The sequence below is a fragment of the Paraburkholderia sp. J8-2 genome (assembly GCF_905220195.1).
Classification (GTDB): domain Bacteria; phylum Pseudomonadota; class Gammaproteobacteria; order Burkholderiales; family Burkholderiaceae; genus Paraburkholderia.
In genome coordinates this window covers 115,344-171,428 of record NZ_CAJMZA010000007.1, presented here as the reverse complement: position 1 = coordinate 171,428, position 56,085 = coordinate 115,344, and the positions used below count along the sequence as shown (strand labels likewise).

At 63.0% G+C, this 56,085-nt stretch carries 54 protein-coding genes (1 of these 54 cut by a window edge); 26 read left to right on the top strand and 28 right to left on the bottom strand.

Annotated features, from left to right (window positions below):
- Positions 1 to 78 precede the first annotated feature (78 nt).
- Both U5A52_RS18295 and U5A52_RS18290 read left to right on the top strand, forming a co-directional pair.
- Positions 79 to 1,200, top strand: a complete 1,122-nt coding sequence (locus tag U5A52_RS18295) for a porin (protein WP_321935709.1) — start codon at positions 79 to 81, stop codon at positions 1,198 to 1,200.
- 74 nt (positions 1,201 to 1,274) lie between these two features.
- On the top strand, positions 1,275 to 1,634 hold the full coding sequence (locus U5A52_RS18290; protein ID WP_321935707.1) for a BON domain-containing protein: 360 nt from the start codon (positions 1,275 to 1,277) through the stop codon (positions 1,632 to 1,634).
- 92 nt (positions 1,635 to 1,726) lie between these two features.
- Here the strand turns inward: U5A52_RS18290 and U5A52_RS18285 are convergent, their stop codons facing one another.
- From U5A52_RS18285 to U5A52_RS18275, 3 genes are all read right to left on the bottom strand, one after another.
- Positions 1,727 to 3,151, bottom strand: a complete 1,425-nt coding sequence (locus tag U5A52_RS18285) for an aldehyde dehydrogenase family protein (protein WP_321935706.1) — start codon at positions 3,149 to 3,151, stop codon at positions 1,727 to 1,729.
- 146 nt (positions 3,152 to 3,297) lie between these two features.
- Positions 3,298 to 4,587 (bottom strand): MFS transporter, encoded by a 1,290-nt coding sequence (locus U5A52_RS18280; RefSeq protein ID WP_321935704.1) that lies wholly within the window; start codon positions 4,585 to 4,587, stop codon positions 3,298 to 3,300.
- 37 nt (positions 4,588 to 4,624) lie between these two features.
- A complete protein-coding gene (locus tag U5A52_RS18275) occupies positions 4,625 to 5,617 on the bottom strand; it encodes a nitronate monooxygenase (RefSeq protein WP_321910633.1) in 993 nt (330 codons plus the stop codon).
- A 250-nt stretch (positions 5,618 to 5,867) separates the two neighbouring features.
- Between U5A52_RS18275 and U5A52_RS18270 the strand changes: the two genes are divergently transcribed.
- The 7 genes from U5A52_RS18270 to U5A52_RS18240 all read left to right on the top strand — a co-directional run bounded on the left by U5A52_RS18270 (position 5,868) and on the right by U5A52_RS18240 (position 12,495).
- The gene (locus tag U5A52_RS18270; RefSeq protein ID WP_321910634.1) at positions 5,868 to 6,686 is read left to right on the top strand and encodes an enoyl-CoA hydratase/isomerase family protein; all 819 of its coding nucleotides are present in this window, start codon (positions 5,868 to 5,870) and stop codon (positions 6,684 to 6,686) included.
- A 121-nt stretch (positions 6,687 to 6,807) separates the two neighbouring features.
- Positions 6,808 to 7,560 (top strand): 3-oxoacyl-ACP reductase FabG, encoded by a 753-nt coding sequence (locus U5A52_RS18265; RefSeq protein ID WP_321910635.1) that lies wholly within the window; start codon positions 6,808 to 6,810, stop codon positions 7,558 to 7,560.
- 42 nt (positions 7,561 to 7,602) lie between these two features.
- A complete protein-coding gene (locus U5A52_RS18260) occupies positions 7,603 to 8,751 on the top strand; it encodes an acyl-CoA dehydrogenase family protein (protein WP_321910637.1) in 1,149 nt (382 codons plus the stop codon).
- A 9-nt stretch (positions 8,752 to 8,760) separates the two neighbouring features.
- Positions 8,761 to 9,261, top strand: coding sequence for a MaoC/PaaZ C-terminal domain-containing protein (locus U5A52_RS18255; RefSeq protein ID WP_321935703.1), 501 nt, complete (start codon positions 8,761 to 8,763; stop codon positions 9,259 to 9,261).
- Positions 9,262 to 9,275: 14 nt separating this feature from the next.
- Positions 9,276 to 10,070 (top strand): citryl-CoA lyase, encoded by a 795-nt coding sequence (locus U5A52_RS18250; RefSeq protein WP_321935702.1) that lies wholly within the window; start codon positions 9,276 to 9,278, stop codon positions 10,068 to 10,070.
- A gap of 70 nt (positions 10,071 to 10,140) precedes the next feature.
- Positions 10,141 to 11,334, top strand: coding sequence for an acyl-CoA dehydrogenase family protein (locus U5A52_RS18245; RefSeq protein ID WP_321910643.1), 1,194 nt, complete (start codon positions 10,141 to 10,143; stop codon positions 11,332 to 11,334).
- 9 nt (positions 11,335 to 11,343) lie between these two features.
- A complete protein-coding gene (locus U5A52_RS18240; RefSeq protein WP_321910645.1) occupies positions 11,344 to 12,495 on the top strand; it encodes an acyl-CoA dehydrogenase in 1,152 nt (383 codons plus the stop codon).
- Between the two features lie 117 nt (positions 12,496 to 12,612).
- Here U5A52_RS18240 and U5A52_RS18235 read toward each other — a convergent pair whose 3' ends face one another.
- From U5A52_RS18235 to U5A52_RS18210, 6 genes are all read right to left on the bottom strand, one after another.
- Positions 12,613 to 13,350, bottom strand: coding sequence for an SDR family oxidoreductase (locus U5A52_RS18235; RefSeq protein ID WP_321935701.1), 738 nt, complete (start codon positions 13,348 to 13,350; stop codon positions 12,613 to 12,615).
- Between the two features lie 35 nt (positions 13,351 to 13,385).
- Positions 13,386 to 14,183: an isocitrate lyase/phosphoenolpyruvate mutase family protein gene (locus tag U5A52_RS18230; protein ID WP_321935700.1), complete on the bottom strand. Its 798-nt coding sequence runs from the start codon at positions 14,181 to 14,183 to the stop codon at positions 13,386 to 13,388.
- Positions 14,184 to 14,211: 28 nt separating this feature from the next.
- On the bottom strand, positions 14,212 to 15,387 hold the full coding sequence (locus U5A52_RS18225; RefSeq protein WP_321910650.1) for an MFS transporter: 1,176 nt from the start codon (positions 15,385 to 15,387) through the stop codon (positions 14,212 to 14,214).
- Positions 15,388 to 15,513: 126 nt separating this feature from the next.
- Complete coding sequence (locus tag U5A52_RS18220) at positions 15,514 to 16,992, bottom strand: efflux transporter outer membrane subunit (protein ID WP_321935699.1); 1,479 nt, start codon at positions 16,990 to 16,992, stop codon at positions 15,514 to 15,516.
- Positions 16,989 to 20,177, bottom strand: a complete 3,189-nt coding sequence (locus U5A52_RS18215) for an efflux RND transporter permease subunit (RefSeq protein ID WP_321935698.1) — start codon at positions 20,175 to 20,177, stop codon at positions 16,989 to 16,991. The genes U5A52_RS18220 and U5A52_RS18215 overlap by 4 nt, the downstream gene beginning before the upstream one ends.
- Positions 20,174 to 21,424: an efflux RND transporter periplasmic adaptor subunit gene (locus U5A52_RS18210; RefSeq protein WP_321935697.1), complete on the bottom strand. Its 1,251-nt coding sequence runs from the start codon at positions 21,422 to 21,424 to the stop codon at positions 20,174 to 20,176. The genes U5A52_RS18215 and U5A52_RS18210 overlap by 4 nt, the downstream gene beginning before the upstream one ends.
- Positions 21,425 to 21,699: 275 nt before the next feature.
- On the opposite strand from U5A52_RS18210, the gene U5A52_RS18205 reads away from it, so the two are divergent.
- The gene (locus U5A52_RS18205; protein WP_321910864.1) at positions 21,700 to 22,215 is read left to right on the top strand and encodes a helix-turn-helix domain-containing protein; all 516 of its coding nucleotides are present in this window, start codon (positions 21,700 to 21,702) and stop codon (positions 22,213 to 22,215) included.
- 32 nt (positions 22,216 to 22,247) lie between these two features.
- Here the strand turns inward: U5A52_RS18205 and U5A52_RS18200 are convergent, their stop codons facing one another.
- Positions 22,248 to 23,150: a LysR family transcriptional regulator gene (locus U5A52_RS18200; RefSeq protein ID WP_321935696.1), complete on the bottom strand. Its 903-nt coding sequence runs from the start codon at positions 23,148 to 23,150 to the stop codon at positions 22,248 to 22,250.
- A gap of 133 nt (positions 23,151 to 23,283) precedes the next feature.
- Here U5A52_RS18200 and U5A52_RS18195 point away from each other — a divergent pair, with 133 nt between their 5' ends.
- Positions 23,284 to 23,787, top strand: a complete 504-nt coding sequence (locus U5A52_RS18195; RefSeq protein WP_321910658.1) for a DUF1993 domain-containing protein — start codon at positions 23,284 to 23,286, stop codon at positions 23,785 to 23,787.
- A 102-nt stretch (positions 23,788 to 23,889) separates the two neighbouring features.
- Here the strand turns inward: U5A52_RS18195 and U5A52_RS18190 are convergent, their stop codons facing one another.
- The 5 genes from U5A52_RS18190 to U5A52_RS18170 all read right to left on the bottom strand — a co-directional run bounded on the left by U5A52_RS18190 (position 23,890) and on the right by U5A52_RS18170 (position 28,892).
- Positions 23,890 to 24,711 (bottom strand): SDR family NAD(P)-dependent oxidoreductase, encoded by an 822-nt coding sequence (locus U5A52_RS18190; protein WP_321910660.1) that lies wholly within the window; start codon positions 24,709 to 24,711, stop codon positions 23,890 to 23,892.
- A 28-nt stretch (positions 24,712 to 24,739) separates the two neighbouring features.
- Entirely contained in the window at positions 24,740 to 25,156 is a 417-nt protein-coding gene (locus tag U5A52_RS18185) for a MaoC family dehydratase (protein WP_321935695.1), read from the bottom strand.
- 13 nt (positions 25,157 to 25,169) lie between these two features.
- On the bottom strand, positions 25,170 to 25,610 hold the full coding sequence (locus U5A52_RS18180) for a MaoC family dehydratase N-terminal domain-containing protein (RefSeq protein ID WP_321935694.1): 441 nt from the start codon (positions 25,608 to 25,610) through the stop codon (positions 25,170 to 25,172).
- A 28-nt stretch (positions 25,611 to 25,638) separates the two neighbouring features.
- The gene (locus U5A52_RS18175; RefSeq protein WP_321935693.1) at positions 25,639 to 26,823 is read right to left on the bottom strand and encodes a lipid-transfer protein; all 1,185 of its coding nucleotides are present in this window, start codon (positions 26,821 to 26,823) and stop codon (positions 25,639 to 25,641) included.
- Positions 26,824 to 26,978: 155 nt separating this feature from the next.
- On the bottom strand, positions 26,979 to 28,892 hold the full coding sequence (locus U5A52_RS18170) for a feruloyl-CoA synthase (RefSeq protein WP_321935692.1): 1,914 nt from the start codon (positions 28,890 to 28,892) through the stop codon (positions 26,979 to 26,981).
- Positions 28,893 to 29,476: 584 nt separating this feature from the next.
- Here U5A52_RS18170 and U5A52_RS18165 point away from each other — a divergent pair.
- A complete protein-coding gene (locus tag U5A52_RS18165; RefSeq protein WP_321935691.1) occupies positions 29,477 to 30,997 on the top strand; it encodes a DUF1254 domain-containing protein in 1,521 nt (506 codons plus the stop codon).
- A gap of 54 nt (positions 30,998 to 31,051) precedes the next feature.
- Here the strand turns inward: U5A52_RS18165 and U5A52_RS18160 are convergent, their stop codons facing one another.
- Together U5A52_RS18160 and U5A52_RS18155 are read right to left on the bottom strand one after the other, a co-directional pair.
- The gene (locus U5A52_RS18160) at positions 31,052 to 31,804 is read right to left on the bottom strand and encodes a hypothetical protein (protein ID WP_321935690.1); all 753 of its coding nucleotides are present in this window, start codon (positions 31,802 to 31,804) and stop codon (positions 31,052 to 31,054) included.
- Positions 31,805 to 31,822: 18 nt separating this feature from the next.
- Entirely contained in the window at positions 31,823 to 33,283 is a 1,461-nt protein-coding gene (locus U5A52_RS18155) for an amino acid permease (RefSeq protein WP_321935689.1), read from the bottom strand.
- Between the two features lie 187 nt (positions 33,284 to 33,470).
- On the opposite strand from U5A52_RS18155, the gene U5A52_RS18150 reads away from it, so the two are divergent.
- Entirely contained in the window at positions 33,471 to 33,827 is a 357-nt protein-coding gene (locus U5A52_RS18150; RefSeq protein WP_321935688.1) for a hypothetical protein, read from the top strand.
- 92 nt (positions 33,828 to 33,919) lie between these two features.
- Here the strand turns inward: U5A52_RS18150 and U5A52_RS18145 are convergent, their stop codons facing one another.
- Both U5A52_RS18145 and U5A52_RS18140 read right to left on the bottom strand, forming a co-directional pair.
- A complete protein-coding gene (locus tag U5A52_RS18145) occupies positions 33,920 to 34,216 on the bottom strand; it encodes a cupredoxin family copper-binding protein (RefSeq protein WP_321910865.1) in 297 nt (98 codons plus the stop codon).
- An 86-nt stretch (positions 34,217 to 34,302) separates the two neighbouring features.
- Positions 34,303 to 35,247 carry a metallophosphoesterase family protein gene (locus tag U5A52_RS18140; RefSeq protein WP_321910867.1) on the bottom strand — a complete coding sequence of 315 codons (945 nt, stop codon included), beginning with the start codon at positions 35,245 to 35,247 and terminating at the stop codon, positions 34,303 to 34,305.
- A 187-nt stretch (positions 35,248 to 35,434) separates the two neighbouring features.
- Between U5A52_RS18140 and U5A52_RS18135 the strand changes: the two genes are divergently transcribed.
- The 3 genes from U5A52_RS18135 to U5A52_RS18125 all read left to right on the top strand — a co-directional run bounded on the left by U5A52_RS18135 (position 35,435) and on the right by U5A52_RS18125 (position 37,298).
- A complete protein-coding gene (locus U5A52_RS18135; protein ID WP_415774020.1) occupies positions 35,435 to 36,280 on the top strand; it encodes a hypothetical protein in 846 nt (281 codons plus the stop codon).
- Between the two features lie 6 nt (positions 36,281 to 36,286).
- Positions 36,287 to 36,661, top strand: coding sequence for a DUF2158 domain-containing protein (locus tag U5A52_RS18130; protein WP_321935687.1), 375 nt, complete (start codon positions 36,287 to 36,289; stop codon positions 36,659 to 36,661).
- Positions 36,662 to 36,884: 223 nt separating this feature from the next.
- Complete coding sequence (locus U5A52_RS18125; RefSeq protein WP_321910673.1) at positions 36,885 to 37,298, top strand: hypothetical protein; 414 nt, start codon at positions 36,885 to 36,887, stop codon at positions 37,296 to 37,298.
- Here U5A52_RS18125 and U5A52_RS18120 read toward each other — a convergent pair.
- From U5A52_RS18120 to U5A52_RS18110, 3 genes are all read right to left on the bottom strand, one after another.
- Positions 37,295 to 38,113 (bottom strand): dienelactone hydrolase family protein, encoded by an 819-nt coding sequence (locus U5A52_RS18120; protein WP_321935686.1) that lies wholly within the window; start codon positions 38,111 to 38,113, stop codon positions 37,295 to 37,297. The two genes, U5A52_RS18125 and U5A52_RS18120, sit on opposite strands and share 4 nt — an antisense overlap.
- A gap of 235 nt (positions 38,114 to 38,348) precedes the next feature.
- Positions 38,349 to 40,313, bottom strand: coding sequence for a putative bifunctional diguanylate cyclase/phosphodiesterase (locus tag U5A52_RS18115; RefSeq protein WP_321935685.1), 1,965 nt, complete (start codon positions 40,311 to 40,313; stop codon positions 38,349 to 38,351).
- 133 nt (positions 40,314 to 40,446) lie between these two features.
- Positions 40,447 to 41,373 (bottom strand): LysR substrate-binding domain-containing protein, encoded by a 927-nt coding sequence (locus U5A52_RS18110; RefSeq protein ID WP_321910678.1) that lies wholly within the window; start codon positions 41,371 to 41,373, stop codon positions 40,447 to 40,449.
- A gap of 126 nt (positions 41,374 to 41,499) precedes the next feature.
- Here U5A52_RS18110 and U5A52_RS18105 point away from each other — a divergent pair, with 126 nt between their 5' ends.
- From U5A52_RS18105 to U5A52_RS18080, 6 genes are all read left to right on the top strand, one after another.
- Positions 41,500 to 42,159: an RraA family protein gene (locus U5A52_RS18105; protein WP_321910680.1), complete on the top strand. Its 660-nt coding sequence runs from the start codon at positions 41,500 to 41,502 to the stop codon at positions 42,157 to 42,159.
- Positions 42,156 to 43,373: a pyridoxal phosphate-dependent aminotransferase gene (locus U5A52_RS18100; RefSeq protein ID WP_321935684.1), complete on the top strand. Its 1,218-nt coding sequence runs from the start codon at positions 42,156 to 42,158 to the stop codon at positions 43,371 to 43,373. Before U5A52_RS18105 ends, U5A52_RS18100 begins: the two co-directional genes overlap by 4 nt.
- 2 nt (positions 43,374 to 43,375) lie before the next feature.
- Complete coding sequence (locus tag U5A52_RS18095) at positions 43,376 to 44,179, top strand: alpha/beta hydrolase (RefSeq protein ID WP_321935682.1); 804 nt, start codon at positions 43,376 to 43,378, stop codon at positions 44,177 to 44,179.
- Positions 44,180 to 44,301: 122 nt separating this feature from the next.
- The gene (locus U5A52_RS18090; protein WP_321910686.1) at positions 44,302 to 44,532 is read left to right on the top strand and encodes a hypothetical protein; all 231 of its coding nucleotides are present in this window, start codon (positions 44,302 to 44,304) and stop codon (positions 44,530 to 44,532) included.
- A 107-nt stretch (positions 44,533 to 44,639) separates the two neighbouring features.
- Positions 44,640 to 45,047, top strand: coding sequence for a hypothetical protein (locus tag U5A52_RS18085; protein WP_321910687.1), 408 nt, complete (start codon positions 44,640 to 44,642; stop codon positions 45,045 to 45,047).
- A gap of 197 nt (positions 45,048 to 45,244) precedes the next feature.
- On the top strand, positions 45,245 to 46,597 hold the full coding sequence (locus U5A52_RS18080) for an MFS transporter (RefSeq protein ID WP_321910689.1): 1,353 nt from the start codon (positions 45,245 to 45,247) through the stop codon (positions 46,595 to 46,597).
- 24 nt (positions 46,598 to 46,621) lie between these two features.
- Here U5A52_RS18080 and U5A52_RS18075 read toward each other — a convergent pair whose 3' ends face one another.
- Positions 46,622 to 47,791, bottom strand: coding sequence for a GNAT family N-acetyltransferase (locus U5A52_RS18075; protein WP_321935681.1), 1,170 nt, complete (start codon positions 47,789 to 47,791; stop codon positions 46,622 to 46,624).
- Positions 47,792 to 47,826: 35 nt separating this feature from the next.
- Positions 47,827 to 48,714: a class I SAM-dependent methyltransferase gene (locus tag U5A52_RS18070; protein ID WP_321910691.1), complete on the bottom strand. Its 888-nt coding sequence runs from the start codon at positions 48,712 to 48,714 to the stop codon at positions 47,827 to 47,829.
- A gap of 410 nt (positions 48,715 to 49,124) precedes the next feature.
- On the opposite strand from U5A52_RS18070, the gene U5A52_RS18065 reads away from it, so the two are divergent.
- Together U5A52_RS18065 and U5A52_RS18060 are read left to right on the top strand one after the other, a co-directional pair.
- Positions 49,125 to 49,364 carry a hypothetical protein gene (locus U5A52_RS18065; RefSeq protein ID WP_321935680.1) on the top strand — a complete coding sequence of 80 codons (240 nt, stop codon included), beginning with the start codon at positions 49,125 to 49,127 and terminating at the stop codon, positions 49,362 to 49,364.
- Positions 49,365 to 49,415: 51 nt separating this feature from the next.
- Positions 49,416 to 49,700 (top strand): hypothetical protein, encoded by a 285-nt coding sequence (locus U5A52_RS18060; protein ID WP_321910694.1) that lies wholly within the window; start codon positions 49,416 to 49,418, stop codon positions 49,698 to 49,700.
- A gap of 42 nt (positions 49,701 to 49,742) precedes the next feature.
- On the opposite strand, the gene U5A52_RS18055 is transcribed toward U5A52_RS18060, so the two are convergent.
- Positions 49,743 to 49,940: a DUF3562 domain-containing protein gene (locus U5A52_RS18055; RefSeq protein ID WP_321910696.1), complete on the bottom strand. Its 198-nt coding sequence runs from the start codon at positions 49,938 to 49,940 to the stop codon at positions 49,743 to 49,745.
- Between the two features lie 59 nt (positions 49,941 to 49,999).
- A complete protein-coding gene (gene pstS, locus U5A52_RS18050) occupies positions 50,000 to 51,037 on the bottom strand; it encodes a phosphate ABC transporter substrate-binding protein PstS (RefSeq protein WP_415764858.1) in 1,038 nt (345 codons plus the stop codon).
- Positions 51,038 to 51,381: 344 nt separating this feature from the next.
- Here pstS and U5A52_RS18045 point away from each other — a divergent pair, with 344 nt between their 5' ends.
- Positions 51,382 to 53,085, top strand: a complete 1,704-nt coding sequence (locus tag U5A52_RS18045; RefSeq protein ID WP_321935679.1) for a hypothetical protein — start codon at positions 51,382 to 51,384, stop codon at positions 53,083 to 53,085.
- Positions 53,086 to 53,157: 72 nt separating this feature from the next.
- Here U5A52_RS18045 and U5A52_RS18040 read toward each other — a convergent pair whose 3' ends face one another.
- Positions 53,158 to 54,045, bottom strand: coding sequence for an NAD(P)H-binding protein (locus tag U5A52_RS18040; RefSeq protein ID WP_321935819.1), 888 nt, complete (start codon positions 54,043 to 54,045; stop codon positions 53,158 to 53,160).
- Positions 54,046 to 54,249: 204 nt separating this feature from the next.
- Between U5A52_RS18040 and U5A52_RS18035 the strand changes: the two genes are divergently transcribed.
- Positions 54,250 to 55,146 (top strand): AraC family transcriptional regulator, encoded by an 897-nt coding sequence (locus U5A52_RS18035; protein WP_321935678.1) that lies wholly within the window; start codon positions 54,250 to 54,252, stop codon positions 55,144 to 55,146.
- A gap of 27 nt (positions 55,147 to 55,173) precedes the next feature.
- Here U5A52_RS18035 and U5A52_RS18030 read toward each other — a convergent pair whose 3' ends face one another.
- A protein-coding gene (locus tag U5A52_RS18030) for an MDR family oxidoreductase (protein ID WP_321935677.1) crosses the window boundary here: on the bottom strand, positions 55,174 to 56,085 show its 3' portion. The gene runs 72 nt beyond the window's last position; the window shows 912 of its 984 coding nt (coding positions 73–984); its start codon lies off the right edge, out of view; it ends in the stop codon at positions 55,174 to 55,176.

The following is a 56,085-nucleotide window of genomic DNA, read 5'->3' as shown; positions in this document are numbered from 1 at the left end:
CGCCGTAAAAGGGGCGCGCCGGAGGCGTCCGCTTTACCCGATTCCATTCGATGCGGCAAACATAAAGAGGAGACATGCATGCGAGGTTTCAGCAAGGGCAAAGGCATTTGCGGCGTTACGCTGGCCCTGGTGGCAGGCAGTGCGGCGGCGCAGTCGAGCGTCACGCTGTATGGCGTGGCGGACACGTTTTACCAGTACCTCGACAACGGCGGCAAGCATTCGTATTCGATGCGCAGCGGCGGCAACACGGGATCGATGGTGGGCCTGAAGGGCAACGAGGATCTCGGCAACGGCGTGAAGGCCGTATTCGATCTCGAGAATGGTTTCAACGTCAACAACGGTACTTTCTTCGCGGACTCGACCGCGTTGTTCTACCGGCAGGCGTGGGTCGGCCTCGCCGCTGACAAATATGGTTCGCTCACTTTCGGCCGCCAGTATCAGCCGACGTTCTGGGCCGTCTATCCGACCGATCCGTTCCGCGCCAACGAGATTCTTTCTCCGCTGTCCGCAGCGGTGCTGGCGGTCGACCGCAACACGCTTTCGACGCAGTCCCCGACCGGGCGCACGAGCAACTCAGTGCTCTACAAGTCGCCAAATGTCGGAGGATTCCAGTTCTACGGCATGTACGGGCTGGCCGCGACGGTCACGCAGCCGGTGCCTGAGAGCATTGGCAACACGCTCGATCTGGCCGCGACCTATTCGGGCTATGGGCTCTACGCCGCCATCGGGTATCAGTTCCAGCATCCGGGCACGGAGACCGTGCCAGGCCTGCCTGCCGCGCTGAACCTCGTCGGTACCGAGCACTTCCTCGGCGCGCTCGGCTACCGCATCGGCATTGTGAATCTGCAGTTCAACTATTCGTACAGCAAACCGAAAGACCCCGCTGCGCATTCTTTGGCCGCGCTGCTGGGAACGGCCAGGTCGAACAGCATCATCGAGTTTGGCGCGACGATCCAGGCGAGCGCGGCCGACACCATCGAGATTGCCGGAATCGAGCGCGACGTGCGCGGCGTGCACGACAACACGATCGGCGTCCAGATCGGCGCGGACCACAGTCTCTCCAAGCGCACGTCGCTGTATATGCGCGCGGGCTACCTGAAGAACAATGGCCAGGCGACGATGAGCTGGCCGGGCATTTCGGTGACGACTGCAGGCACGAATCAGACGCTCGTCGTGCTCGGCATGACCCATCGTTTCTGATTCCGGCAAGTCAGGACTTCTGCCGCTTTGCGCGGCGGGGGAAATTCCAGAGCCAACCACAAGAAGAGACCTACATGAAATTCCATCGAATTGGCGGGTGCGTCGTGGGTGCGTTGATCGTCGCCGCGTCGCTTCACGCTCACGCGCAGAGCAGTGGCGCCGCGCCGGCTGTCGTTGCGTCGGCGGGCGCGTCTACGCCGGTGCAGGCGAAGGCGAAGGCCGCAGACAGGGCATTGCGAAAGCGCGTGCTGACTGCGCTCGGCAAGGCAAAGGGACTCCGTGCCAGCGGCGTGACGGTGCGGGTGAACAATGGCGCCGTCACACTACAAGGATGGGTGCCGGAACAGGCACAGATCGAGCGGGCCGCTGACATCGCGCAGAGCGTGCCTGGCGTGACAGCGGTGAAGAACGAGTTGACGCTGTCGACATTCTGATCGGGGCAGGCGTCATGCGCTGACGCAGCGAAGGGCGAAATGACGAACGGGACCGCGAGGTCCCGTTTTTCATGATCAGTCATCCTGATGAATCACGCCGACGTAATCGACTTGCACTCGAGGAATTCCGCGAGACCGGCTGCGCCGAACTCGCGCCCGTTACCCGAGCGCTTGTAGCCGCCGAATGGCGCGGCAAGGTCGAACGACGCGCCGTTGATCAGCACCGTACCGGCGCGCAGCCTTGCAGCGACGCGCTGCGCGCGGGCCGGATCGCCCGATGCGACGTAGGCGGCAAGGCCATATTCGGTGTCGTTTGCGATTTCGATAGCCTGCGCTTCGCTCGTGTAGGGAATGATCGCGAGAACCGGCCCGAAGATTTCCTCACGGGCGATCTGCATGTCGTTGCGCACATCCGCGAACACGGTTGGCTTCGCGAAAAAGCCCCGTTCGACGCCCTGCGGGCGGCCGGGTCCGCCTGCCACGAGGCGCGCGCCTTCGTCGATGCCGGTCTGAATCATGCGCTGGACTTTTTCGTACTGCGAGCGGTTCGAGATCGGCCCGAGTTTCGTTGCCGGGTCGTCGGGGTTTCCGACCGCAATCGCGTTCGCCACACCCGCCGCAATCGCGACAGCCTGCTCGTAGAGGCCCGCCGGCACCAGCATGCGGGTCGGCGCGATGCAGGTCTGGCCAGCGTTCATCATGCATTGCATGACACCCGTCGCCACGGCCGTCTTGAGATCGGCGTCGTCGAGAATCAGGAGCGGCGACTTGCCGCCAAGTTCCTGTGTCACGCGCTTGACCGTCGGCGCGGCATTGATCGCGACTTCGACGCCGGCGCGCGTCGAGCCGGTAATCGACACGACGTCGACCGACGGATGCGAGGCGAGCCGTGCACCAACGACGCTCCCTTCGCCGAAGATCATGTTGAAGACACCGGGCGGCGTGTCCGCTTCATGCATGACTTCCGCGAGCATGATCGCGTCGAGCGGGGCGATTTCCGAAGGCTTCAGGACGACCGTGCAGCCCGCGGCGAGGGCGGGCGCGACCTTGGCCATGATCTGGTTCAGCGGCCAGTTCCACGGCGTGATCAGTGCGGCGACGCCGATAGGCTCGCGCTCGACGACGCTCCTGCCATGGTCGGTGCTGAACGCGAAATTGCGCAACGTGTCGATGGCCGCGTTCAGGTGGGCGAGGCCGAGCGGCGCTTGCAGAGTGCGTGCGAGCGTGATGGGCGCGCCGATCTCCTTGCGTACCGCCTGTGCCATGTCTTCGAGACGGGCCTGATAAATCCCGGCGATGCGCTCGAGCAACGCAATGCGTGTCTCGCGGCTCGTGGCGGACCAGGCGGGGAACGCCGCTCGTGCCGCACTGACGGCGCGATCGGCGTCGGCGCTCACGCCCATGGCGAGATAGCCTGCCGGTTCCTCCGTCACGGGGTCGACTCGTTGCAACGGCGTCGCGCCGTCGAGCGGCTCGACCCATGCGCCGCCGATATAAAACTGCTTGAGCGTATTCAAGGCGTACTTCCTTGTGGTTTGAGAAAAGAGGGCATGCGCCGCCTTTGCGCGGATGCGAGGACAGGACGCGAAGTGCAGGCGTGTCGATCGCCCGCAAGCGATCGACACGTTCAAAGATGGGGCGCGTGCGGTGCGCGGCCGCCGAGTCAGACCGCCGCAGCGACGGCGACCGGATCGAGGGCTTGCCTCGAACGATCGGGATGCAGCCAGCGCAACGACACGAGCGCGGCGACCACGAGCAGCACGGCGCCGAGGGCGAAGCCAAGCTCGTAAGCCTGTGCTGCGCTGCCGCTGCGCGTCTGCACGAGGTGGCCTATGACCACGGGGGCGATGGCCGCGCCCAGGCTGGAAATGGCGGTCTGGATCGCAACCAGTGCGCCGCGCTGCCCTGCGGGCACGACTTCGGCGAGCAGGGGCGGTGCGAGCGAAAAACAAAGCGTAGGCAACGCGGCTGCGATCGCGTAGAGCATCACCTTCTGAACCGGCGAAAGCGCAACGAGCAACAACACCGCGTAAAGCAGGCTGCCCGCAACAAATGCGCCCGCAATCAGTTGAGCCCGCGCGCGGCGCGTGGAGATGCCGCGTTCCACCATCTTTTGCGACACCCAGCTCAAGCCGATGTTGATGGGCGAAGCCGTGCCGATGATCAGCGCGAACCAGCGCCCGGAGGCGAGGCTGGAGAATCCCAGGCCTTTTTCGAGGTAGGTGGGCAACCACGCAATCCCCTGGCCAAGCGACCAGTAAGCCGCAAATCCGAGCAGAAGAATCGACAGCACAGAGGGGTCGGTCAGGATGCGCCGGTACGGAAGGCGTTCGCCCTGAGCCGCTGCATGGCCCGCGCGACGCTGTGCGTCGAGCGGCCCTTCTCGTCCGAAGCAGAGCCACAGCACGCTCCACGCCGCGCCGATTGCCGCGAGCAGCAGGAAATTGCTGCGCCAGCCCCACATCCGGGTGATCGCCGGAATGCCGAGCCCGGCCACCAGCAGCCCAAGCACGGCGCCCTGATTGACGACGGCCACCGGCAGTCCGCGCTTGGAGTCGGGGAACCACTTGAAGAGCGCGTGGACCGATGTCGGGAAGGACGGGCCTTCGGCGGCGCCAAGGATCACGCGGCACGCGAGCAAGGCCGAAGCGCTGGTCGTGAGCGCCTGCGGAATCTGCATCACGGCCCAACTGATGCCCATGGCGAGCAGCAGCCAGCGGGTGCGTACGCGATTGGCGAGAAAGCCGACACCAATCGTCGAGGCCGAGAACAGCCAGAAGAAGCTGCCGGCAATCACGCCGAACTGCTGCGGCGACAGATGCAGATCGGCGACCAGCGGCACGGCGATCATGCCGAGCACGATCTTGTCGAGAAAATTGATCAGCGCGAGGGCAGTCAGCAAAAGCGTCATGGTCCAGGCTGAGCGCGGCTCATAGCTGGGGGATTCGGTCATGGAAAGTCCCGGTATCAGGTTAGCGGCGCGACTGCGATCAGGCGTAGCTATCCGACAAGATGTCCGCCGCCTTGTGTGCTGCCCCGAGTACGGTGCGGCACTCCCTGACCATGCGCGACACCAGGTCCTCGCAGGACGGAATATCGTCAATCAAGGCGATCGCCTGGCTGGCGCAAATCAGGCCGCCGTGAACATCGCCGGAACCCATGGCCGCGCGTCCCCGGCTGCCGGCCAGCAGGTGCTGGAGATCTTCGTAGGTGGCGCCGCCGGGGCGATGCTCCATCGCGACGATCTCCTGAGCCACGGCGTTCCGGTAGAAACGGCCCGTATGCTTCAACGTTCTCTTGATGAGGATGGTGTCGCGTTCGTTTGCCGCCAGTAGCGCCTGCTTCACGTTTTCGTGGATCGGCGACTCCTTCGTCATCATGAAGCGCGTGCCGATATTCACGCCGTCTGCGCCCAGAGTCAGCGCGGCCGCGATGCCGCGGCCATCGCAAATGCCGCCAGACGCGAGGATGGGGGCCTTCAGCCGGTCGGCCGCAAGCGGCAGCAGGACCAGTCCCGGCACGTCGTCCTCGCCTGGGTGGCCGGCTGCCTCGAACCCGTCGATCGAAACGATATCGGCGCCATAGCGCTCCGCGGAAAGGGCATGTCGAATGGACGTGCACTTGTGGATGATCGTGATCCCATGTTCCTTGAATGCTTCGATCAGTGCGCGTGGATTATTGCCCGCGGTCTCGACGATTTTGACGCCGCTGTCGATGATCGCGCGAATCCAGTCGTCGTACGTTACGTCTTTGGCTGAGAACGAGAGCGTGAGGTTCACGCCGAATGGCTTGCCGGTGAGTGCGCGGGTCCGGTCGATCTCGTGACGCAATGCATCGGGAGAAGGCTGGGTGCGTGCAGTGACCATGCCGAGGGCGCCGGCATTCGAGACCGCCGCAGCAAGCTCGGCGCGGCCTACCCACTGCATGCCGCCCTGGACGATCGGATATTGGATGCCGAGCCGTTCCGATATTCTGGTTTTCACCGTCTGTCTCCCTCATTTCGTAATCGGACTGATGAGACACGTCGAGTGCGCGCCCCTCCACTGCAATGAGCGTAGCAGCGAGCGGCTGCGCGGTTCCCACCCGCCTGCGGTGGGCCGGCGTGCAAGCCGCGCACCACGTTTCGTGCTGCGTGGCGTTCGCAATGGAGGGCCCCCATTCGCGGGTGGGGAGCGCGGCGGGACGCACGCCAATAATGGGCTCATCGCGTATCGCTGCAGCCCAGGATGCCTTATGAACGCTCGACCAACACCGCTTCGACACGCAACGCTCGTTATCGACGACGGCGTAGCCGTCTTCACGCATCAGCGCCCCGAGGCCCGCAATGCGTTGTCGGCGGAGTTGCTTGAAGACTATTCGGACATGCTCGACGCCGTAGAGGGCGACAGCGGCGTGCGCGTACTGGTCTTGACGGGCTCCGGCGGCAGCTTTTGTGCGGGCGGCGATCTCAAGTCGCTCAAGGCGGCGCGCGCCCAGCCGCCAGACGCCATTCGCCGTCGTGTGATGAACGCGCACGGCTGGCTGCAGCGGCTGCGCAACCTCGAAATGCCGGTGATTGCCGCGGTGGACGGCGCGGCCATTGGGGCTGGCTTTTCAATCGCGCTGGCTGCGGACTTCATCCTGGCGTCGTCGCGGGCGCTCTTTTCCTTGTCGTTCGCCAGAGTGGGGCTCGTGCCCGACCTGGGCGCGGCCTATATCCTGCCGCGCCTCGTGGGCCTGGCTGTCGCGAAGGAACTGGTCCTGACCGCGCGCCGGGTCGATGCAAACGAGGCAAAGCAGCTCGGCATCGTGCATGCGATTCACTCCCCCGAAGCACTCGCCGAGGAAGCCCACGCTTTTGCGCGCAGATTCGTCGCGGGACCACGCGAAGCGATGGGGTTCAGCAAGCGCTTGCTCAACATGAGTTTCGAATCGCCGTACCCGTTGCTCGCCGAACTGGAGGGGGCGACTCAGGCCCTCGCTTCCAGCCTTGCTTATCACACCGCGGCGGTCACCGCGTTTCTCGAAGGCCAACCGCCCGCCTACGACTGGGATCGCCAACGCGGCGCATGAACAAGGGCGGCATGTGCGCAACGCCGACGCGACGTCATCCCGTTCGCGTTCGCGACGACAAAACGAGCCCGCCATCGAGTTTCAGCGGCGGGCAGCAGACAAATAGGGAGGAGCAGACAACATGGATCTCGGATTAGCCGGAAAGGTGGCGCTCGTCACGGGCAGCGGCCGGGGGATCGGGGCTGAAATCGCGCGCACGTTTGCGCGCGAAGGCGCGCGTGTCGTGGTTTCGGATATCGACCTCGCCGCCGCCGGGCAGGTGGCCGCCGCGCTGAACGCAGGCGGCGCGCAAGCCATCGCGGCGCGCTGTGACGTGTGCAGCAAGGACGAGGTGGCGAAGATGGTCGCGAACGCCACCGAAGCCTTCGGCGGTGTGGATATTCTCGTCAACAACGCCGGATTCAATAAGGACCGCTATCTGACGAAGATGGACGAGACCGAGTGGGACGCCGTCGTCGATACGATCCTCAAGGGCGCGTTTCACTGCAGCCGCGCCGTGCTGCCGGGCATGATGGCGCGCAAGTGGGGGCGTATCGTCAATATCTCGTCGCGCTCGGTGTTCGGTAATCCTGGTCAGACCAACTACAGCACGGCGAAGCTCGGCCTGGTCGGCTTCACGCGGGCGCTCTCGCTCGAGCAGGCGAAATTCGGCATCACGGTGAACGCCATTGCACCGGGTTTCGTTGAAACCGAATTGATGCGTGCCAACCCGACCTACGAAACGCTGCGCGATACGGCGGTCGCAAAGAATCCCGTCGGCTTCCTCGGCGCTCCCGACGACATCGCCTCGGCCACCGCGTTCATGGCCTCCGAGCGTGCACGCTACATCACCGGCGTCACGCTGTACGTGACAGGCGGACGCTTCTCTTCGTGATACGCCACGCGCGCATCAAGCTATTGAACAGGACGACTACCGATGGACTTCGAATTCGACGCGGATCAGATCACGCTGCGTGACAGCATTCGCCGTTACATGCGCAAGGAAGTGGCGCCAAGGATCGACGCGTGCGAGAAGGCGCGCGGCATCCCGCTCGACCTCCTTGCAGGCGTCAGCCAGTTTGGCTATATCGGCGGATTGTTGCCGGAAGAGGCGGGCGGAATGGGCCTCGACTTCGTCACGTGGGCGATGATGCTGGAGGAGGCCGGTTACTTCTGGGGCTCGTTGCGCACGATCGTCAACATCACGAACGTGTTCCTGCGACTCGTGAGCGAATACGGCACGCCAGAACAGAAGACCCGCTTTCTCGAGCCCGTTCTCGCTTCGCAAAAGGCCGTGTGCGTGGCGTTCAGCGAGCCGAATCACGGCTCGAACCCGGCCGGCGTCGAAACGCGGGCGCAAGACAAGGGCGACCACTACCTGCTCAACGGCAGCAAGCTCTGGATCACCAACGGCGTAGCGGCCGACTACGTCATCGTGCTCGCGCGGACATACAGCGCGACGTCGGACGGCGGCCACACGCTGTTCCTGCTCGACAAGTCGGTCACCCCGATCGACGCGCGCCTGGTCGACAAGATGGTGCTCAAGGCTTCCGGTACGTCCGAACTCTTTCTGGAAAACGTTCGCATTCCAAAGGAAAACAGACTGGGCGACGAAGGAAGCGCACTCAAGTCGATGGCGATCGGCCTCAACTACGGCCGCATGAATATCGCCATGGGTGCGGTCGGCGCGGCACAGGCGGCGCTCGATCTGTCGATCGAATACGCGAAAACACGCAAGCAGTTCGGCAAGCCCATCGGGCAATTCCAGCTCGTGCAGAAGCATATCGTCGACATGATGGTTCGCACCGAAGCGGCGCGCGCGCTCGGCTACAAGGCGGCGGTCTCGCTGCAAAAAGGGCTGCCGTCGCGAGTCGAATGTTCGATCGCGAAGCTCTACGCGGCGGAGGCGGCGCACGAGGTTGCGCGCATCGCGATCGCCGTGCACGGTGGTCTCGGCTACTCGACCGAGTACCCGCTCGAGCGGATTTTCCGCGACACGAGCGGCGGCGTCATTCCGGAAGGAACAGCCGAAGTGCAGACGCTCATCGTGGGCCGCGAAGTGCTCGGCATGTCGGCGATCACCTGAGGAGCCGCGATGACAACGATGAACAGCGTGCATCCCGGCTCGCTTGGCGCCATGCGCTACTACTGGGAAGACATGGAGCCTGGCCTGCAGTTCGAGACATCGAGCCGGACCGTGACAGAAGCGGATGTCGTGAGCTTCGCCGCGCTGAGCGCCGACTATAACCGCGTGCACGTGGACGCCGAGTATGCGGCAGGCACGTCATGGGGCAAGCGTATCGCGCACGGCATGCTGGTCGCCTCGATCATGTCCGGGCTCAATACGCGCACGATCGTCAACCAGCTGCTCGAGCCCTCGCTCATCGGCATGCTGGAGGTGAGCTATCGCTTCCCTAAGCCCACGCTGATCGGCGACACCATCAAGGCGCGGATCGAAGTGACAGGACGGCGCGAAACGTCGAACCCTGCGCATGGGATCGTCGAATTTCGCCGCGTGGCCATCAACCAGCACGGCGACGCCGTGTGCGAGTGCCAGGTGAAGATGATGGTCGGCAGGCGGCCGGCCGCACATTGAATACGGAACGCATCATGATCAAGACGGAAATTGGCTACACCACGATCGACAAGATCACCGTGCGCGGACGCGACCTGTCGAACGAGATTCTCCCGACGATGGACTTCGTCGACACGATGATGCTGACGATCCTGAACCGCGTGCCGAGCGTAGAGGAGAAGCGGATGATCAATCTCATCCTCGTGACCGCTTGCGACCACGGCCTCACGCCTAGCGCGATGAGCGCACGCCTGACCTACCTCGGTGCGCCCGAGGCGATGCAGGCGGCTGTTGCGGCAGGCCTGCTCGGCGCGGGCAGCGTGTTTCTCGGCACTACGCAGAATTCAGCCGAACTGCTGATCGAAGCGGCGAAGCATCTGGCCGACGACGCGAACGACGAGGCGATTCTCGAGTGTGCGCGCACAACCGTGCAGCGGGCAAAGGAAAAGAAGCAGCCGATCTATGGCGTGGGACATCCGATCCACGTGAACGGCGACCCGCGTGTGCCGACGCTTGCTGCGGTGTCGCGCGAGAACGGCTTCTTCGGCAAGCACTGGCGGCTCATGTACGCCATCGAAAGCGTGTTCCGCGAGGAGCTGGGCAAGTCGCTGCCGATCAACGCGGTCGGTGCGATCGGCGCGATCATCGGCGACATGGGCCTCGATCCGCTGCTGGCGCGCGGCTTCATGCTCGTGGGGCGCGCGGCAGGGTTGATCGGCCACCTCTATGAAGAGCGGCAGAATCCGGTCGGGCAGTCGCTGTGGGATCTCGTTCTGAACCAGGACCCGCGCAACGAGATCCCAATGCGCGCGCCGAAAAACGCGCGCTAGCGCAAGGCAGGCCGCCCGACAAGCGAGCGCAAGTGTCGAGTGTCGGCGCGCAATGAAAAGAGGAGTGCAAATGAGACTGAATTATTCGGCGGAAGACCTTGCGTTTCGCGACGAGGTCAGACGTTTTGTCCGAGCAAACTTGCCGGATTCGCTTCGCAACAAGGTGCTGGGGCACCATCATCTCGGGCGCGACGAGCAGGTGCAGTGGCAGAAAATCCTGCATCAGCGCGGCTGGGGCGCGCCGGGCTGGCCAACGTCGCTTGGCGGCACCGGATGGACGACGTTGCAGCGGCACCTGTTCGAAGTGGAATGCGCGATTGCGGGAGCGCCGCGGCAGTTGCCGTTTGGCCTGAGCATGATCGGCCCTGTTTTGATCAAGTTCGGCAACGAGGCGCAACAGAAGCGCTTTTTGCCGCGCATCGTTTCGTGCGACGACTGGTGGTGCCAGGGCTACTCGGAGCCCGGCGCGGGTTCGGACCTGGCCTCGCTGAAAACGCGGGCGGTCCGCTCGGGCGACCACTATGTCGTCAACGGCCAGAAGACCTGGACTTCGTTTGCGCAGCACGCGAACTGGATTTTCTGTCTGGTGCGAACCGATCCGCAGGCCAAGCCGCAGTCCGGAATTTCGCTGCTGCTGATCGACATGAACACACCGGGCATTACCGTGCGCCCGATCACGACGTTAGAAGGGGCAAGCGACGTCAACGAGGTCTGGTTCGACGACGTCAAGGTGCCGCTCGAAAACCTGGTTGGCGAAGAGAACGCTGGCTGGACCTACGCGAAATATCTGCTCGGCCATGAGCGCACCGCGATTGCGGGTCTTGGCAATTGCCGTCGCGAGCTTGGCTTGCTGAAAGCGTTTGCGAGCCGGGTGCAGCAGGGCGGCGAGCCGTTGATTTCCGATATCCGCGTGCGGGAAAAAATTGCGCGAATCGAAATGGAAATCATGGCGCTCGAGATGCTGCTGTTGCGCGTCGCCACCGAGGCGCGCAGCCGGACTGCGGGGCCAGAGGCTTCGATCCTCAAGATTCGCGGCTCGGAACTTCAGCAGGAGATTTCGGCGCTTCAGCTCGACGTCATGGGCCCCGACGCGTGGCCGTATGCGCCCGCGTGGCTCACGGGCGACTTCGACGGCTGGACGCCCTCGACGCTCCACGGCCCGGGGGCGGCAAGCAGCTATCTGGAAATGCGCAAGCCGACCATTTATGGCGGCACGAACGAAGTGCAACGAGAGATCATCGCGAAGGCGATCCTCGAACAGTGAGGCATCCACATGGACTTTTCCTATACCGAAGAACAGCGCCAGCTGTCCGATAGCCTGCGACGCTTTGTCGAAAGCCGCTATACCGTCGAGCATCGTCGCAAGATCGCGCGAGAGCACGACAGCTTTTGCCGGGACGCGTGGCGCTCGTACGCCGAGTTCGGCGTGCTCGGGTTGACCATACCGGAGGCCTACGGCGGCTTCGACGGCAAGGCGACCGACACCTTTGTCGTGCAGTACGAGGCCGGTCGCGCGCTGCTGCTGGAGCCGATCATCGCGAGCAGCGTGGTGAGCGCGGATCTCTTCGCGCAATACGGCGGCGATGCGATGAAGGAGGCCTGGCTTCCCGCACTCGCCGACGGCAGCAAGATCGTCACGCCGGCCTGGCAGGAGCGCAACGCGCGCTACGGTTTCGATGCTCCGCAAACCAGGGCTTCGGCCGTGGAGGGCGGCTACCGGCTCGACGGTTGCAAGCTCCACGTCTGGCATGGCGGCGTGGCGGATGCTTTCATCGTTCCCGCATGGAATGCGGCGGTGGAGGCCGTCACGCTGTTCGTCGTACGGGCCAGCGCGGCGGGCGTGACGGTTCGCACGTATCCGACCGTGGACGGCCAGAGCGCAGCCGAAGTCACGTTCGAGTCGGTGTTCGTCGTGCCCGGAGATGTCCTCGGCGACCCGCGCGCGGGCGTCGAGATGCTGCAGGCTGGGCTCGATCGCGGCATCGCGGCGCTGTGCGCGGCTTCAGTGGGCGCGATGGACAAGCTGATCGAGGCGACGGCCGAGTATCTGCGCACTCGCAAACAGTTCGGACAACCGCTCGCGGCATTCCAGGCGCTGCGTCACCGTCTTGCGGAAATGCTGGTGCAGAAGGAGCTTGCACTCTCGATGGCGCACCTTGCGGCCGCGGCGATGGAATCGGCGCCATCGGAACGGCGCAAGATGATCTCGGCGGCGAAAGTGATCGTCGCGAAGGCGGGGCGCTTCGTGGGCCAGCACGCGATCCAGCTGCATGGCGGCATTGGCGTGACGGCGGAACTCGTGGTCGGCGACTACTTCAAGTTCCTGATGGCCGCGGGGCAGCTGTTCGGGGACGCCGATCACCACATGGACGCATTCGCGCGCTTGCCGTTTGAGGAGTCGGCCGAGGCGGCCAGCGTGGCGTGACGCCATGCGTGACACGATGCCGGCAACACCGGCATCTCGTGCGTCTGTGCGGCATGCGCTTTCGAGCTTGAAGACCCGTTGCACGCATGCCGCCCATACCGAAGCCTGTGTGGCCGCTCAAGCGTTGGCGCCGCCGTCAACGGTGAGCGTGGCGCCCGTCACGTAACTGGCGTTGGCGCTCGCGAGGAAGACCACGGCTTGCGCAATGTCTTCGCCTTTGCCGTAGTCGCCGGTAGCCGTCAGCGATTTCAGCGTCGGTCCGAACGGACCTTCCACCGGGTTCATGTCGGTATTGATGGAGCCGGGCTGGACGAGATTTGCGGTAATGCCTTGCGGGCCCAGTTCTCTCGCCAGCCCCTGGGTGAACGCAACAAGCGCGGACTTGGAACTCGCGTATACGCCGAGCAGCGAGGCCGGGACCCGGTCGGCGAAGTAACTGCCGATTGAAATAATCCGCCCTCCCGCCCCCAGGTGGGGGATTGCGGCCTTCGCGGCCACGATAGGCGCGCGCACATTGACGTTGAGCGTCGCGTCGATGTCTTCGAGGGAAATATCCTTGACATCGCCCATCCGAAGAATACCGGCGTTGTTCACGAGGATATCGAGCCCACCTAATGCTTCGACGGTCTTCTGCACGGACGCCTGGACTGCCGACGCATTGGCGCTATCCGCCTGGATGGCGACACCGCGCCGGCCTTCCGCCTCGATCGCCTTTACAACGCTCGCGGCCTGCTCTGCCGACTTTTCATAGGTGATCGCCACATCTGCGCCCGCGGCCGCTAGTGCCTTTGCGATTGCAGCACCGATACCGCGGCTTGCTCCGGTGACCAGAGCGCGTTTGCCATTGAGTGTCATTTCAATCTCCATTGCGTGATGGTTAATACAGTCAGTTATGCGAAAAGACCTTGGATCTCGGAATACGGCAGGGGATGGCTATCGAGAGCTTCAAAACGGCCGCTTTCCAGAAAGTCTTGTGCGAGGGTCTTCGCCTTCGCGAGCACGGCTTGCGAAATGGCGCTACCTGCACTTAAGCGCCGCACGCGCAGTTTTCCGAGCGTCGTTGCGTCGGCGAGTCCTGGTACGGCCATGACGTTAAGCGGCAAGCGAATGGCGCCGACGATCGTTTCGATATCGGATGACCGCGCGAGCGCCGGAAGGAAAAGACCGTCCGCGCCGGCTGACGCATACAGGTTGCCGCGAGCGATCGACTCTTCCGGCTGCTTCGATGGTTCAGCGAGCCGTGCAAGAAATACGTCGCTGCGCGCGTTGACGAAGAGATCCGAGCCCGATTTCGCAACGGCATTCCTGATCGTCTCGATCTTCAAGGCGAGAAGCGATGCCGGGTCTGTACCGTCTTCGATATTGATCCCGGCGACGCCAAGATCCACCAGCCGCATGACATGGCCTGCAACGGTTTTGGGATCGTCTGAATAGCCATGTTCGATATCGACCGACAAAGGCACGTTCAGCACGCGGATCATGCGTCGAACGCAAGCCGCGACCTCGTCGAACGGCAGCATGCGGCCGTCCGGGTATCCCAATGCCCATGCAAAGCCCGCGCTGGTCGTGGCGATTGCGGGGGACCCCAACGCCTCGATGAGACGTGCACTGCCGGCATCCCAGGCATTCGGCAGCCGAAGCGGCGAGGTATTGTCGTGCAACTGACGGAATGTGTTTGCGTAAGACATAGCTCTTTCCTTGTATCGGGATGGAAACTCAAGCCGCTACCGCGCGCTTTGCCGGGTTCGCAGACGCTGCAATGCGCCGCGTTGCGAGTTCGGAAACGAGAATCGCGATGACCACGGGAATGCTCGAGAGGTAGCCCAGGTTGTGACTGCCGATGACCGGGATCACGGCGGCGCCGAGCGCGCCCGCGATGGAGACACCCACATAAGTCGCCGAAGTATTCAGGCCTACCAGCACGGCGGTCATCGGCGGATTCAGGCTCGCAAGGCGGAACTGCTGCGGCACCAGCACGCCCCATGCACAGGCGCCCCAGATCGTGACAGCGATCGCTGCGCTCCAGAGGTGTGCTCCAGTGATCGGCATGGTGAGAATGACGATTGCAACAATGGCCAGCTTGATCATGACGACCTTGTGCGAACCGATCCTGTCGAGAATTCGCCCCGTCAGCAGATTCGAGCAGGTTCCCGCCAGGCCCCAAAGCACCAGCAGTCCACCGAGCACCGTGGCGCTGTGGCCAGTGGCACGGTCGAACACGACGGAGAAGTAGCTGAAGATGATGAAGGTGCCGATCTGGGCCAGCACCGTCGTCGTGAGCGTGAGTCCCACGCGGGAGTCGGTGAGCGGAGACAGGCGCTTGCTGAGGGAGATGGCCGGCGGCAGCGGCACTTCAGGCAAGAACGCCAGGATGCCGGCGAATGCGGCCGCGCCGAGTGCGGCGACGAGTACGAGCGTCCAGTGCCAGCTGGCGAGGCCGCCGATCACGGCGCCGATGGGCGAGCCCAGCGCGGTAGCGGTCGTCAAACCCGCCACGATGATGGACAACGCATAGCCACGACGCTCCGGCGGCACGAGCGATGCGCCCGTTCCGCTGGCAGTGGGCGAGAACATGGCTGCGCCCAGACCCGCGAGAGCGCGGGTGGCCAACGCGATGCCGAGATTCGGCGCCACGATGGTGCCGAGATTGGCGATCACGAACAAGCCGATGCCGCTGAGCAGCAGACGCTTTCGTGCGACGTTCGCGGCGAGCGCTGCAATGGTTGGGCCGAGAAGCGCATAGCTCAGTGCATAGACACTGATGAGCTGGCCCGCAGCGCCGATGCTGACGCCAAACGAGTGCGCGATTTCAGGCAGGATGCCCGCAAAGACGAAGCTATCGGTGCCGAGCGCGAACATGCCGAGTGAGAGTGTTAGAAGACGGCGATCCATGTCGACTTCTCCAGAAAAATGAGAACGTTGGTCTTGTGACGAAACTATAGGGAAGCCGCCTGGATCGCACTACGGGCCGCAAGCAGGAAGCTGTTCCCCATAAACCGGTTAAGTGGTGTCTGCGGCTTAGTTGGCCTGAGCCATCTGCTGGTGCGGGGCATCCCATCCGCCTCCCAGCGAGCGGAACGTTCGTACTGCCGCGCGGGCAGCGTCCGCTTTCGTTGCGTCGAGATCGTCGCGTGCGTCGAGAAGTTGCCGGTCGGCGTCGAGCACATCGGTCAGCGTGATCGAGCCCGCGCGATACGCTTTCTCCGAAAGGTCGCGCGCCTTCGTCAATGCATCGACTTCCTGTTGAATTTCCTGCGCGCGAATCTCCGTTTGCGAGAGCGTCATCAAGGCGTCTTCGACGTCTTCGGTCGCTTTGAGCGCGGCCTCGCGATACTGCGCCAGGGCTTGCGCGTACGCTCCGCGCGCATTCTTGACTTCTGCGTCCACCTTGCCGAAATCGAACAGACGCCATTGCAGCGCGCCGGTCCCGACCGGTTGGAACGACTTCGCGCTCAGGAAGTGGCTGGCCGAGATGCTGTCGAATCCCAATGCGCCAGAGAGCGAAATCTTCGGGTAGTAATCGGCGATTGCGACGCCGATGGCTTCGTTCGACGCCGCCAGATGGCGCTCCGCGGCGATGATGTCAGGTCGACGCCGCAGAACGTCCACGGGCTGATCCGCGCTGCCAATGGCAGGCACGTCGGGAATGGCACCAGGGTTCGTGGCGAGTTCCGCCGCATAGGTCCCAGGCTGCGCGCCCATCAGCACATCGAGCCGGTTCAATTGCGCTTCGAGTGCCACGCGCAAGGTCGGCACGGTGGCACGTGCGCCACGCAGCAACGCTTCAGCCTGAGCGACTTCGCGTTCGTCGGACGCACCGGCCTGTTTGCGCGCTTTCACGAGTTCCAGCAGGCGCGCGTCGGTATCCACCTGATCCTGGGTAACGGCCAGCTCCGCCTGCAGCCCTCTGATTTGCAGGTAGGCGTCGGCCCCGTCGGCGGCAACCGTCACGCGCGTTCCGAGTTGCGCGGCTTCGGCGGCCTGCGCTTCGTCGGTGGCTGCCGCGTGCGCGCGCCGCAGTCCACCGGCGAGGTCGATTTCCCAGCTGGCCGTTGCGCCCGCGATGTACTCCTTCTGATCGCGGCTGTAGTTGGGGAATGCGCTCGCGAGGGCGCCAAGCGGGCTCTGCACGCTCTGGTGTAACGCCGTGTACGACGCGTTGGCATCCACCGTCGGCAGCAGCTGGGCACCCGCTGCCTGGGCCGCGGCGCGCGACTGGACGACGCGCGCCATCGCGGCCTGAATATCGAGGTTTTGATCGAGCGCCCGTTGCACCACCTTGACCAGTTCGGGGTCATTGAACCCGGTCCACCAGCTATCGAGGCTCGGGGCCGGCAACGTCGTTTGCCGGTCGGCCACGATCTTCGCGTTGTGAAACGGCGCCATCTCCGTAGTGGGCGCAACATAGTTCGGCCCGACAGCACAGCCCGCAAGAAACGCGCTGACGATCAGACTACCCACGAGCGCTTTCGAAGTCCTGGATACGAAGCCGTTCATTTCACTTCTCCACTGCGAAGTTGCCGCAAGGCAGCCGTGCCTTTCATGCCGAGCTTGCGAACGAAGGCGTAAAACGCCGGGGTGAAGGCGAGCCCGAAGATCGTCACGCCGAGCATGCCGAAGAACACCGTTGTGCCGAGCGATTGCCGCATTTCCGAGCCTGCGCCGCTGGCAATGGCGAGCGGCGCCACGCCCGCGATAAAGGCAAACGACGTCATCAGGATCGGGCGCAGCCGCACATGGGCCGCATGGGTGGCGGCGTCCTCGGCATCGACCCCGTCTTCCTCCTGGCGCTGTCTCGCGAACTCGACGATGAGGATGGCGTTCTTGGCGGCCAGTCCAACGAGCACCACGAAGCCAATCTGCGCAAGAATGTCGATGGGCATGCCTCGCATGTTCAGACCGATGGCCGCTGCGAGCAGACACATCGGCACGATCAGGACGATCGCAAGCGGCGTTTTCCAGCTTTCATATTGCGCGGCGAGCACGAGGAAGACGAACAGCGCCGACGCCGCGAAGATCACGAGCGGCGACATGGTCTGCTCTTTTTGCTGGTGGGCGAGATCGGTCCACTCGTACGTGATGCCGTTGGGCAGGACCTGTCCGGCGAGTTGTTCCATGTGTTCGATGGCTTCGCCCGACGAGAATCCGGGCGCGGCAGCCCCCATGATTTCCGCTGCGGGGTACATGTTGTAGCGCGGCACGCGATACGGCTGGGTGGTGTTCCTGAAGGTCGCCACACTGCTGATCGGCACCATGTCTCCCATCGCGTTGCGCACCTTGAGTCTGCCGATGTCGTCAGGTGTCCTCCGGAACGCTTCATCGCCCTGAACCCGCACTTGATACGTACGTCCCATGAAGTTGAAGTCGTTCACGTACTGCGAACCTAAGTAAAGGTCCATCGTGGAAAACACATCCGTGGGGGTAAGGCCGAGCTTTTCTGCCTTGAGGCGATCGATGTCGGCGTAGACAGACGGTGCGCCCGCGTTGTAAAGCGTGAACACGCCGCCGAACACCTTGTCCTTGTTGGCTGCGGCCACGAGGGCGTGCGCGGCGTCGGCGAGCGCCTGCGGCCCCAGTCCGCCACGGTCTTCCAGCATCAGCTTGAAGCCGCCCGCCGCGCCCAGCCCCTGCACGGGCGGCGGATTGACCACGACGACCACCGCGTCCTTGACACCCGCGACGCGCTTGCGCAGTTCGATCAGTGTCGACGCGGCATTCACGCCGGGAACATGCTTGCCGTACAGCGAAGGCAATCCGTAGAACAGCGTGCCCACGTTGGGCGCGATCGTGCCCGTCGTGACGTCGAAGCCCGACACGGGCGACGTGTGAGTGACGCCCTTGAGTCCCGGCGTTTCGAGCACGATGTCGTTGATCTCGCGGATCACCTTGTCGGTGCGGTCGAGACTCGCGCCCGGAGGCAGGAACGCGATCACAGCCTGATAGCCGATGTCCTGCTCGGGAATGAAGCCGGTGGGCATTCTCGACATCTGCAAGGCCGTCGCGCCAATCAGACCGGCATAGACGATCAGCATGACGGTGGTTGCGCGAACGAAGCGGCTCGTCATCTTTCCGTACCGCGACGACAGCCAGTCGAACGAGCGATTGAACCGGCCAAACACCGCATGATGGAGGCGGCTCAGCACCGTCGAGCCGCCGTGCGGCTTCTCCATCTCGTGCGGCTTGAGCAACACCGCGCACAGGGCAGGGCTCAGCGTCAGCGAGACGAAGCACGAGATGACGGTGGAGGCGGCGATGGTGATCGCGAACTGCTTGAAGAACAGCCCCGAGATGCCGGACATCAACGCAGTGGGCCCGAACACCGCACACAGCGTGAGTGCAATGGCGATGATCGCTGTCGAGACCTCGTCCATCGTTCGATGGGCGGCTTCTTTCGGCGACATGCCGAGCGCCATGTTGCGTTCGACGTTCTCGACCACCACGATGGCGTCGTCCACGACAATCCCAACCGCGAGCACCAGTCCGAACAGCGAAAGGTTGTTGATCGACGCGCCGAACAACGAAAGGACGGTGAACGTGCCGACCAGCGAAACCGGGATCGCGACAACGGGGATGATCGTGGCGCGCCAGTTCTGCAGGAACAGATACACCACACCGACTACCAGCAAAATGGCGATGCCGATGGTTTTAGCTACCTCGTGAATCGACTGGGAAACGAAAGTAGTCGGGTCGTAGATCTTGATGTAGTCGACGCCGGGCGGAAAGCGCTTTTTCAGCTCGGCCATTTTGGCCCACACGTCATGCTCGACCTGCACGACGTTCGCGTCGGGCGTGGCGATGACGAACCACGGCGTGGCGGCGTACCGGTCGGCATACGCCTTGGAACCATAGTCCACGGAGCCGAGTTCGACACGGCCGATATCGCGAATGCGTGTGACGCGTCCCTGTGCATCGGACTTGACGACGACGTCGCCGAACTGCTCGGGGGTCGAGAGACGGCCGAGCGCGTCGATGTTGATCTGATACGCGCCCGTCCCGTTGTTCGACACCGGAGGCTGATTGAGCACCCCGGCGGAAACGGCGGCGTTCTGCGCGCGAAGTGCGGCGAGTATCTCGCTGGCGCTGATGTTGTACGAAGCGGCTTTGTCCGGATCGATCCAGATTCGCATCGCGTACTGCCGCTCGCCGAACAGCTGAAAGTCCGACACGCCCGGCAAGCGCGCGATCTGATCGCGTACCTTGAGCATGTAGTTCGACAGGTATTCGGGACTGCGGGAACCGTCGGGCGAATAGACGTGCACGCCAAGCAGCAGCGCCTGGATGGTCTTCTTCACCTGGACTCCCTGCAACTGCACTTCCACAGGCAGGCGCGACAGCGTGTCTTCCACACGGCTGCGTGTGAGCAAGAGGGCTGTGTTCGGGTCCGTGCCGACCTTGAAGATCACCGTGATCGTCAACTGACCGTTGCTGGTCGATTGGCTCGAAATGTAATCCATGTTCTCGACGCCATTGACGGACTGCTCGAGCGGCGTCGCGACGGTGCGCGCAATGGTGTCGGCTGACGCACCCGGATACGAGGTCGTGATCTGAATGGTCGTGGGCACGATGTTCGGATACTGGGCCACGGGCAGCTTCACCATGGTCGCCAGTCCAATGAGTACAGCGAATATGTTGAGCACCGCGGCAAAGCGCGGGTGCTCAATAAAGAAGTGAGTCAGTTTCATGATTTTGCTCCTTCGTCGCCGTGCTCTGCCGAGAACCGGATCGATCCTGCGTGCGGGGAAATCTTCGAGCCGGGGTGGACCGCGGGAATGCCGTCGATCACGATCCGGTCGGTCGGCGCAAGCCCGGACCGGATGACGCGCAGACCGCCTCGCAGGTCGCCGACCTCCACCTTTCTGGGCGTGGCCACGTTGTCTTCTCCCACGACGTACACCATGTGGTCCGTTTGATCCTCGAGCACGGCGGCATCGGGAACGAGCAGCGCCGGTTGCGGCGCAGTCGTCGCGAGGCGCAGGCGGGCGAAGCCGCCGGGCGTCAATGAGAGGTCGCCATTCGGGATCGTTGCGCGCGCATGGATCGTGCCGCTCGCCCGATCGAGCGTGTTGTCGATAAAGTTGAGTGTGCCCGTACGCGTGTACCCGCTGTCGCCTGTCGGCGAAAGCGTCACGGTGTCGGCCAGGGGGCCGCTCTGGTTTTCGCGTGAGCGCTGGAAGGCGGCGTAGTCGCTTTCGCTGATATCGAAATCGAGGTAGATCGGGTCCAGCGAAACGATGGTCGCAAGCAGCGTTGTCGGGCCCGTGCCGGCGCGGCTGCCGGATACCAGATTGCCCGTCGACACGAGGTGCGTGCCGATGCGGCCGGTGAACGGCGCCGTAATCTTGCAGCGGTCGAGGTCGAACCTTGCGTCGCGACCGAGCGCGTTCGCGTTGTCGACGGCCGCCTGTGCCGCGCGCTGCTCGGCGACTTTCTGGTCGACGTTCTCGGCCGTTCCCGCTTCCGAACGCTGCAGTTCCTGCGCTCGGGCCAGTTCCCGCGTGGCGAGTGCCAACCGGGCGTTTGCGGATTCGAGTTCGGCCATCGCTTCGCTCAACTTGATCTGATAGGGCTCCGGGTCGATTTCGAAAAGCAGATCGCCTTGATGGACGATGTCGCCGTCCTTGAAGTTGATCCGCGTGAGCGTGCCGCCAACCTGGGCACGCAATTCAACGCGATTGACCGCTGAAAACTGGCCGAGAAACCCGAGCCGGCCCTCGATATTTCGCTGGAGTGGCGCGCTGATGCTCACTGATGGAGGAGGCGAAGCGGCAACGGACGCGGCACTTGACCCGTGCATATGAAACGCCGTGGCCGCGGCGGCGACGATCACGACGGTGGCAACACCTTTACCGACCCATCGAACGGAGCCGGACGTCGCCGAGCGCCGTGGAGTCGTAATCTCCACCTCGGTCTGATCAATTCGGTTATTCATGGCATTCCTAAGTGTTTGAACAGGCTGCACGACGAACAGAGGTGTCGCAGTTTGCCCGTCGGATGATCAATGTTTGCTATCTGGTATGACGATAGCGGGGTGATCCGGAGTGAGGCAGCGATCCGGGGTGACTTCCCCGGAACAACTGCCAGCTAAGTTTCGTGACGCAACTATAGGGAACGCCGTTGCGTCACGCTACGGGCCGAAACCGGGAAGCTATTCCCCAGAATCTGGTTAAGTTGCATGACGAAACTTCAGCTACGATGCGTTTCATCATGTACAGAAAACGCTTCGATGGAATGGACTGCTCGATCGCTCGCGCCCTCGACGAGGTTGGCGAGTGGTGGACGCTTTTGATCGTTCGGGAGTGCACGCAAGGCAGCAGGCGCTTCGACGAATTCCAGAGCGGGCTCGGCATCGCCCGTAATGTCTTGACGGCACGGCTCGAACGTCTGATCGAACTGGATATTCTTGAGCGGTTCCCGGTCGCGGAACGGGCAAACACGTTTGGCTACCGCTTGACCTCGAAAGGGGCGGACCTGTACCCGGTGCTGGTCGCGCTCATGCAATGGGGGGACAAGTGGCTTGCGCCGAATGGAAAGCCGCGGATCGCATTGGTAGAGCATGCGAGCGGGAACCCCGTCGAGGCGGTGGAGGTTCGCGCAACGACCGGGCAGGCGCTCACGTATCGAGACGTTCGGTTCGCTGCCGGTCCAGGCGCGACGCAAACAACGCGCGAGTTGATCGACGAGCGCAATGACCGGGTACTCGGCGATCAACCGGGCGAGTGATGAGTTTTGAGGGCGGTCGTCCCTGGCCCAGCTTAGCGCCGCTTTTGCTTGCCGAATCTGGACATCGATTCCCTGAGCCTGGGCGCCGCGAAGTCGATGAAATGGCGCAGTTTTACGGCCATGAGGTTTCTGGACACATGAACCAGATGCACAGGCACAGGCTCAACTTCGAACTGAGGCAGGAGTATCTCGAGCTGCCCGTTTCGAAGCGCTTCATCGGCATCGTGCTCGAATACGAAGGTGATGCCCACGTTGTCCACGGCGGCGCTCACTGCGGCGTCGGGTGAAGTCACCTCGAGCCGAGGCTTCACTTCGAGCAGATAGACCTTGTGGGTGGCGGGAAGGCGAAAGCGCCACGGCGAAAGATACGGGCTGTTGAAGACGATGCACGAATACTGCACGAGATCATCGGGCTCGCGCGGCAGCGTGTGTTGGCCGAGGAAGGCCGGACTTGCGCAGACGACCGGCCGCAGTGAACCTATGCGCGTCGCGATCATGCTGCTATCGGCGAGTTCGCCGATGCGCACTGCGAGGTCGGCGTGTGAATCGATGAGGTCGATGTTTCGATCGGAAAGCAGGAGCCGAACGGTGATGTCCGGATACTGAGCGAGGAACTGATTGATGACGGGCAAGACATGCAGGCGGCCCAACTGCACGGGTGCAGTCACGACCAGTTCCCCTTTTGCTGTCGCAAACTCGCCCGTGGCTTCGCGCTCCTGTTCACGCACGAGGTCGAGGATGCGTCGCGCCGCTGCGACGTATGCGATGCCCGCGTCGGTCAAGGTCAGCTTTCGCGTGGTTCGTATCAGCAAGCGGGTTCCCAGCATCTCCTCGAGATCGGCAACTTTACGAGTGAGTGTGCTGACTGGAATCTTCAGTTCGCGAGCTGCTGCCGACAGGCTGCCCCTGTCCACTGCGCCCAGCAACATTTCCATGGCTTCTAGTCGGTCCAACGCGTTCGCCCACGTGGAATCAGGTCGCCCAATTGTATGGGAAGTTCAGGCCGGCGTGGCGGCTTGTTCAGTCCATAGCGTGACTTTACGAAAACATCTGTTCAAGGAGAGCCCGATGTATGCACAGGCGATTGCACAATGCGTGCAAGCAGTCAGAACCATGGAAACCTACCTCGACAAAGCGGAGCGCTTCGCGAATGCGAGAAAGTTCGATGTTGCCGTTCTGTTATCGACACGTCTCGCTCCCGACATGGGAGGATTGCTCTATCAGATACAAAGCGCCTGCGACTATTTGAAGGGTGGGGCCGCCTGGCTTTCAGGGCAGCAGCCACCGCGACATGAAGACAATGAGCAAACGCTTGACGAAGCGCGTGCGCGCATCCGCAAGACAATTGAGTTCGCTGAAAGCGTGCCGGCAGACCGGTACGACGACGCAGCCGCACAAGTCGTAAAGGTATCATGGGTGCCGGGGAAGCTGACGGGAGAAAACTATCTGCTGCAGATCGTGATTCCGAATGTGTACTTCCATGTCGCCATGGCATACGCGATCTTGCGCACGAATGGGGTCGAGGTTGGCAAATTGGACTTCATTGGTCCGGTGAATGCGTTCGACGCCTGATTGGCGGGGCGCTTTTGCGCGACAAGAGCAGAAAAAAAGCTCCGGTTGGCGTTTCACCAACCGGAGCGAGTGCGAGAAGCGACGTTGTTGTGGCCGGCAGCGTTACTGCAGATTGCCGGCTACGGCGATGGTCTGGCCGGTGATGTAGTTCGATTCGGGCGAGCAGAACAGGTACACGCCGCCCGCTGCCTCCTCGGGCTTGCCGCCACGGCCGAGCGGATTGCGCTGGGCATGCGCCTTGAAGAAGTCCGCATTCAGGCCCACGCGGATATCGCGGCCTTCGATCTGCACGGTTTCGGCGGCTTCGGTGCTGACCGTCATGCGCGTGTGGATGAGACCGAACGCCACGCAGTTCACGTTGACGTTGAAGCGGCCCCACTCGCGTGCGAGCGCGCGCGTCATGCCGATCACACCGGCCTTCGCGGACGAGTAGTTCATCTGGCCGGCGTTGCCGTTGAGCGCGGACGTGGACGAGATATTCACGATCTTGCGATAGACTTCGCGGCCTTGCGCGACGTCCGCCTGATGCAAGGCCTTGATATGCGGATAGGCGGCGCGCAGGATACGAAATGGCGCGGTCATGTGGCAATCGAGGATCGCGTACCACTGCTCGTCGCTCATCTTCTGGATCACGTCGTCCCACGTGTAGCCGGCGTTGTTGACGATGATGTCGATGCCCTTGTACGTGCTCATCGCCGTGTTGACGATGCGCTCGCCGAAGTCCGGCGCGCTCACGTTGCCGACGCACGCCACCGCCTCGGCGCCCATTTTCCTGAGCGTTTCGACCGTTTCTTGCGCCGGATCGGCGTCGAGGTCGTTGATGACGAGGCGCGCGCCTTCGCTCGCCAGCTTCTCTGCAATTGCGCGGCCGATGCCACGCCCCGATCCGGTGACGAGCGCCACCTTGCCGTCAAGCTTTCCCATCTTGCTGTCTCCTGTGAGTCGATGCGAATTACAAGGCGACCACGGCGTCGCCGACGACGCGCGGTTCACCATACTGATTGGATGTCTGGATTTCGAGCCGCACGCGCTTCTCGCCATCCACCTCGAACTTCTCGACCACGCGCCCGGTGCAGGTGATTTGATGTCCGAGATGCGTGATGCCGACGAATCGCACACCGAAATGACGCAGCTGCCGCTGATCGACCCACTGCGTGAGCAACCGGCCGAGCCACGCCATCGAGAGCATGCCGTGCGCGAACACATCGGGCATGCCGGCGCGGCGTGCGTAGTCGATATCGATATGCACGGCGTTGTGATCGCCCGACGCGCCCGCGAAGAGTGCGAGCGTCGTGCGGTTCACGGGCGGCAGCGTCAGCGGCGGGAGCGTGTCGCCGGCCTTGATGTCGTCGAAACGAATACTGTTCATGGTGTTCTCCCGTTCAGCCGTTGCGTTGCACGAGCACGCTGCGCAGATCCGCCACGTGTTCGCCGTGCTGGTTGGTCACGCGCGTTTCGCGCACGACGAACTCCAGCGCGCCGCCTTTCTTGTCGTAGATGTCCGCGATGTGGCACTGAAAGCGCAGCACGTCGCCGGCGTACGCCTGGCGGTGATAGGTGAAGGACTCCTCGCCATGCAGGATGCGCGCCATTTCGATGCCGACTTCTTCGCGCCATCCGGTGTTCGGCTGCTCGAGTTCCAGCGAGAACAGGAAAGTGGGCGGAAGCGGCAGGGCGGGATGACCCGCGTCGCGTGCCGCGGACTCGTCGAAGTAAACCGGATTGGTCTCGCCAGTCGCTTTCGCGAAAAAGCGCAGCTGTCCGGCTTCGGCCGTCACGCTGAACTCGGGCATCGTCTTGCCAATGAATTGCTTGTCGATCATGTCGATCGCTCCTCCCGTGCCTGGCAGATCAAGCCGACTTGTAGACCGTGACGACGCACGCGCCGCCAAGACCCACGTTGTGTGCGAGCGCAACCTTCGCGCCTTCCACCTGGCGCTGATCGGCGCGGCCGCGCAGTTGCTGCGTCAGTTCATAGCATTGCGCAAGGCCGGTCGCGCCGAGCGGGTGGCCCTTGGAGAGCAGGCCGCCCGACGGATTGACGACCCATTCGCCGCCATAGGTGTTGTCGCCGTCGTTGACGAGCTTCTCGGCTTCGCCTTCCGGGCACAGGCCCAGCGCTTCGTACGTGATCAGCTCGTTCTGCGCGAAGCAGTCGTGCAGCTCGATAACGTCCACGTCCTTGGGCCCGATGCCTGCCTGCTCATAGACTTGTTGCGCCGCGAGGCGCGTCATGTCGAAGCCGACGACGCGGATCATGTCGCGAGCGTCGTAGGTGCTAGGCAGGTCGGTCGTGAGCGATTGCGCCGCGATCATGACGTCGGTGCGCAAGCCGCGCTTCTTTGCGAATTCTTCCGACACGACGATCGCCGCTGCGGCGCCGCAGGTCGGCGGGCAGGCCATCAAACGTGTGAGCACGCCTTCCCACAGCATGGGGGCGGCCATGACGTCTTCGGTCGAGACGATGTTGCGGAACACGGCGAGCTGATTGCGCGCGGCGTGCTGGCTTGCCTTCGCGCGAATCTTCGCGAACGTTTCGAGCTTGGTGCCGTACTTCTTCATATGCGCGTGGCCCGCGCCGGCGAACTGGCGGATCGCGCTCGGCAGGTCGGGGCGGTCGACCAGTTCGTCGACGAGGTTCAGTGCACGCTCGAGCGCGCGCTCACGATCGTCCCAATGTCCTTTGAGCGCCCCCGGCTGCATGAATTCGAAGCCAACCGCGAGCGCGCAGTCGACCGCGCCGCTCTGCACGGCTTGCCGGGCGAGAAAAAGCGCCGACGATCCGGTGGCGCAGTTGTTGTTCACATTGATGACCGGGATGCCGGACATGCCGACGTGATACAACGCCTTCTGTCCGCAGGTCGAATCGCCGTACACGTAGCCGGCATATGCCTGCTGCACGTCGCGATATTCGAGGCCCGCGTCCGCGAGCGCCTGACGCGTGGCGATGGCGCCCATCGTGTCGTACGTTTCGCTCGTACCGGGCTTCTTGAACGGGATCATGCCGACACCGGCAACATAGACATTTCGGCTCATGGAGCGACTCCTTCGGAATAACAGGTTAGGGTTAAGACTTGCGCGCGACGAAGTCGCATATGGCTATACAGTTCGCCATCCTTATCAAATATCATTCGACCGATCTGCAAGGCGGTGTCGCAAGACCATGAGCGACGCCGCTGCGGGCGGCTAAATCAGCGAATGCGGGCGATATGCGCGTCAGGCTCGGCGCGGTACAGGGCTTCGACGAGATGCGCCCGGCGCGAGCGCGTGACGGCCTGATTGACGTATCCCTTGTCGGCGATCTCGTTGGCGTCCATCGAAGGGGGCTCGTCCATCAGCATCAAGCGCTCGACGCTCAGGCTGGCTGCTCCGGTGCGGGTCTTGCCAAGCCGTTTGCGAAGTTCGGAAACGAGCACGGGATGCCGGACGAGCGCGGCGGCGTCGAGGCCGGCGAGTTCCGGAAATGCGCGCTGACACGCACCGACGTTGGGCCACGCAAGCGCCGCGAGAAAGTCGTGATCGTGGCCGCAGATCACGGCGTCGCTGAGGAGTGGCGCGCATTGCTCCAGCAGCGCGAGGCGCACGGCGCCGGTGCGCACCCATGTGCCGTTGGTGAGCTTGAAGTCCTCGACCACACGGCCTGCGAACATCATGCCGGCGGCCGGATTGTCCGGATCGACGAGCCGCACCGCGTCGCCGAGGCGGAAAAAGCCTTCTTCGTCGAACGCCTGCGCGCTCAGTTCCGGATTCCTGATATAGCCGCCGAAGATGTGCGCGCCGCGCATGCGGAATTCGAAGCGTCCGTCGCCGCCTTCCAGCGGGCAGAGCTTCACTTCGGCGCCGGGCACGGGGGTGCCGATGTTGCCGACTTGTTCGGTCGGCCAGCTGCAATAGGTGCCCATGCCGGTGGTTTCGGTCGCGGCGAGCCCCGAGCAAAACATGATGCGTGTACCGATCGTCTGCTCGGCAACGCGCTGGATGCGCTGCCAGACATCCACGGGCAGGCTCGCGCCGCCGTAGCCAAAGCATTGCGCGTTCGAGAACACGCTGCGCGCCAGCTCCGGATCGCGCTCCAGCTCATTCGCGAGGACCGCCCATGCGGAAGGCACGCTCGTGAAGATCGTCGGCGAGACTTCACGCAGGTTGCGCACGGTGCGCTCGATGAGACCCGGCAGCGGGCGTCCGTCGTCGATGTAATGGGTTGCGCCGAATTCGACCGAGCGGCCGAGGTTCAGCACGCCGCCAAGGGCATGATGCCAGGGGAGCCAGTCGAGGAACACGGGCTGCGCATCGTGCAGCCACGCGAGATTGTCCGCATAGTAGGAGGCGACTGCCCGGAAGTTGCGATAGGTCAGCGCCACGCCTTTGGGCACGCCCGTCGAGCCGGATGTGAACAGCACCCGCACGGTGTCGTCGAGCCGGATCGCGGCGTGCGCCGCCGCGACCGCGGCACGGCGCGCCGGCGTAAGCGACGTGGCCGCGAGGGCGCTCCACGCAAGCTGGTCGCCGCGCGGTTCTTCGACGGTAATGACGGGTGCTTCAATGTCCTTGATCAGGTCCAGTGCACGCTCGAACACGCTCGCTGACTGTACGAAAATCGCGGCAGGCGGCACGAGCTCGACGACCCCCTTGAGCCTCGCAAAGTCCTTGCTGAGCATGGCGTAAGCGGGGCAGACCGGTGCAGTGGGTACGCGCACGTATTCGGCGGCGAGCAGCAACACGGCCTGCTCGAGGGAGTTGCCCGAAAGCAGCATGAGCGGCCGGTCCGGGCCCAGCCCCAGGTCGAGCAATGCGGCCGCAACGCACTGGACCTGCTCCCACAGTTGCCGCCATGTCATCGCGCGCCACGCGCCGTCTTCGCCGCGCTGGCAGAAGGCCGCCGTGTCGCCGCGCTGCTGCGCCCATTGCGCAATGAAATCGGCAAAGCTCGTCTGGCTGATAGCGGGCGGCGGGTTCGCGGAGCGCAGAATCAGCGTGCCGTCAACGCGGCGCTCGACCAGCGTTCGCCGTTGAGGAAATCGGGCGGCGCGCCAGGGGGGCGCCGCGTGTTGTGGGTCGATGACGTGGGTCACTACGCCTGTCTCCTTGACATCCAGACGCGGCATGTCGTGCTCCGCGCCTTGTTCTGTGGGCTCTACGGCTTCTAGGATAGACGGCGGCTCAAGGGGGCGAGCCCACCCTAAAGTGGTGGTGTTCGCCGGCGGGTTGCGCGGTGAAACGCCGTCCGGCGTGGCGGCGTTGCGGCATCGGGACGATACGAGGGGAGCCGATTCGCTCCGGCGCGCTCGATAACGAGGTTGGGAAGACCCGCGAAGACAGACCGTCTGAGCCATTTCCGGCTGCGCCGAAGCGCGTGCAGGCGGGAATCACACCGGGCGCCTGGTCATGAATACGCGCTTCAGGCCATTTTCCTCGGCCCGGTAGACGGTCGGCGAGAACGGCGGGTCTTGAATGCGGATGCATCGAGGTGTTTTGCGGGGCGGTGATCGGGTATCAGAAGGATTGCAAACGATCGGCCCTGATCCAGAGGATTCGCCCGGTAAGCATACAGGCCCGGTGGTGACGGCGGCTACCGGTCACGCTCGACTATGCAGGAATCCGCCTGTGCTAGCCTCCTTGGTGCCCGTTGGATACAGGGCCTGCACGGCACACGATTTTTCCGGTAACCATCGCTTGGAGGAAAGCCTTCATGAAACGTCAGGGCCAGTGTTTCGCCTTTCTCACGCTTGCGGGTCTCGCGCTCGTCGGTGCAAAGGTTGCCTTCGGGCAAGACTCGCATTACGACGCGCTCGCCAACGCACCGTTCGACAAAGACTATCCGACCGCCGCCACGTCGCGCAGCATGCAAGAGGAACTGATCTTCCAGCGCGCCACACAGGCCTACCTGTGGGGGCTGCCCGCCATCAACATGTGGGCGATGAAGGAAGGCTCGGAGAAAATATTCGGTGCGGGCTATAACGTGCTGCCGGTGTGGAAGGAGCGCATCAAGGCCTCGACGCAGGTCACGACGCCGAACTCGGACGTCGTATACGCGATGGGCTATCTCGACCTGCACAAGGACGGACCGCTCGTGGTCGAGGTGCCGCCCGGCGTGCAAGGCATGTTCGACGACTTCTTCCAGCGTCCTCTCGTCGGCCCGACGATCGGCGGCCAGACCTGGACGGGCGACGTTGGCTTTGCCGGCCCTGACAAGGGCAAGGGCGGCACCTATGTGCTGCTGCCACCCGACTACAAAGGCGAGCCAAAGAACGTGCCGAAGGATGCGTTCATCTACCGCTCGCGGACGTATAACGTGTTCCTGTTCTGGCGCGCCTTCTTTAGCGATCCAAAGGATCTATCAAAACCGAATGCCGAGATCGCTGCTACGCATATCTATCCGCTCGGGCACAAGGAAACGGCAAAGCCGATGCAGTTTCCGAATGCCAACGAGAAGCCCGCCAACCTGCTGTTTGCGCACGATGCCAGCTACTTCGACATGATGTCGCGCTTCATCGACAGCGAATATGTCGACCCCGCCGATCTCGACATGCGTGGCTTCCTGCATACGATCGGCATCGACAAGGGTAAGCCCTTCGAGCCTTCGGCCGAGATGCGCGCGCTGCTCGACAAAGCCGCTGCAACCGGCTTCAAGATGAGCAAGGTGGTCATCACGGACATGATCGCGCGCGAGCCAGGCGGCAAATACTATCCGGATCGTCAGTGGATCAACGTCTTCGCCGGCGAGAACACGGCTTTCCAGTCAAGCGAGACGTTCACCAATCTCGAACAGCGCTCCGGGTACTTTACGAGCGCCTATTCGGCGAGCCCGGGCATGGTGAAGAATCTCGTGGGAGCGGGCGCCAAGTACCCCGTCACGTTCCGTGACAAGGATGGCCATTTCCTCGACGGCGGCCAGTCGTACACGTTGCACTTGCCGCCGCATATTCCGGCGAAGAACTTCTGGTCCGCGACGGTCTACGACGCCACGACGGCCTCGGGTCTCGACAACGGCCAGCCGTTCCCATCGCTGAACCAGATGGACAGGCCGGTGCAGAACGCCGATGGATCGACCGATCTCTACTTCGGTCCCACGGCGCCCCCGGGCAAGGAGAAAAACTGGCTGCGCACGGTGCCAGGCAAGGGTTACTTCGTGATCTTCCGCCTATATTCGCCGGAACAGGCGTTCTTCGACCAAACGTGGAAGCCAGGCGACCTTGAAAAGAGCAGCTAAGGTTGTCGGGTGGGCGTCGAGGCACGACGCCGCTCGGACATCGGCAAGCTCTCGTCACATGGTTCCGCTGCCGCTGCCCGTTCCGCCCGTGCCGGAAGAAGGGGCGGACGTTGCGGTAAGCGGATGGGCGAGGCCCGCCGCGGACAACAGCGATACGGCGGCCGGATCGGGCATGCCATTGGCATCGATCGCTCCCGCCGCCGCTAGCGCGACCAGATCGCTGTCGACGCCTGGCTGGCCAACCGTGAAGGATGTCGTGAGAAACGCCGGTACCGCCAGCGTGAGCGCGTAGTGCTGCTGCAGATTCGTGACGACTGCGGATTGCGCCGCCTGCACGTCGGCCTGGCTAGCCAGCGCTTGCTGGTACTGCGAGTTGGTCGGGAAGCCCGCTATCAAGCCATTCTCGTTCGTGCCGAGTTGCGAAGCCATGTAGACAACCATCAGCTCGGTCTCCGGCGTCGTATTGAAGGTCCCACCAGCAAATGCCAGCGAGTGCAGGCTCACGCCGCCGGAGGTCACGGTGAGGATGCAGGGCGGCGTGGCATTGAACGCGATCGTGTAGTGCCCGCCACCGTCGGATAGGGCGGACGCCGAACCCTGCACACAACTGACGTTGAGCGTCGCGCTGGCGAGCGCCGAACCGGTGGCGGCCGTGCCGGAGAGGGTGAGGTTGGGTGTCACGGTTGTGCCGCCGCAACTGCCGAGACCGATGCAGGCGTTCCCGCCGCAAGCGGCAAGCGTTGCGAGGGAAGTCACGCAAATCGCAGCGAACGCCGGACGAACGAAACACGCGTGGTGAACGTTCATGATGGTTCGAGGCCCGCGTCAACCGCGCTCCGGATGGCGCAGTCGCGAATGATGGCGGCCATAAGACATGTAGATCAGCATGCCGATCAGCAGCCAGACGATCAGCCGTACCCAGGTGACGAGCGGAAGTCCCACCATCAGCAACAGGCAAAACGCGATCCCGAGAATGGGGACAATGGGCACGCCGGGCGCGCGGAAGGGGCGGTTCGCGTCGGAGTCGCTGCGCCGCAGATAGATGACGGCGCCGCACACGAGCACGAACGCAAACAGCGTCCCGATGCTGACCATTTCGCCGAGTACGCCGATGGGCGTGAGGGCCGCCACGATGGCGACGACTATGCCGATCATGATCTGGCTTCGATGCGGCGTGTGCAAGCGCGGATGGACGGTGGAGAACAGATGGGGCAGCAGCTTGTCCTCCGACATCGTGAAGAAGATACGGCTCTGCCCATAGAGCAGCACGAGTATCACGGTGGTCAGCCCCGTTAGCGCGCCGATCTTGATGAGCACCGAGAACCAGGTGAAACCAATGGCGTCCACCCCTTTGGCAATCGGATCGGGGACGTTCAGTTGTGCGTATGGAACGAGTCCGGTAAGCACGGCGGCCACGAGGATATAGAGCAGGGTGCAGATAACGAGCGACCCGAGAATACCGATCGGCATGTCGCGCTGCGGCCGTTTCGCTTCCTGCGCAGCGGTCGATACCGCGTCGAAGCCGATGAACGCGAAGAACACCACCGCAGAGCCGCGCAGAATGCCGCTCGCCCCGAAGCTGCCGAATGTGCCGGTGTTGGGCGGCACGAAGGGATGCCAGTTGGCGGAATGCACGAAGAACGCGCCGATGGCGATGAAGGCCACGACGACCGTCAGCTTGACTGCCACCATGATGTTGTTGATACGTGCAGACTCCCGCGTGCCGAGCACCAGCATCGTGGTGAGGATCGCGATGATCAACACTGCGGGGAGATTGATCGTGCCGGTGGCAGTGGTGCCGTCAGCAAGCTGGACGGCGGTGCCTGGAGCGGCAGCGAGCGTTGGCGGGATAGTGATGCCGACGTTATGCAACAGACTGACGATATACCCGGACCACCCGACCGCGACCGTTGCGGCACCCATGGCGTACTCGAGAATCAGGTCCCAGCCGATGATCCACGCAAACACTTCGCCAAGCGTCGCATAGGTATACGTGTACGTGCTGCCGCATACGGGGAGCATGGCGGCCAGCTCGGAGTAGCAAAGGCCCACGAACGCACACGCAATTCCGCCCAGCACAAACGACAGAATGATGCCCGGTCCAGCAAATTGCGCCGCCGCGGTGCCCGTGAGGACAAAAATACCGGCGCCGATAATGGCGCCGATGCCCATCGCCGTGATGCTGGGCGCCCCAAGGGTCTTCGAGAGCGCGCGGCCGCCTTCGGCATCGGCGCTTCCCACTATGTCGGCGACGGACTTGCGCGCCATGTAGCTCGTGTCAGCCATGATAGGTTGTCCCATTCAAATGCGACTGGAAACGACTCGATACGGCTTGCGTTACTTCTTTAGAATAGACACAGGCGCGTGCTCGCGAGGGCTAAGTTTTCAATTTGCCGAACGACGACTGGCGTGCGTGGACAGAGATGTTTCGGAACACTTCAAGTTCAGCCGGATGGCGGCTGGGAGAAGATGGATGCAAGACGACAAACCGTCGCCACAGGGCGCGACGTACGCGAAAGGGCTCCGGATCGGCGGGACTGGATGGTTCGGGCGAATGGTGGCCGTCGTCGTGAGCGCAATCGTGCTCGTGGTGGCCGCAATGTTGTCGCTGGTGCTGCTTGCCGTGCTGTTCGCGGTGGGCGTGGTCGTGGCCGGCTATCTGTGGTGGAGAATACGCGCGCTGCGCCGGCAGGCGCGCGAGTTCGGCGACGATGGCCGCACCATCGACGTGGAGGTCGTACACAAGGACTCGCGCGGCGACGATGGCCGCACGATCGACGTGAAGGTCGTTCACAAGGACTCGCACGGCGACGATATCGCGAAACGCTGACCTTCGATGCTCGCGCAAGCACGTTGAGCGCACGCGCGAGCGTATATCAGCAGTCCGAATAATAGTTGCGCAGAAAAGTTTTCGGCCAGGTGCTACTGCACCGTGATGGTGGCCTTCATATACGGGTGAATGCCGCAGAACACCTTGTATACCCCCGGCTTGTCGAACTTGAACTGATACGTATCGTTCTGGTCGAGCGCCGCCGAGTGAAATACGCCCGCGTCGTTGACGACCGTATGCGGTTCGCCATCCATGTTTTTCCAGGTAACGGTCGTGCCCGCCTTGACCGTGATGGCCATGGGCGAAAACATGAAATTCTTGATGACGATCTCATTGGGCTCCTGCGCGTGAGCAGCAGGCATGCCAAGGGACGTCCCCGCCATGAGCATGCCGAGTCCGTAGAAGAGGGCGAACGCGCGACGATAGTGAAGGGAGAACATGGCTCGGATCCTTGTTGAATGAGCGATAAGCAAAGTCACGCGAGGGACATGTCGGACAGCGTCGCCGCGAGGGGATGGCGCGAAATCCGGATGCTGGTGACGCCAAGCATCTTCGGCAACTGGTCGCTTGCCACCTTGAGCGGCCCGGGTCCGGGGCCATCGCCGGCAGTCGGTTGCGGATACGCGGTCGAGCGTGCCGTGTGGAACGTGATATTGCCCTCCACCTTCGAAACGATCTGATGAATATGACCGTTGAGCACGGTCACCGAGCCAAAGCGCTTCAGATAATCCATCGCCTGGCCCGCATCGCCGGTACCCCAGCCCCACGGTTCATAGATCGTCCACATAGGCATGTGAGTAAAGACGACGATCGGCGTGCTGGACGTGCGGCCCTTCAGGTCGTTTTCCAGCCATGCGAGCTGGTCCTCGCCCAGATTTCCGAGCCCGTTCGGCTTGAAATGCATCACGTTGACGAGCGCGATGAAGTGCACGCCGCTGTGGTCGAAGCTGTAATAGCCCCGGTTGTCCGATGCCTTGCCGAAACGCTTGAAGTATTCGCCTTGCGGTCCGTCTGTCACATCGTGCTCGCCAGGCGTGGTGTGCAATTCCGTGATGGTGAGACCCGACAGCAATTGCGCCGCCAGATCGAATTCCGCGGGCTTCGAGAGATGGGTGATATCGCCCGTGTGAATGGCCAACGCCGGTTTGACCGGCATGGCGTTGACGTAGTCGATCGTCTGCTTCAGCGTAGCCGCGACATCGGGATTCGCCTCCTTGTTAAAACCAATATGCGAGTCGCTGATCTGCAGAAAGAGCGGCACGCCGGAATCCGCGGCGTTTTCTTTGGTACTGGCTGCCAGCGATAGCTCCACGGGTGTGAGGACGCCTCCGGCCAGAACAAACACGGTGCCCATGCCACCGAAGGCGAGGCACTTCAGGGCGTTGCGGCGTGACGGTTGGGAAGGAAGATCTGACGACATGATGTCCTCTCGACTGGGTTCAGGAAGTCGACCGCCAGTGCGATCTGGTGCGATCGGGAGCGCCTCCCGGGCGGGCTTCACGTGCAATACCGCAAACGCTGCTGTTTTATTCCCGGTTGTCGCACGGGAATAACCGGCGTGGGTGTGCGGTAGTGCAGGCGTGCGAAACGAGATGGCGGAAACGAAAATGGACATCATCGAGATGAGCCGTCGCCGCGCCGGCGAAATGAGAATCAAGCTGCAAGTCGTTCTACGTCGAATGCAACTCGCGTCGGGCCTCGTGATGCTGACTTACCTTTTTCTGCATCTGGTCAATCACGCGCTCGGCATCTGGTCGCTCGAGCTGGCTGGACGCGGTCTCGTGCTCGCGCTGCGGCTTTGGCGCAGCTCGCCCGGAACGCTCGCGCTGTATGGCGCCGCATCGGTGCATTTCGTGTTGGCGTTGCGCACGATCTACGGGCGGCGTCACTGGGCGCTGCCGCCCGCGGAATGGATCCGTCTGTGGGCAGGGCTCAGCTTGCCGCTCCTGCTGATCCGCCATGCCGTGACGACACGGCTTGCATCTTCGCTCTATGGTTTCGAGCCCAACTACGAGCGTGTCATCGTCGTGCTGCTCACGAGCGGCACGCAGGGGCTGCAACTCGCGCTGCTGGCGCCTGGCTGGATACACGGATGCCTCGGGCTATGGTTCCGGCTGCGCCACCATGCGTGGGCGCGTCGCATGCGGCTGGCGCTGCTGACACTCTTTGTCCTGCTGCCGCTGCTTTCCGCTGCGGGCTTCATCCACATGATGCGGGTCGTCGAGGGCAAACGCCACCTGCTTCCGCCCGTCGATGCCGCGCTCGTCGTTCATCAAGCCGCCCTCAACGGCGTGCGTCACGATCTCGTCACGCTGTATCTCGCGCTGATTGCCAGTACGCTGCTCCTGGGCCAGGTGCGCAATGCGCTCGAGCGACGAAGGCTGCGGAGATTCACGGCCAACGCCTGTTTGCTGGCGCGCGGTCCGTCGCGCGAACAGGACGTTCGGGAATGACTTTCGATGGCGAATTTGTTCCGCCAGGACGGCGAAATATTTATATTCAGCGCACGCGCGCTGGGGAGAAGATACGCGTTCCAGACGTTGTCGAGAGCGGGTGGCGCTTCGCCAACGAGTCGCGAGAATCCGGGAGGAGACATGTCCGCAGTGTGTGCGATCCACAGTGACTCGCGTTCCGGGACGCTGAGTTCGGTCGCTGAGCGATATAAAGGCAGGACGGTGCGCCTGTGTTCAGGCGGCCCGTTGATGACGGTGAACCAGGTCGTGCCGACGGCCTATGGGCCGCAGCTTTCTTGTGCGTGGTTCGATCCGCCCGGGTCGACGAAGCTGGTCAGGGCCGTGTTCAGCACCGAAGCGGTTCTGTTCGCCTCGGCGTAGTTGGGAACTCATCCGCCATAGATGATTGCGTTGCGCATCGACTGGCGCGACATCGCGCCGCCCAGGCCTCGCGAATTGGTGCCAAAATAGGCGCACAACCCGATACGAGGCGGCGCCGCACCGAATGTGCGGGACGATCCGCCCCTCTTTGCTGAGCCAGGCCTGCGCATCGAAGGCGCCCGGTTACGCTTGAGAACAGGACGCCGAATCCCATTTAGCTTTTGTGAACCAGCGCATTCGTCCCCCCTTGCCGCCTGAATGGCCTTTTCCGCCGTATCGCGACGTCTCCGGCCGCGCGTTCGGCGATCTCGTCGCGCTTCAATATCGCGGCGCTGGCGTGTGGCTGTGGCGGTGCCGATGCGGCGCGCACGTCACGGCTGCGCTCGAGGCGGTGGAGAGCGGCCAGACGCGGGACTGCGGCTGCCGTGAGCAGCGCCGCGTGTGGCGCTCCCGGCCGGGCTCGCCTGCGCTGAAGGGCGGCGAGGTGTTCGGCCAGCTGACGACCGACCGGTACGCCGGCGACGGTATGTGGGTGTGCCGCTGCGACTGCGGCAACGAGGTGACAGTCAGCGCGGGGCGCCTGCGCCTCGGCCAGGCGCGATCGTGCGGCCGCTGTTTTGGCGGAATGTCTGCTTAATGTAAGGAAAGACGCGGCGTGGGGTCGAACGCCGCCTTGAGAAACGCCGCGACTTCGGCAGGAGATTGCTGCTGGGCTTGCGGGTCGCCGCCCAACATGACGCCCCGCGTCAGGCAACGTTTCGATTCGGCCACGGCCGAGGAACCGGAGAGCGTCTGGCCGTCGCGGATCATGGTCAGCGTTCGGGTGTCGAGGTCGTAGGAGCCGTGGCAATCGCGTGCGCTGGTTGCAAGCGGCAATGCATGCAGGCGCGTCGGCCGGTCGAAACCATGATACGCATCCGGAAACGTTTGAACCGTGACCTGTGCGCCTTCCGCTCGCAACGTCTGGGCGTAGGCCATGCAGGCGGGCGCCGGCGTGTAGTTGTCCTTGCCGCCGAGCAGCAACATGACGGGCGCGCCGTCCAGATGCGCCGAGCTGTAAGCGATGCCGCACGACGGATAAAAAGCGACATGGGCGGCAAAGCGCAGATTGCCGTCTATTGCGGCCTGGCGGAAAGGCTCCAGCGTCGAATAGAGTGCTGCCACGCCTCCACGCGAAAATCCCATGACGGCGATCTTCTCTTTGTCGATTCGAGGATCCGTGGCTAACAGGCGCAAGGCGGCATAGGCGTCTGCAATGTCGGCGCTCATGGAAAGCTGCGACTGGTCTTTTTCAGTATTCCTGATACCGCGGCCTGTGAAACTGTCCACGACGAAGCTGGCGTAACCCAGTGCGTTCATGCGTTGTGCCCAGATCCGCTCACCGGGATTTACGCCGCTGCTTCCATGCAGAATGATCACAGCGGGTACGGCGCGCGGCGCGTTGTCCGGCATGCTCAGATCCCCCGTAATGGCGACCTTGCGGGCACTGGCGTAATGCAGCAGAAAGTCGAGGGTATTCGTGGGCGTGATCGATTCGAACGTAATGTGTCCGCTACTGCCGTCGCCGAGCGATGTCGTGACAGGGGCGCTCACGTTGGCGGCCGACGTGCACGCTACCATCGCGCTCGCGGCAATAGCAGGCGAAACGATTCGACTAGCGCGCCAAAGTGTGCCTTTCCTCATGGCTTTACCGGAACCCCGTAGGCGCTGACAATGCGCGCGTCCTGCCTGTCGTTTCGCGCTCGCACTCGCGCTCCAGAAATGCGGACACCGCAGACGCGTCCATCGGGCGGGAACAATAATATCCCTGAATCAGCGTTGCTCCGAGCGCCGTGACCGTTTGCAGTTCGGCGGCCGTTTCCACACCTTCGACCACGCAGTCGAGCGACATCTGCCGGCTGAGATTGAGCAGCGTGCGCACGACGGTGAATGCCGTCGTGCGTTCCTTCAGACCGCTCACGAACATCCTGTCGATCTTCAGGCGCGTGAGCGGCAGCTTGCACAGGTACGAGAGGCTCGAATAGCCGGTGCCGAAATCGTCGACCGACAAACCACAGCCCAGCGCGCGCAGCACCTTGGCGGCTTTCTGGACCTGCTCGAAGTCCTTGGCCATTGCGGTTTCCGTGATCTCGAAGTCAAGCCGCGCCGGGTCGATGCCGCTGCTGACAATGCACTGCGCCAGTTCTTTCACCGCCGATTCGCTGGCGAAATCATGCGCGGAGAGGTTAAAGGACAAGCCGATACGCGCCGGCCATTGTTTCGCGCAGGCGAGGGCCTTGGCGAACAGCGCGAGGGTCAAGCCGTTGATGACCCCGTTGCGTTCCGCGGCAGGAATGAATTCGCCGGGCGGGACCGTGCCGAGCAAGGCGCTTTGCCAGCGCGCAAGCGCTTCGAAGCCGACAGTGCGCTGGCGCTCGAGCGAGAAGATCGGCTGGAAGGCGAGGTGAAGTTCGCCGGCGAGATCGGGGGAGCGCAGCGCCTGGGCGATCTGCGACTCGCGGATGATCGCGTTGCGATGGGTCTCCGAAAAGATCGTCACCGAGCCGCGCGAGCGGCGTTTGCCTTCGTAAAGCGCGTAGTCCGCTGTTTCGAATAGATCGGCCTTGTTGCGCGAAATGTGCGGATAGGTCGAGAAACCGATCGTCGCCCCGAGCCGCACGGAGATCTCGCCAACACGCACGGGATCATGAAAGACATCGCAAATGGATCGGCCCAGTTGCGAGAGGCCGGCGTCCGAGCAGTCGCTGGTGACAATGACGCCGAACTCGTCGCCCCCCAGCCTTGCAAGCGTGATCGTGCCGCGCGCCGCTTGCGCGAGGCGCGCCGCGACTTCGGCCAGCACGTGGTCTCCCAGCGAGTGGCCGTGAATGTCGTTGACGGACTTGAAACCGTCGAGATCGACAAGTCCCACCGCGAGCCGGCCACCCGACGCCATGGCGGCATCGAAATGCTTGTCGAGCGAAGCGAAAAAGGCCCGCCGGTTGGGCAGGTTCGTGAGACTGTCGATATTCGCGAGGCGCTTGTTTTCGCCTTGCGTGGCAACGAGGTCGGAGAAGTTCTTGAATTGCGTGAATGCCACGATCAGCATCGCCAGCGATACCAGTGACGTGTCGATGGCAATTGCCTGGAATACGCCATTGCCGGAACTCAGAAACGTGACGACGAGCGCGCCGTTGACAATGGCGGTAACGGTGAAAGCGGCCTTGACGACATTCATCAGACAGAAGATGACGCCGATGACCGTGATGGCCATGTAAAAGGCAACATGAAGCTTGAAGGCCGCGCCGCCATGAGGCAGAAGGGACAGTGACCACGCCGTGAACGAGATGGAGAAGACCCACGCGAGCCTGCCGGAATTGCGCAGGATCGTCACTGCATCGTCCGCGCTCACACGCATCCTCGCGAGGCGCAACCAGGAGAGGACGCGTACGAAACAAAATACCGTGAGCACGAGCGGACAGAACACGCCCTGCCATGCGGGAATCTCGTTCTCGTGAGGCAGCACCATGCCCCACGTGTTGACGACCAGCAGCCCATACATCATGGGAAGCTGATAGATCATCACGCGCAACTGCGCGAGCTTCAATGCTGCGCTGTTTCCGGCGACAGTGCGCCGAATCGTTCCCCAATACTGGGCCACAACGTTGAACATGGTCTTGCGAGTCGATGTCGTCCCGTTGCAGCCGCCGGGAACGAAATGTAATACCTCCGTTTACGACCGCCCGCATGATTTCTGGAGGAAACGCGCGTGCTTTTCATTGTCGTGTGCGCGGCCCCATTTTTCGTCAGGCTTTCAACGCGCCTGTTCGTGTCTTTCGTTTCTGCAGCGAAGCGACGACCTCGTCGACCATAGGGTGATGACGGTGCGTGTTCCACAGCAGCGCGGCTGTGACCACTGAGATTTTTTCCTTCAATGGCCGCACGACCACATTGCCGGGTGCGAGCTTGCGCATTGACGCTGGCACGAGCGCCACGCCCTGACCACAGCCGACATAGGCAATTTGCGAAGTGACGGTGCGCACCTCGTGGGTGACGTGCGGCGTCAGGCCATGCGAGCGGCAAACCGAAGTCAGGAAGTCGAAGTACACCGGGCTGACCTGCCGCGACGACATCACCAGTTGTTCGCCGGCCAGCGACTGCAGCCGCACGCGGGGCAGGGCCGCCAGAGGATGGTCCTTCGGCAGCGCCACGGCCAGGCGGTCCTCGGCCAGCGGCATGGTGGCGATGCCGCTGCCTACCTCGCCGTCGATGCGCACGAAGGCGAGATCGAGTTCGCCGGCTTCGAGCATGGGTATGGCGTCGACGCTATCGATCTCCTTCACGAGCACGGTCAGTTGCGGGTGAGCGCGTTTGAGCGCATCCAGCACGGGTGGCACCGTTTCGAGCATGGCGGACGTGATCGCCCCGACATGCAGCACGCCCGACTGACCGGCGGCGACTTCGCGCACGACCCGCGCGAGCCGCTCGACCTGGCCGGCGAATTGCCGAACGGCAGGCAGTATCGCGGCGCCCGCCGGGCTCAGTTGCGTGCCCTGCCGGGACCGGTAGAACAGTTCCAGCTTGAGCGATTGCTCGAGCACCTTGATCTGCTCGGTAAGCGGCGGCTGCGACATGTTCAGCCGCTGGGCGGCGCGCCCGAAATGCTGTTCCTCTGCAACCGCGAGAAACATCCATAGCTGCCGTATCAGCCTGAAGTCGATCGTAGTGTTCATGGTGCACGCATTTTCCGGTGGTCAATTGCTGTTCCGGAAATCGTATCACCGAGATACGAAGTGCGAAATTTACATATCAGCCGCGCGGCGCGAGGATGGGCGGACTTTTCAACGGAGCCGAGTGTGATGACTACGCCTTCCTTCCTCGATCGACTCGCGTCGCTGGACACCAACACGGTGTCCGACGCGCTCGACTTTCTCGGCCTGCCCGGCGCGACTTACGGCCTGCGCCCGCTTTGGGACTGCCCGAAGATCGTTGGCCGCGCGAGCACCATCTTGCTCGGGCCCAAGCAAGACGCTGAACCCGGGGTGCACCTCATCTCTCCCGTTGTCGATGCGGTCACGACGAGCGATCGCGTGCTGGTGATCGCGGGCGGCGTGGAGGGCATTTCGTGCTGGGGCGACATTCTCGCCAATGCCGCCACGGCGAAGCAGATACGCGGCTCGGTCATCGACGGCGTGAGCCGCGATATCGACGGCAGCGAGGCGATTGGCTACCCCGTATACGGCCGTGGCGTCACGATGATCAGCGCGCGCAATCGCGTGGTGCAGGTCGAGTCGGGCAAGCCGGTGCAAATGGCGGGAATCACCGTGCATGAAAACGACTATGTGATCGCCGATCGATGCGGCACGGTGTTCGTTCCCGAAGGCGAGATCGAAGCGGTGCTGGAGCTTGGCGAGCGGATCGCGCGCCGCCAGGACGGCATGGTGGCGGCGGTGCGCGCCGGGCGTCCGGTTGCGGACGTCATGCACGACAAGGCGTTCGAGGCGATTGCGGTCCGATGAGCGAGAAAGTCACAGTATTGAACCGCTTCCTCGCGGCCGCGAAGCCTTCGGCCACATACAAGGTCATGGACCGTGTGGCCGCACGGCGCGCGAGTGGCGCAACGGTCATTTCGCTCAGCGCGGGCGAGCCCGATTTCGACACGCCCCCGCACGTTTGCGAAGCCGGTATCGCCGCGATTCGGGCGGGCCATACGCGCTATACGCAAGTCGCAGGGTTGCGGGCCTTGCGTGAAGCGATCGCGGGAAAATTTCAGCGCGAAAACCGGCTCGACGTGAACTGGCGCGACACGCTCGTATGCAGCGGCGGCAAGCAGGTGATCTTCAACGCACTCGCGGCGACGCTCAATGAGGATGACGAAGTCATCGTGCCTGCACCGTATTGGGTCAGTTACCCCGAGATCGTGCAGTTGTGCGGCGCGAAATCCGTGATCGTGCCATGTGGCGCGCAAAGCGGCTTCAAGCTGACCGCCGACGCGCTGCACGCCGCGATTACGCCGCGTACGCGCTGGCTGATTCTGAATTCGCCATCCAATCCGACCGGCGCGATTTATCGTCGTGCCGAACTGCAGCAGCTTGCGCAAGTGCTGCTGGCCCACCCGCAGGTGCTGGTTCTTTCCGACGACATTTACGAGCATTTGATTTTCGATGGCCTCGAATTTTCCACGCTTGCGCAGGTCGAGCCCCGCATGCGCGAGCGCGTGCTGACGATGAACGGCGTCTCGAAGGCCTATGCGATGACGGGCTGGCGCATTGGCTTTTGTACCGGACCGCGATGGCTGGTCGACGCAATGGAAAAGCTGCAGGGCCAGCAAACTTCCGGGGCGTCGAGCATTTCGCAGCATGCCGCGCTGGCGGCGCTGAGCGGGCCGCAGGATTTCATCGAGCAGGCGCGCAGGGTATTTCAGCGCCGACGCGATCTCGTGGTCGATCAACTGAATCAGGCGCCGGGGCTGCGCTGCGCGGCGCCGCAAGGCGCGTTCTACGCATTCGCCTCATGCGAAGGCCTGATCGGTAAAACGACGCGAGGAGGGGCATATCTCAAGGATGACGAAGCAGTGGCCAACGCGCTGCTCGACGAAACCGGCGTAGCAACGGTGCATGGCAGCGCGTTCGGACTTGGGCCCTATATCCGTATCGCCTATGCACTGGATGACGTGTCTCTGCGGCATGCTTGCACCGCAATCCAGAACTTCTGCCACACACTTGGGGAGTGACGATGCTTCAAGAATTTACCCGCTCGGCGTTTTCGTTCGATGTAGACGGCAAGGCGATCGCGCTTTCCGCCATTCACCGTGAAGGCGACAAAGCGCCGATCGTGTTCCTTCACGGGTTCGGGTCCACGAAAGAGGATTACGCCGATATCGTGCGTTACGCCGAATTCGCGGGGCACCCGTTCATCGCGTATGACGCGCCGGGCTGCGGCGAAACGCAGTGTGCCGATCTCTCGAAAGTCGGCATACCGTTTCTCGTCGATACCGCACTCGCCGCGCTCGGACGCGTTGGCTTTGACCGCTTCCATCTGGTCGGTCACTCCATGGGCGGACTGACCGCGCTCATGCTCGCGCACCGGCACCCGGAGCGCGTGCTCAGCTTCGTGGATATCGAAGGCAATATCGCGCCCGAGGACTGCTTTCTCAGCAGGCAGATCGTGGACTATCCACACACGGACGCCGAGCGCTTCTTCAGCGATTTCATCGAGCGCACGCGCCACGCACCGGCCTATGCCAGTGCGCTCTATGCCGCGAGTTTGCGCTGCAAGGTCAGGGCCGAGGCGGTGGGGTCGATATTCCGCTCGATGGTCGAACTCTCCGACAACGGCGACTTGATGCGCAAATTCCTCGCTCTGCCGTTCCCGCGTATGTTTATGTATGGGCAGCAGAACGCGTCGCTTTCGTACCTCGATCACATTCGCGAGCAGGGTGTGGCCTTGGCCGAAATTGCGAATTGCGGGCACTTCCCCATGTATTCGAATCCGGTCGCGATGTGGCGGGCCATTGCGGGGTTTCAGCAGCGCGCATAGTGCGGGCGCAAACGTTTGGCGTCCTCATCTAAGTGGGCGAAGGGTTGCGTACGTTTTTTAATTCGAAGGGGAGTCCACTGCGCCAGCCTAAAGTTCGTCTGGCCGTTGCCGAAATACCAGTCATGGCGCGCAAACATCCAGACTATCCCGACAAACTGCCCATCTGGGCCGAGGCGCGCGCGCTCGAGGCGAGCATTCGCGCCATTCGCCGCGCGCAAGGCAAGAAGAACCCCGAGGATTTCCCGGCAGGGAGCCCGGAGTGCACGGCTGCCATGGAAGAATTCGTGCGCGATGTCTGCCGCGTTCTCGAGATCGATATCGACACGCTCGGCAAGGCCTCCGGCGGCGTTTAACGCTCGCCACCCCGTTAGCCAGACTGGGCGGCCGTTCCTGGCCCGCACACGCAGGAATGCGGTTTGCGCACGCCGTAGCGACTGGTGACGAGTTGACGAGGTGGCGCGTGAATACGACTCTTACGCTCGCGTTGTCGTCATGTCTTGGCCTGGCGTTGCTCGCAACCCAACCGGCATATGGCGCAGATCCCACTCCCAGTCCTGATGCCGCGCCGCCGTGCGGCAGGCTCGTGGGGACGAACGCGGCGGGGGGCTTCGCCTTGCGCAGCGGCGAGCCAGTTGATTTCGTTTCCGCAGGACAGGCCACGCACGGCACGCTGCTCGTGTTCAGCGACGGCCCGGTATTTCGTGCCTATTGGCAGCCACAAGGCAGCGAAGAAAAATACGCACTCGCGAACGCGGGTCCAGACAGTGTGCGCCTCGTTTCAACGCCGCCACAGGGCACGCCGACCCCTGGCGCCCAGCCCGGTGTTGCCGCGCAGCCATTGCAAGTGCTTTCGTGTCCGAAGCTTTAATTCGGCTTTAATCGCGCTTTCGGCTTCGCGTTTGGCTCCGCATTTGTCTCCGCGTTTGGCTCCGCATTTGGCTCATTTCCCACCATGTGAACCGTCCTTTCGTATCGCGCCGCGAGCGACTAGTCTGTATCGATACCAAACCGACCGGCCCGTGACTGGCGCACCGCGCCGCACCGCGGGCCTCGAAGGAGACACCTATGGAGCTTGAAGCCCGGACCATGGCGCGCGTGACCGCGAGGCTCGTGCCGTTCCTGATCGTTTGCTATTTCGTGGCGTATCTCGATCGGGTCAACGTCGGCTTTGCTGCACTGCAGATGAACAAGGCGCTCGATCTTTCGGCGAGTGCGTTCGGCTTTGGGGCAGGGATCTTCTTCATTGCCTATTTCTTTTTCGAGGTGCCTTCGAACCTGCTGCTCGAGCGCTTTGGCGCAAGGCGCTGGATCGCGCGCATCATGTTCACGTGGGGCATCATCGCGGGGGCGATGGCGTTTATCCCTGATATCGCCCGCATCACCGGCATGTCGAACGCGCATGTTTTCTATGGACTGCGTATCTTGCTGGGCATCGCCGAGGCGGGCTTCTTCCCGGGCATCATCTTCTTGCTCACGCTCTGGTTTCCCGCCAAATATCGCGCGCGTGTGGTGAGCTATTTCATGGCGGCGATTCCCTTGTCGACGGTCATTGGCGGCCCCGTGTCCGGCACGCTGCTTTCGCTGGACGGAAAAGGAGGGCTCGCAGGCTGGCAATGGGTCTATTTGATCGAGGCGATACCCGCGCTCGTGCTCGCCGTGGCCGTGCTGTACTACCTGACCGACAAGCCCGCCGACGCCGGCTGGCTAGCCGACGACGAGCGCCGCTGGCTCGTCGAGCGCCAGGCGCAGGAGCGCCGTCATCGCGAGAAGGTGCGCACGTTCGGCGTGCTGGAGGCGCTGATCAATCCGCGCGTGCTGGCCGTGGCGCTGATCTATTTCGGTGCGAACGCAACCAATTACGGCCTGAGCTTCTTCCTGCCGCAGATCGTCAAGGCGTTCGGGCTCACGAATGTGCAAACCGGCTTCGTCACTGCGCTGCCGTACGCGGTAGGCGTCGTTTCGATGGTGCTATGGGGCCGGCATTCCGACCGCCGCATGGAGCGCAAGCGTCATGTGGCGTTTGCGCTGGCTGTTGCAGCCGCGGGTATTGCGGCTTCGGCAGGGCTCGACAATCCGGTGCTCAAAATGCTGGCGCTCTCCATTGCGGGCTTTGGCATTTTCGGTTGCCTGCCGGTGATCTGGACGCTGCCGGCCGCGTTCCTTTCCGGCGCGGCAGCGGCTGGCGGTATCGCCGCCGTCAACTCGCTCGGTAACCTCGCGGGCTTTTTCGGTCCCTATGCAATGGGCTGGATCAAGGACAGCACAGGCGGCTTCGGCGCGGGCCTGCTATGTCTTGCGGGAGCCGGACTCGTGGGCGCGGGCGCCGCGCTCGTCCTTCATCACAACCCGGCGCTCGAAACGCTCGACGAATCGGCGCTCAGCGAAACGCCCGGGGAGGGCGGCGTGGTGAGGCCGTGAACGGTGCGTATGCACGCTGTTGGCTCACTTCAAGCGCGCCATCACAAGCGTCGCGACTTTGCGATAGACGCGCTTGACCTGCGCCCATGACAGCGCCAACTCGACGAGCCGTCCGCGCGCATTGAGCACGACAATGCGCGACTCGTGGCGGGTTTCGCGATCCGCCCAACGCACCTTGTAGTCGCCGTGCAGCGGCCGAAAGTCGAAATCGCGGCCATGCGCGTGGGCCCATTGTGCGATGTATTCGATCAGCAGGTTGCCCACTGAAAACACGCTGAACGCCTCGTCATAGGTGGTGATCAAATACTCGACGCTGCGCGCACCGACGAGATTGACCGAGGCCGCCACCGGCTGCCCGTTGACCTGCACATAAGCGACGAGCGGCAGGCGGGCCAGGTCGGTTAGCTTGGCAAGGCCGATGAAGAAATCGCGTACGCGGTCGTCCATCAAATAGGGCGACTCGACGCCGCGCTTGAGCGCCCATTGACGTTTGTTCGCGAATAGCCATCGCAATACGCGTTCGGTGTCCTCGGCGCTTTCACACCACCCAAAACCGACTTCGCCTTCGCGCCGCAACCGTTTTGCGCTCGAGCGCAGCGCGGCGCGCAGCGTTGAGTGCCGCGTGGCGAGGAAGTCGGTCCATGTGGGTGCGGCCCGAAGATGGATCGAATAGCCGGGCATCACGCGCCAGCGCGGCGGCAGCGCGCGCTGCACCCAAGACTGTGGCGCGGCGTCGAGCGCGCGTTGCAGCGTGCTGCCGTTTTCCAGCATCGGAATGTAGAGCACGTCGGCGTGTATTCGCGAGACTGCCTGGACTGCCGCGTCGTAAAGTTCCGCGCGCCGGGTGTCGGCGATCAGCGGGCCGCCGTATTCCTCGCCGCATCCGCAGCCCAGCGTGTGGGCCGCTCGCCACGCGCCTTGGCGCGTGATGGCAACGGGCCATAGCACCAGCAGGTCTCGCGCGTCGTGCACCGTCGCAACTTCGACCTTTGCGCCGCTCTTCAGCGCTGCCGCAACCGCCGCCTCGCAATAGGCAAAGCTGATGAAAGGCGACCAGGCCTCGGCGCCGGATAAAAGCGCCTGCCATTGCGGCTCGAAGGCGCGAAACGCATCGACGGTCTCGCACGTGCGTAACGCGTACCGCAGGGATGCGGCCGGCGACGACTCGTATATCGCCACGGCGGAGGTCGGCACTTGTGTCTCCTGAATCGATTCGTCGTGCTGATGACTCAGCTTTCAAAGGACGTGCTGAGCCGGTCTTTCGTTGTAATGCGGCGGTTGCGGTCCGCGAAAATAGCAGCGCGCGCGCCGCTCACGCTCTGCCAGACGACGACGTTCTCGTGGTCTTCGGGGCCGAAGCCGACTTCGCCATGATCGTACGGAAACACGCCAGCGAACCAGCGTTGCAACAGTTGCGATCTGTCGAAGATTTCACTACATACAGGGTTGTCGTAGACGATGAATAGATGCTGGATGGCGCCGCTCGAAAGGCCTGCTTCGAGTTTTTCCAGCAATGATGCCATCAACTCTGGACCGAACGGATTGAACAGAAAGACGACGACTTTTCCTGACGGCACCTGCAAATCGGCGACATTGGCGTGCAATGCGCGAATGGGCGGCCGTTGCGGAAAGCGCCGCGCCATGACGACCGCGTTCGCGTTCGCCGTTCTCACCAGGTCCGCACTGATGTCGTAGCCCAGCGCCAAAGCGAACGGATACTCGGAGGCGACGATCATCGGCCGGCCTTTGCCGCAACCGATGTCCACGAACGTATAGCCGCCAATCTCGCCCAGGGTGTCGAGCGCGCGGCGGATGATGCTCGGTTGCGAGCCCATGTAGGGCCTTAGCTGCCCGGCAAGGCGGGCGTCGCGCTGCAGCGCGTTGGAATCGACCAGACCGCTCGTGTCGGTGCCGTACTGCAGGTCGATGGGATGGCGCCGCAGGCAGCCTGAATACACGGCGCGCAATACCGGCACGCGAATGAAGATGCGGCGTATCGGCGATATGAACATCGCGCGCTGCACGCCGTCGGGCAGCCGGGCCACCGCGTTGAGCAGCGGTTGCTTCAGTGCGCGTCCGAGCGCGAATCGGGGGCCGCCGTGTGTCGTGGTTCGCATGGATTTGCGCGCTGTGAACCTTCTGGAACGAGGTTGCCGATTCATCATGATCGCGCGGCGCGACGTTAAGCCGCCGCCATTCATCGGTTGAATTTCGACAAAAAAAGGCATGATTCCATGGCTCACTGACGAGCCGAGTGGCATAGGTGTCATATGGCCGGCGTAACGTCGTTGGTGAATGGAGAGTCAGATCGCCGTGGGCTATGTGCCCTGATTCGCGCTGCGGGGCGAAAGCGCTTTCAGAAAAACCGCCCTCAATACTCTCCCTGATGTTTCCGCCTTTTTTTCCGTGCCTTAATGTGCGTTCACGCGAGGTTCAGCGCGAGTGAAGCAGCAGCTTCGCAAGGTATCGGTGCAGGTGGGTCTCCAGGCTTTTGTCTGCGCAATACTCAGTCGGAAAAGGCGAAACGATGAACGCGCGAATCGACACCGAAGCACGCCGCAAGCGGTACGCCATGCACCGCCTTGGTCTGGCCATGAAGCGGCTGATGAATGCCGAAGCGGCAACCGAAAAAATGATGGCGACGCGCTGGGTGAATGCCTGGAGCGCTTCCGTGGGCGAGCGATGGTTCGCAGCAAGCCCCTATGGCAGGCTTAATCATGCGGCTTTGATGCGAGCCCCAATAAGGGGTCGCGAAAGCCATATGTAATGCGCTATATCGGGACCGCAGCCGTTAATATGAAACAAAACGCATATTTAATTGACCAATGGGGGCGCGAAACGCTATTGTCATAATTTAGACATTTCCGCGTTTACCTTGGCTCTTGCAGAATACGAAACCGCGCATCCGTTGAATATCGAACTGGATGGCGTGAACTACGCGGGCACATACCGCGTGATGGCTGGAAGCGTCATCGTCTACTTCGAAAACGAAATCAAGTCGGCGCAGCACGGAACGAATCGTCCCGAGATCATTGCACGCTGGGTGTTGACCGACCTTTGCCGTAAAGCCGATCTCCGCAGGCGCAAAGCCGGCAAGCGCTGATTCGAGCATGCGCGTGGCATTGGCATGCTGCCGCGCAAGCGTTCAGTGCGCATTCTTGCGCATGTTCCGAAGGTCCTCCCGAACGCGCCGCGAGACGAGCACGGTCAGATAATCCATCACGCGTGCGCCGTCACTGAACTCCGCCCACGTTTGCTCATACATCTGCGCGACGATTTCCAGCGGCGTTTGCGTTTCGGTCGCGATCGCCTTCACGATCTCTTCTGCAGCTTCCTGTTTCATCAACGCCTCCCTGGCGCAAAGGCGCCTGGCGTGAGAACACTCGTGCACTGACGTGGAAGTTATTGCACGGCAACCGCTTTATTTGCGACGTCGTCGCTTTTATCTCCGTGCCATTGCGCGCGGATTTTTGCCACGACTACCGCGGGCAGCGGAATATAGTCCAGCGCCTGGATCGTCGGCGCGCCGTGCGTGAACGCCCAATCGAAGAACTTCAACGTTTCGGCGCTACGCGCCGCATGGTCCGGCGTTGCCTGCAGCAGCACATAGGTCGCGCCCATTACGGGCCATGCGTCCTTACCCGGCTGATTGGTCAGCACCTGAAAGAGCGAGCTCGACCAGTCCGCATTCGCAGCAGCCGCGCTGAATGTCTGGACGCCCGGCTCCACGACCGTGCCCGCCGCGTTGGTCATGGCCGTGTAGGTCAGATGATTCTGCTTCGTAAAGTCCCAGGCGATATAGCCTATCGCCCCGGGCAGATAGCCGACGAACGTGGCAACGCCCTCATTGCCCTTGCCGCCTATTCCCAGGGGCCAGTGAACGCTGGTGCCTTCGCCAACCTTGTGTTTCCATTCGGGGCTCACCTGCGAGAGATAGTGCGTCCAGATCAGCGTCGTGCCCGAACCATCCAGGCGCCGTACGACAGCGATTGGCGTGTCGGGCATCTTCAGATTCGGATTGAGCCGCGCAATCGCCGGGTCGTCCCAATACAGGATCTTGCCGAGAAAGATCTGGCCCAGCACCTCGCCGGTCAGCATCAACTGCCCGGCCTTGATGCCTGGAAGATTCACGACGGGAACCACGCCGCCGATCGCGGTGGGAAACTGCCGCAATCCTTCCTTGCTCAATTCCTCGCTCGTGAGCGGGGCGTCGGAACCGGCGAAGTCGACCGTGTGCGCGACGATCTGCTTGAGGCCGTCTGTCGAGCCAGTGCTGTGATAGATCACCTTGCCGCCACCGGACTTCTGGTAGTCGGTAGCCCAGTGGGTGTAGAGGGGGGCGGCGAGCGTGCTGCCGCAGCCAGTCACATCTTGCGCGCGGCACGTCAGCGCACAAACACCGCAAATGAGCGCGGCAATCAGGGGGCGCAATGGTCTCACTAGCCTCTCCCGTTATTCATGTTCTGCGGGGCTTCGCGGATGTCTGATCGCGTCCGCGTAGAGTCAATTACAGGATGATGACAGGCAGGATTCAAATTGAATCCTGCTATCGTGCCGCGGTTTTTGACGAAGCGTTGCACGCGCGATTCGCTAGATGATGAGGATAACAAACTATGTGATCTACGCTGAAGCCTGGCTGAAGAGACCGGTTTCCGCAGAGGAAATCGCATGGGCGAAGCGGAAACACTGCAACGAATCTTTCACAATATTTCGCTACGGTAAGCGGGATTGACCCCGAGTTCGTCTTGACAAAATGCTTGTAATTCCTTTCGGAGACGCTACAGATGGCCATCCATACCCTTCGCTCAGCCTTGTGCGGCGCCTGCTTTGCCGCACGTCCTTCGCGTCTTGCCATTGCCGCTGCCTTGGTCTGTACCAGTGCAGGAGCCGCCGCAGCCACGCAAAATACGGACGCGTTTTTCGGTGGTTCGGGCTTGCTCGTCGTGAGCCGCAGTGTGTACGACAATGTGTCGAGCAACGTCACCGCCGGTATGACGCTGCCGCCCAGTTGCAATAGCGCGCAGGCGAGCTGCCCCACGGGCGGCGCGCCGAGTGACGGCACCTACCCGGCAGTCTGGAACAACGTGCTTTACGATCCGAGCTTTGGTATCACGTCGCGCATTTTCCTCGACACCATCACGCCGGGAGGCCAGGTCGTCCGCACGCTGGAAGTGCCCAACAGCCTGCATCCGGGCCATGATCACGACCAGCTCGTGACGAGCTTCAGCTCAAAGTCCGAACTCGCGCTCAACCTCTCGAGCGACGGCCGCTACCTGACTTTCATGGGCTACGTTGCGCCGGTCAACGCGATCGACGTATCGAACTCGAATACGCCTGGCGCGATCGACCCGACGAATCCGGACGGTCAGGTGTTCTATCGCGCCGTGGCGCGGCTCGATGCCGAAGGGCACTTTTCCTTCACGGAGACTAATGCCTACAGCGGCAACAACGGCCGCAGCGCGCTGCTCAACAACGGCAACGGCAATGGCGAAGGCAACGGCTTTTACTACACGGTGGGCAATGCAGGCAACGGCGCGAATCCGCAGCCGGCAGGCGTGATTCTTGGCGCGGGTTCGCAGTTCATCGAAGCGACGCACCAGCACGAAGCGCAGCAAACGCCTGGCACGCCCACGCCGCTCGCGAGTTTTTCGGTCACGCAGCTCGGTGCGAAGGCCGACAAGGTCGGCAAGGACGACAACTACCGCGGCCTTACCGTCTTCAACAACGTGGTGTACTTCACGAAGGGCAGCGGCAGCAACGGCGTGAACACGGTGTACTTCGTCGACACCACGGGCAAGGCGTGTCCCACGAGCGGGGTAGGCGTGCCGGTGGCGGGCGCGAAACTGCCCACCAACCCGCTCGCGTACGACGCGTCCACGTTGACGACCAGCGGCTTGCCGAGCAATGTATGCGTGCTCGCGGGCTTCCCGGCCACGCCGAACAAGTCGGCAACGACGCTTTCGTACCCCTTCGGGCTGTGGTTCGCCGACGCGAATACGCTTTATGTCGCCGACGAGGGCGACGGCTATGCGGGTGGCACGGACCTGTACACGCATGCGGCGCAGCAGACCACTGCGGGCCTGCAAAAATGGGTGTACAACGCGGGCACGAAATCGTGGAAGCTCGCATACACGCTCCAGAACGGCCTGAACCTGGGTACGTCGTACACCGTGGCAGGCTATCCGGTCGGCACGAACAGCGCGACCAACCTGCCGTGGTCGCCCGCCACCGACGGCTTGCGTAACATCACGGGCCACGTCGAGCAGGACGGCACGGTCACGATCTGGGCCATCACCTCGACGGTGAGCGGCAACGGCGACCAGGGCGCGGACCCGAATCGCCTCGTCGCCGTGCGCGACGTGCTGCGCAACAGCACGGCGACAAGTGCTGCGAACGAGCGCTTCGTGACGCTGCGCAATGCGGGCTTCGGCGAAGTGCTGCGTGGCGTGTCGCTGGCGCCGGGCGGCCCGTTCGGCAAGTGGTTCTGATCGCCGCGTAGTCAAGCGGGAACGGCCAGGCGTGTACGGCGGCTGGCCGTTTTTTTCATCGCGGCGTGCGTATTATTGGCGGTTGAATTTCGCAACGAGCGGGCCGAGCACGTCTGGTAATGCGGTCGTGCCGAAACGCCGCTCGCTGCGGCTCGCTTCCACATCGATGCGGCCGGTGTTGTAGACGTCGTAAAGGTCGGTGATGAGCCGCGCGTGATTCTCGCTGAGTCCGGCCTTGAGCAGCATAGGCGTCCACGATTCGCGCGGCAGCGCATGAGGCGTGATCGTGCGACCGCCCGCTTCGCTGAGTGCCGCCGCGATGTCGTTAACACTGATTCTCTGCGGTCCCTCGATGCTCACAATTCGCGCCGTGTCCGACTGCTGCGAATCGAGCAGCAACTCGGCGCTCGCTGCGCCGACGTCCTGTGCGGCCACCGAGGGAAAGCGGTGCTCCAAAGGCAGATGGAGGCTTGGCAGCGTACCGCTGGCAAGCGCGCCGGGAATGAACGCCGCCCAGTTCTGCATATGTTCCGCTGAGCGCAGCAGCGTGAGTTGCGTTGCAACGGGCTTCAGCCGCTTTTCCAGGTAGTGATACAGCCGCGTAATACCCGTATTCAACGGCAGTTCCGCACCATAGTCGGAAATGGCGAGTAGCGCGGCGGGCGGATTTTCGCGCAAGGCGTCGGTGGCGACGTCGATCATCGCGCGCATGGTTGTTTCGGGATCCGTATCACCGGATGGAACGGGGCATAACAACTGCACGGCATGTGCGCCCTTGATCGCGGCCGCGACCGAGTGCGGGTCGGTGAGATCGGCGAGCGCGATTTCGCAGCCCAGCGCCGCGAGACTCTCACCCTGGCGTGCTTGGCGCACCACGGCGCGTACCGGCTTGCCCGCACGGCGCAACGCGGCAGCGGTGACGCGCCCGGCCTTTCCCGATGCTCCAAAAATCACGAACATAATCGCTTTCTCCTGGTTTGCGAGGTCTGCGTCATCGTAGGAAAACCAACGCACTGTGGCGCGCAGGAAAGGATGGCGTTGCGCAGAAACGGATGATTGAATACGTCCGCCATTGCACGGTGCGCGAGCGTTGCCGTAATCCAGTAAACTGGCCGCGAACATCACACGATTTCCCGCACGGCTTGAGCGTCGAAAAGGAATGTCATGAGCGCAGTGACTGCAGATTCGAACCAGCGGGCGGGAGCCAGCATCAGCCTGCGTTCGAGCGTTGGGTTGGGCTGGCATGGCGGCGGTGCCGAACTGCTGCGTGTGAGTGCGGGGCAGCATCGCCTTCCCGCGATGACGTATCACCGCGTCGGCATCCATATCGGCACGCCGGTGCGTGCGAGATGTGCGTGCGACGGCCGCCGGCAATCGCGGCTCCAGGCGCACGGCGACGCCGATGTGGTGCCGGCCGGGGTTGAAGGCGAATGGACGGACGATGGCGATTGCACGATTCTGCGCGTATGGTTCGACGACCGTTTCGTGAGATCGATTGCGCAGCAGATGGAGAACCCGTGGGGGCAGCGCGAGATCCGGCCGCATCTCCAGTTGCGCGATCCACGTATCAATGCGCTGGCGGGAGCGCTGCTGGCCGAGATCGAAGCGGGCACCGCTTGCGACCCGCTGTTCGCCGAGAGCATTTCCACCGCAATGGTCGTACGGCTGCTCAGTGGCGCGGATGCACCTCAAGGCCGGGCCGCCGTGCTGGCGGCACATAAAGCGGCGCGCGTGACCGATTACATCGAGAGCCATCTCGATCAGCGCCTCACGCTCGGCGAACTTGCCGCGCTAGTCGACTTGAGCGTGCCGCATTTCAAGGCGCTGTTTCGCGAGACGCTGGGCATGCCGGTGCATCAATATGTCGTGCGGCGGCGCGTGGAGCGGGCGAGGGCGCTCCTTATCGAAGGCAAACTCAGCCTGAGCCAGGTGGCGCTCGAAGCGGGGTTTGCGCATCAAAGCCATATGGCGCACTGGATGACGCGGCTTCTCGGCGTCACGCCGCGCGCGTTCGCGAAGGGGCGCGTGACTGGTTGGTTCGCGAAAGCGGCGAAATCATGAAGCGTTGAATCGCCGCTGCTGCGCCTGTTAGCGCTTGACGTCGACTACGAGCCGCCCGCGCACACGCCCGGCGAGCAGTTCGCTTGCGGCCGGAATGGCTTCGGCCAGACCGATTTCATGCGTAATCGTATCGAGCTGCTTGAGGTCGAGCGTTTCTCCCAACGCATGCCACGCTTGCCGCCGCTCCGCGAACGGACGCGTCACACTATTGATGCCGAGCAGGCTCACGCCGCGCAGAATGAATGGCGCGACCGTGGCCGGGAAATCCATGCCTTGTGCAAGGCCGCAAGCGGCCACTGCGCCGTCTGCGCGCAAGCTCGCGCACACGTTCGCCAGCGTGTGGCCGCCCACCGAATCGATCGCGGCCGCCCAGCGTTCTTTTTGCAGCGGGCGGCCCGGCTCCGATAGCGAGGCACGGTCGATGATTTCGACGGCGCCGAGCTGTTTCAAATACTCCGCCTCTTGCGGCCTGCCGGTCGAGGCCGCCACGCGATAGCCTCGGCGCGTGAGCATCGCAATGGCAAAGCTGCCTACGCCGCCGCTCGCGCCGGTGACGAGCACCTCACCATGCGAGGGTGTGATGCCGTGCCGTTCGAGCGCGAGAATACACAGCATGGCCGTGTATCCGGCCGTGCCGACTGCCATCGTTTGGCGCGGCGTGAACCCCGGCGGAAGCGGAATGAGCCAATCGCCCTTAACGCGCGCCTTTTGCGCGAGCCCGCCCCAGTGCTGTTCGCCAACGCCCCAGCCGTTGAGCACGACCGCGTCGCCCACCGCATAGGCAGGGTTGGCGCTGTGCGCGACCGTGCCGGCGAAATCGATGCCCGGAACCATGGGAAAGCTGCGCACGACCGGGCCTTTGCCGGTGATCGCGAGGCCATCCTTGTAGTTCAGTGTGCTGTAGCCGACATCGACGAGCACGTCGCCTTCCGGCAAACG

Bases quoted from the DNA above. Each gene is read 5' to 3' on its own strand.
- U5A52_RS18115 (WP_321935685.1), bottom strand. From the start codon at position 40,313: ATGTTCAACGTTGTGGCCCAGTATTGGGGAACGATTCGGCGCACTGTC.
- U5A52_RS18190 (WP_321910660.1), bottom strand. From the start codon at position 24,711: ATGGGAAAGCTTGACGGCAAGGTGGCGCTCGTCACCGGATCGGGGCGT.
- U5A52_RS18150 (WP_321935688.1), top strand. From the start codon at position 33,471: ATGCAAGACGACAAACCGTCGCCACAGGGCGCGACGTACGCGAAAGGG.
- U5A52_RS18295 (WP_321935709.1), top strand. From the start codon at position 79: ATGCGAGGTTTCAGCAAGGGCAAAGGCATTTGCGGCGTTACGCTGGCC.
- U5A52_RS18205 (WP_321910864.1), top strand. From the start codon at position 21,700: ATGTACAGAAAACGCTTCGATGGAATGGACTGCTCGATCGCTCGCGCC.
- U5A52_RS18130 (WP_321935687.1), top strand. From the start codon at position 36,287: ATGGCGAATTTGTTCCGCCAGGACGGCGAAATATTTATATTCAGCGCA.
- U5A52_RS18120 (WP_321935686.1), bottom strand. From the start codon at position 38,113: ATGCCGGACAACGCGCCGCGCGCCGTACCCGCTGTGATCATTCTGCAT.
- U5A52_RS18035 (WP_321935678.1), top strand. From the start codon at position 54,250: ATGAGCGCAGTGACTGCAGATTCGAACCAGCGGGCGGGAGCCAGCATC.
- U5A52_RS18245 (WP_321910643.1), top strand. From the start codon at position 10,141: ATGAGACTGAATTATTCGGCGGAAGACCTTGCGTTTCGCGACGAGGTC.
- U5A52_RS18290 (WP_321935707.1), top strand. From the start codon at position 1,275: ATGAAATTCCATCGAATTGGCGGGTGCGTCGTGGGTGCGTTGATCGTC.
- U5A52_RS18270 (WP_321910634.1), top strand. From the start codon at position 5,868: ATGAACGCTCGACCAACACCGCTTCGACACGCAACGCTCGTTATCGAC.
- U5A52_RS18240 (WP_321910645.1), top strand. From the start codon at position 11,344: ATGGACTTTTCCTATACCGAAGAACAGCGCCAGCTGTCCGATAGCCTG.
- U5A52_RS18180 (WP_321935694.1), bottom strand. From the start codon at position 25,610: ATGATCGACAAGCAATTCATTGGCAAGACGATGCCCGAGTTCAGCGTG.
- U5A52_RS18135 (WP_415774020.1), top strand. From the start codon at position 35,435: ATGGACATCATCGAGATGAGCCGTCGCCGCGCCGGCGAAATGAGAATC.
- U5A52_RS18100 (WP_321935684.1), top strand. From the start codon at position 42,156: ATGAGCGAGAAAGTCACAGTATTGAACCGCTTCCTCGCGGCCGCGAAG.
- U5A52_RS18095 (WP_321935682.1), top strand. From the start codon at position 43,376: ATGCTTCAAGAATTTACCCGCTCGGCGTTTTCGTTCGATGTAGACGGC.
- U5A52_RS18250 (WP_321935702.1), top strand. From the start codon at position 9,276: ATGATCAAGACGGAAATTGGCTACACCACGATCGACAAGATCACCGTG.
- U5A52_RS18195 (WP_321910658.1), top strand. From the start codon at position 23,284: ATGTATGCACAGGCGATTGCACAATGCGTGCAAGCAGTCAGAACCATG.
- U5A52_RS18225 (WP_321910650.1), bottom strand. From the start codon at position 15,387: ATGGATCGCCGTCTTCTAACACTCTCACTCGGCATGTTCGCGCTCGGC.
- U5A52_RS18170 (WP_321935692.1), bottom strand. From the start codon at position 28,892: ATGCCGCGTCTGGATGTCAAGGAGACAGGCGTAGTGACCCACGTCATC.
- U5A52_RS18145 (WP_321910865.1), bottom strand. From the start codon at position 34,216: ATGCTCATGGCGGGGACGTCCCTTGGCATGCCTGCTGCTCACGCGCAG.
- U5A52_RS18215 (WP_321935698.1), bottom strand. From the start codon at position 20,177: ATGAAACTGACTCACTTCTTTATTGAGCACCCGCGCTTTGCCGCGGTG.
- U5A52_RS18235 (WP_321935701.1), bottom strand. From the start codon at position 13,350: ATGACACTCAATGGCAAACGCGCTCTGGTCACCGGAGCAAGCCGCGGT.
- U5A52_RS18255 (WP_321935703.1), top strand. From the start codon at position 8,761: ATGACAACGATGAACAGCGTGCATCCCGGCTCGCTTGGCGCCATGCGC.
- U5A52_RS18175 (WP_321935693.1), bottom strand. From the start codon at position 26,823: ATGAGCCGAAATGTCTATGTTGCCGGTGTCGGCATGATCCCGTTCAAG.
- U5A52_RS18230 (WP_321935700.1), bottom strand. From the start codon at position 14,183: ATGTCTTACGCAAACACATTCCGTCAGTTGCACGACAATACCTCGCCG.
- U5A52_RS18045 (WP_321935679.1), top strand. From the start codon at position 51,382: ATGGCCATCCATACCCTTCGCTCAGCCTTGTGCGGCGCCTGCTTTGCC.
- U5A52_RS18220 (WP_321935699.1), bottom strand. From the start codon at position 16,992: ATGAACGGCTTCGTATCCAGGACTTCGAAAGCGCTCGTGGGTAGTCTG.
- U5A52_RS18280 (WP_321935704.1), bottom strand. From the start codon at position 4,587: ATGACCGAATCCCCCAGCTATGAGCCGCGCTCAGCCTGGACCATGACG.
- U5A52_RS18160 (WP_321935690.1), bottom strand. From the start codon at position 31,804: ATGAACGTTCACCACGCGTGTTTCGTTCGTCCGGCGTTCGCTGCGATT.
- U5A52_RS18070 (WP_321910691.1), bottom strand. From the start codon at position 48,714: ATGCGAACCACGACACACGGCGGCCCCCGATTCGCGCTCGGACGCGCA.
- U5A52_RS18200 (WP_321935696.1), bottom strand. From the start codon at position 23,150: ATGGAAATGTTGCTGGGCGCAGTGGACAGGGGCAGCCTGTCGGCAGCA.
- U5A52_RS18090 (WP_321910686.1), top strand. From the start codon at position 44,302: ATGGCGCGCAAACATCCAGACTATCCCGACAAACTGCCCATCTGGGCC.
- U5A52_RS18040 (WP_321935819.1), bottom strand. From the start codon at position 54,045: ATGTTCGTGATTTTTGGAGCATCGGGAAAGGCCGGGCGCGTCACCGCT.
- U5A52_RS18080 (WP_321910689.1), top strand. From the start codon at position 45,245: ATGGAGCTTGAAGCCCGGACCATGGCGCGCGTGACCGCGAGGCTCGTG.
- U5A52_RS18140 (WP_321910867.1), bottom strand. From the start codon at position 35,247: ATGTCGTCAGATCTTCCTTCCCAACCGTCACGCCGCAACGCCCTGAAG.
- U5A52_RS18055 (WP_321910696.1), bottom strand. From the start codon at position 49,940: ATGAAACAGGAAGCTGCAGAAGAGATCGTGAAGGCGATCGCGACCGAA.
- U5A52_RS18260 (WP_321910637.1), top strand. From the start codon at position 7,603: ATGGACTTCGAATTCGACGCGGATCAGATCACGCTGCGTGACAGCATT.
- U5A52_RS18110 (WP_321910678.1), bottom strand. From the start codon at position 41,373: ATGAACACTACGATCGACTTCAGGCTGATACGGCAGCTATGGATGTTT.
- U5A52_RS18065 (WP_321935680.1), top strand. From the start codon at position 49,125: ATGAACGCGCGAATCGACACCGAAGCACGCCGCAAGCGGTACGCCATG.
- U5A52_RS18155 (WP_321935689.1), bottom strand. From the start codon at position 33,283: ATGGCTGACACGAGCTACATGGCGCGCAAGTCCGTCGCCGACATAGTG.
- U5A52_RS18105 (WP_321910680.1), top strand. From the start codon at position 41,500: ATGACTACGCCTTCCTTCCTCGATCGACTCGCGTCGCTGGACACCAAC.
- U5A52_RS18210 (WP_321935697.1), bottom strand. From the start codon at position 21,424: ATGAATAACCGAATTGATCAGACCGAGGTGGAGATTACGACTCCACGG.
- U5A52_RS18265 (WP_321910635.1), top strand. From the start codon at position 6,808: ATGGATCTCGGATTAGCCGGAAAGGTGGCGCTCGTCACGGGCAGCGGC.
- U5A52_RS18185 (WP_321935695.1), bottom strand. From the start codon at position 25,156: ATGAACAGTATTCGTTTCGACGACATCAAGGCCGGCGACACGCTCCCG.
- U5A52_RS18165 (WP_321935691.1), top strand. From the start codon at position 29,477: ATGAAACGTCAGGGCCAGTGTTTCGCCTTTCTCACGCTTGCGGGTCTC.